The sequence below is a fragment of the Mucilaginibacter sp. PAMB04168 genome (assembly GCF_039634365.2).
In the GTDB taxonomy this organism is placed as follows: domain Bacteria; phylum Bacteroidota; class Bacteroidia; order Sphingobacteriales; family Sphingobacteriaceae; genus Mucilaginibacter.
In genome coordinates this window covers 3402618-3460288 of record NZ_CP155079.2, presented here as the reverse complement: position 1 = coordinate 3460288, position 57671 = coordinate 3402618, and the positions used below count along the sequence as shown (strand labels likewise).

The following is a 57671-nucleotide window of genomic DNA, read 5'->3' as shown; positions in this document are numbered from 1 at the left end:
TTTTTGTTTCATGCTTCTGGTGGCCAAGAAGACCATTTATCTTCCGTAAAAACATTGTATGTCGGTATCGGCTGTGTCATCGTTTTAATTGCATTCGTTTTTTTCTTTCTCCGCATTCCAGTATTGACCGATCCGCACACGGCAGAAGGCACCCATGTTGATCCTGAATCTGTTAATGTTGATACTGAACCCAGGAAGAAGCTGTATGAACACCGCCATTTTGTGTGGGCCGTTATTGCGCAGTTCTTTAACGTTGCGGCTCAGGGCGGCACTTGGGCTTTTTTTATTAACTATGGCCATGAAGTAATGGGCTTAAGTGATGCCACAGCCGTAGGCTATATGAGCATTTTTATGGCGATGATGGCTATTGGCCGGGCTGTAGGCACATTTTTAATGCGGTTTATTGCTCCTAACAAGTTGTTGGCCGCGTTTGCTGTGGGAAGTATTCTCATGTGCCTGATTGTTGCTCAGAAATTGGGATGGGTTTCTTATGTGGCGCTTTTCATGATTAATTTCTTTTTCAGTATCATGTTCCCTACCATATTCAGCCTTGGAATCAAGAACCTGGGCAAACAAACCCAGCAAGCCTCCTCATTTATCTCTATGGGTGTAGTAGGTGGGGCGTTTTTCCCGATGCTGATGGGGCTGATTGCTAATCATGATGTGGCAACAGCTTATTACTTGCCAATTGTTTGTTACGCAGTAATCTTTATGTTTGGCGCAAAGTTCTATCAAGTCAAGCATAAATAATTATTACCAGTGCACCATTTGAAGACCGGCTTGAAAATCATTGATGAACAGAAAGTATATATAGGAGAAACTTATAATCAGATCACTAAAACTATTAATAAAGTGCTGCAATGAAATTTTATAAAAAAGCTTTTTTGATCTGTTTTTGCTTTTTACCGGGCGTTAACGTGTATTCGCAAGTATCGGAGGTATGGAAAGCAGATAACGGTGATGGAACTTATAAAAACCCTATTATACACGCTGACTACTCGGATCCGGACGCGATCCGTGTAGGTGATGATTATTATATGGTGTCTTCTAGTTTCAACTGTATGCCTGGATTGCCCATTTTGCATTCTCGTGATTTAGTTAACTGGACTATCGTTAATTACGCCTTAAACAAACAAGAGCCTGATGCTGTATATGAATTGCCACAACATGGCAAAGGTGTTTGGGCGCCAGCTATCCGTTACCACAAGGGCGAATATTTCATCTACTACCCTGATCCTGATTACGGTATATTTATGATTAAAACAGTCAATCCTCTATCTAAGTGGAGTAAGCCAGTTTTGGTGTTAGCTGAGAAGGGAGTTATCGATCCTTGTCCATTATGGGATGAAGATGGAAAAGTTTATCTGGCTGTAGGCTGGGCAGGAAGTAGGGCAGGGGTTAATAGCTTGTTAACGCTTTACGAAATGAATACAACGGGCACCAAGGTTGTTACAGAAGGCAGACATGTGTTTGATGGCCATGGATTTAACCATACGGTTGAAGGTCCTAAATTATATAAAAGAAACGGTTATTATTACATATTTGCTCCGGCCGGTGGAGTGGCAACCGGCTGGCAATTGGCACTACGTGCTAAATCCGTTTACGGCCCATATGAACAAAAAGTAGTTTTAGCACAAGGCAAATCTGAGATCAATGGTCCTCATCAAGGTGCTCTTGTGGACACACAAACCGGAGAGTCCTGGTTTCTGCATTTTCAGGATAAAGGCGCTTACGGCAGGGTGGTGCATCTGCAGCCGGTGAAATGGGTGAACAATTGGCCAGTGATGGGCCTTGATGCAGATGGCGACGGTACTGGTGAGCCGGTACTAACTTACAGAAAGCCTAACGTAGGAAGAAGTTACCGTGTTCAAACACCAGTTGAAAATGATAAATTTAATGTCAGCCATATAGGCTTGCAATGGCAATGGCACAGTAATCCTAAGATACAATGGAGTGCACTACTTCCTGGCAGTGGCTATTTGCGCCTTTTTTGTTATCCCCAAACAGCTAATGCCCAAAACTTATGGAATACGCCTAACTTGCTTCTCCAAAAGTTTCCTGCGCCGCGGTTCACGGCCACTGTCAAACTTCAGTTTCAAGTGGAATGGGACGTTTGGCAAAGTAAGAAAGCAGGAATTTTAATTATGGGGAATGACTACGCTTATCTGGCAATCTCAAAAGATCAAAAAGGATATAAAATCAGTCAGGTAAAATGCGACCGGGCACTTGAAGGAACCCCAGAAAGTGTTCTTGAAGAGCAACGTATAAGTGGAGCAGCAGCTTTTCTTAGAGTCGAATTGGTTGACGATAAGGGTACTTGTAAGTTTAGTTATAGCGAAGATGGCGTTACATTTAACAACATTGGCAAATTGTTCACTGCTCAACCCGATAAATGGATTGGGGCCAAGGTAGGTTTGTTTAGTGTGAGTCAACCAAATGTACGCGTGGGAGGCTACGCGGACATTGACTGGTTCCGGATTGAGCGAAATGCTCTATAAAAATTTTGATAATTGAAGTGATGATTCCGAAAGCTGCTTTCCTTGGGTGTGTAGATGGCGGTTCATCACTTTTTACCTATAATGTTTAACTGGAATATTTAAACCTTTTCAAAGATGAAGAATCGATTCTTATTATTGGCGGGCTTACTGTTATTTATATGCTTTACCGCGCAAGCACAGGTGCGTAAAGTGAGCAGCTTAAGGTCGCCAAATGGCACAACGCTCATCGAATTGGGAATTCGTAATCAGCAGGACTTGGTTTATCGTATTTCTTTTAACCATAAACCAGCGGTTCTCTGGTCTTTACTTGGCTTGCGTCTTCATAACTACAAAACAGATAAAGTAGTTAATGCTCAACCCGGAAAAACAACTTCGGTACGGTCAAGCTTCCGCTGGCCATTGGGAGAAACCAGTGATATTGACAACAGTTATAATGCTTTAACATTGCAGTGCAAAACAACCGGAACGCCGTATCAGCTATTGGTACGTGTATATAATGGCAGCATTGCAATACGATACAGGCTTGACTTAAAAAGTGGCTCAACCCGCTTAGAGGAAGAATTAACAGAGTACAATCTGGCCAGCGCCTCAACAGTTTATCAATATCATGAAGAATCACTCTTCAGACCGCTCAAGTTAGACTCTTTAACAGGCATCTGTGATCAGCCGGCTACCCTTGTTCAAAAAAGTGGTTTATATCTTTCTATAGGTGAAGCAGATAACCGGAATTATACCAAATGTGTTTTCGTTCATGGTAAGGATAAGAACAGTTTGAAACTCCAATTTTATACGGACACCGTTGGGCGTGATAAGCAAGTCACTATAGACACAGCGGTTACGTTTGATAAAAGTTTATTATCCCCTTGGCGTACTATTAGTATGTCAACAAATGCTGTAGGCCTGCACAATTTTAGTCAATTAAATTTAAAGTTGGTCGAGCCGTCTAATACCAATCTTGAAAACATCAGGCCGGGCAAAGTCTTTAGAGTACCTATCAGTACAGAAGGCGCCTTGGAAGGCGTGGATTTCGCTGCGAAAATGAATTTTCAGTATATTATGTTAGATGCGGGATGGTACGGCGCAGAATTCAGAACCACTTCCGATCCTACACAACCCATACCAGCAGTAAACATACCTAAAATTACAAGCTACGCCCGTTCAAAAGATATTGGTGTGATTCTTTATGTTAATTACGTTGGACTCAAAGCTAAGTTAGATACCATCTTACCGCTGTTCAAAAAGTGGGGAGTAAGTGGGATGAAATTTGGTTTTATTGATGGAGGAACGCAACAGGGTTTAGCGTGGCTAGATCAGGCTGTTAAAAAAGTGAATGACTATGGGTTTGTGCTGAATGTTCATGATCATTATAAACCAACCGGAACAAGCAGGCGTTACCCTTACCATTTAAGCCAGGAGGGTATCCGCGGAGATGAGAACAGTCCGGACGCATTCCATAACATGGTCTTGCCATTTACCCGGTTCCTGGCTGGCCCGGCTGATTTTACTTTTTGTTTCCCTAACGCCAAAAGCGACTTTGCTAAAAATTTAAAGGTTAGCAAAGGGCAGCAACTGGCACTTACTGTGGTTTACTTTGACCCTTTGCAAGCTATTTTTTGGTATGGAAAGGCAGGTGATTATCAGGATGAAAAGGAGATAGAGTTTTTTAAATATGTTCCAACCGTTTGGGATGATAGCAAATACCTGGATGGTAAGATTGGCGAGTACATCAGCGTTGCCCGACGTAAAGGCGAAACCTGGTACATGGGCAATGCAGCCGGTTTGACTGCATGGAGGTCGAGTATACCACTGAGCTTTTTAACGCCCCATAAAGAATATATAGCTACTATTTATGAAGATGACGAAAGGAAAGGAATCTTAAAAAGAGAGGTTACAGTTACCAGCCAGTCACAACTTAATATCAATCTTAAAGCTAAAGGTGGTCAGGCCCTTATCATCAGGCCAAAAATCAGAGAAACCCGATGATAGAATAATCTGTCTATAACGAAGTTATGAAATTGATCAGCTTTATGCATGCGATCGTAAAATCATCCGGTTACTAATCAGATAACTCACAATGTATTCAACTAAATGCAAGATGTTCGTTAAAAATAAGGGCGCTTGGATTTTTAAGATAACAATGGACAAACCATAGGCTAATAATAGCGAAGATGTTAGCAGTGAACCTTCTGCCAACTGAATAATACCAACAGGAATTTCAAAATGGATCCCAAGTGGTACAACAAAAGTTCTCGGTTAAAAGACGGCTACGCCGTAAGTTTTAAATAAGCGTGCGCCATCAACTTATTCGCTTAAACGAATAACACGGACTAGGAATGTATAATAGCGGGTTATTTTTACGCCGCCTGAGTCATTGTGAAACCTGATGTATAAATTCCGATTAGCTTTTGAACATTTGAACTGGATGGTTAAGAAACTCCAGTGGCCAATTATCGTCGAAAGTGCGGGTTGAGTGCCATTATCCTGGAAACCCCTAGAGATTTTACTTACAGAACTATATTTTATAACGGCGCGATCATCACTATGAAGTAGCAAATGCTCCTGATGAAGTGATGCAAAACCGTAATGGTGAGACAAATTTGAAGCGAGGTCTGTATAAATTGGATAAAGCGATGGGGCGGAATGGTTCAGCAATTCATCTTCATAACTCCAATACGCCACTTCTTTTAGTTCTGATTCATCAAAATACATACTCAAATAGATCAATCGCCTTAATGTTAATGACGTTACAGCGATACAAAATGATAGAAAGTAGATAGGTTAGTCAAAGGTTACGCTATACTTAATACATTCATCTGTTGCATTTTGCCCAAAAATGATGTAAGTAATAAGCAGATGAATTATTGGCTATTCATCTGCTTACCATAACCACTTGTGAAGTGTTTTTATCGGGTGTAGGTTAGCGTTCCAAAACCTAATTGATCATAGCCACCGCTGGTTGTTCCATAATCGCCACCACCTCCTTCAGGTCTTACTTTTTGCGCATATGCAGTGATGTTAGGGGAGCTTAACCCTCTTAACTGTACATAATAGCCATAAAGCAGTTCCCAGCTTGGACGGGTGTCTCCTCTGCCCGAAGAAGAAATAACCGTTTGAGAATTGGCAGTACAAGTTTGTCCGCTTCCCCAATTGTAAGTGGTAAACGGCACGGTGTTTCCAAGGTTGTAAGAAGCCACATATTCGCACATGCCTTGAATTCTGGGACGGGTGTCGCTCCATGGATTGTACTGAAATAGATCTTGTCCCTGATTAAAAGCCATTTGACAAAGTGCACCATATAATGAAATATCCAGTCCACAATGGCCCTGATCCCGACCACTTTCCTGACATTGAGCTAAACCGCCATCAGTTGTGTAAGCAAAAGGAGCAACTTTACCGTAAGCCCCATTACCTGCACCGCTTTTAAAATACGTAATGGCCTCGTTAAATTTGGCAGTGTCGTCACACAAAACGCCTATTGCTAAAATGCTTGCCATATTACAGGCGTCCCAGTTAGCCCAATAGTTAGTGATGCAGGCTGTATTGTGATTAACCAAAAAGTCATGATTAAGCGGGTAAAATACGTTCAGCATCATATTTTTAAAACGCGTAAAGTCAGCGGCAGCCCAGCCGCTGTAACTGCGCATAATCTCAGCGGCATTGGCAAATTCATACCCATAGATACCAGCCGCCAGAAATCGATCAGCTGATCCCTGAATAGAAGTAAGCGTGTTTGACCAGGCGTTCATAATCGCAACTGCTTTATCTGCATTAGCGGTTGTTCCTGCAATCTTCCAACGAAGAGCGTTTTGGTAGGCTGCTGCTATATCGTTATAAAGTTTTGAATAGTTCTCCGGACTGCCCGATCCTCTATATACAATGGCAGCAGGGCCTTGCATGGCATAAGTGGCTAATGAGTGAGAGTTAGCCAAAAGTTTATCCCAGCCTGATTTCTGTGGCTGGGCATTGGCATTAACTTTACTAATCATTCGGGTAAAATCTGCAGCATTGTGCAGCAGTCCGGGATGGGCGAAGGTGGTTGCTAAAGTAACTTTACCAGCCTGCTCGCTTTGCGTTGCTACCTGCTCAGATTTGTTACTTTTATTTTCTTTCTGACAGGAGATAGCGGTAAAGGTAAATGCTGCCGCCAAAGCAATAAGTGTTTGTTTTTTCATTCTACAAAAATTTAAGTTTGATATTGGTTCAGTGGTTATGGTTAAGCCAAAACTAGGAAGTTGAACCCGGGCGGAACGGTGGCAATTCAGTCAAATAAAGGGTGCAAAATTTAGCTACATCAACCGACTAGGTATCGATGCATTCAAGGGTGGTAATTATCTAAGTATATCTCCCGTAAACTGTTTCGTATAAGTTAACTGTTAATTCTTGTTCTTTAATTAATGACGCTGATTCAGTTCAGTAAAAAGTTATTGGAGCATTAACTTATTCAATTTAATAAACTTATCCATTTAGCTTGTTTTAACTTTTCAAAGCTTTCTAACCGGCTTTTCTTTACAATCCTTCATAATACCCCCCTTGTTTGACCCCTTTTCCCCCTCTTCGTAGTTCTATTTTCCTCGATTTTAGCCTCCATCAATTAAGCGGTCTTCACTTAAAAGCCGCTGATCAAAAAACCAATTAATTATTTATTAAACCTTCATGTATGGAGAACTCTACTTTTAAACAGTGGACAAGGCAGCTTGTAATTACCTGCTTTTCTATGTTGCTGTTATACTTGCACGCCACTGCACAGACCGGCCCCGTAACGGGGCGAATTCTGGATAATCAATCTAACGAGCCCATTGTTGGTGCTACCGTTAAGGTAAAAGGACAGCAATTATCAACACAAACCGACGTTAATGGGCGGTTTACAATAAATGCTCCTGACGGTACAGTTCTTCAAATCAGCTATGTTGGTTATACCACCAAGGAGGTGCCGGCAAGCCGTTCGGGAGTAATGTCTATCTCGATTGAAGCGAATGCCAGTAATTTGGATGAGGTAGTGGTTGTGGCTTATGGCGCGCAAAAAAAAGCAACCTTAACAGGAGCCATTGCCACAGTATCTTCTAAGACTTTTCAAGACCGCGGCCCTACAAATAACCCAATCGCCAATTTGCAAGGGCAGGTACCGGGTGTTGTTGTTACCCGAAGCTCGGCTCAACCAGGCCGTGAAAATTGGAACTTCCAAATCCGCGGTGCTACATCTACCAACAATCAGGATCCATTGATTATACTTGATGGAGTAGCGTTGAACAACAATAATGCACTCAATTCCTTAAATCCAAGTGATATTGATAACATATCAGTATTAAAAGACGCTTCCGCGGCCATTTATGGTGCCCGTGCCGCTTATGGCGTGGTGCTGATAACTACAAAAAAAGGCAAGTCTGGTACAACACAAATACAGTACGATCCGACCGTTTCTAAGAAGTACATAGGATTGCAGCCAGAGATGACCAATGTTGAGCAGTGGGCAAATGGATTGAAAGAAGCCAAGATTAACGATTATTACGGCGTTGTTGATCCCAACGATCTATGGTACCAGATGGCTAATTTTGCTTTAGCCAACAATGGTACAGTAGTTCTTGGCTCACAAGTTCCTGGCTATAATGGTTCATTCAATGTAACGCCGCAGTTAACTTACAATGGCTTACCTGTTCCCAAATTTGGAGATGTTAAGGAGCTGAATTTTACTGATACAAGAATGTCTGACTTCTTGTGGGGAACCGCTACCTCAACCCAACACAATCTGGCAGTATCAGGCGGTAGCGACAAAGTTACCTACCGGGCATCTTTAGGCTATTTGAATGATGGAAGTCAGTTACGTGTTGGCAATAATGGTAACCAACGCTACAACGTACGTTTAAATAACGGATTCCGCTTTAGCCCTAAAGTAAATTTGGATTTAAGTATTGCACTCGAACGCAATAATATTCAGCAGCCAACGCAGTACGGCTACGGTGGTTATAGTGCGCTCAGTAACGGTTTTCAACCAGGCATACCGGCATATACACAGTCGGGCCAGCCTTATCAGTGGGGTACCGTACCAAGCCCTCCAGGGGCACTACGCGATGGTGGAGACAACCTGGAGTTCAACACCCGTGGTTATCTGAACTCTACACTAACTTACAACTTTGCTAAGCACCTAACTTTCAGCAGTACGGTTGGCTACAACTCCTGGTATCAGGACGCTCAGATACAAACCAAGTCCGTGCGATTTTACTCTTATGACGATCGTTACTTAATTACTACTAATCCTTCAACTGGGACAGCGGGCAATACTGGCGCGAACGCTAATTATTACAGGGGTTACGTAAATGATGCTTACTACAACCTGGTTGGGCGGGTTACTTATGCGAATACTTTTGATAAGAACCACGATATGAGTGTGATGCTGGGTAGTTCTTACGAAAGAGATGAGTACAATTCTACTTATTCAAGGACTTATAATTTAGCTAATGAAGATATCCCTTATTTAGGAGGAGGCCTAACCAGCGGTGTAGGCGGTTTTGTGGACAACGGAGAATCACGTAACCACTATGCGCTAGGCTCTTACTTTGCACGCGGAACCTACGCCTTTAAAAGTAAGTATCTGTTTGAAGGTTCTGTAAGGTACGACGGCAGTTCAAAATTTGCTGCCGAAAAAAGGTGGAAAGCATTTTACGGATTATCAGCAGCCTGGCGTATGTCCGAAGAAGGGTTTATTAAACGGCTAAATATTTTCAACGATTTAAAGTTCCGTGGTTCTTACAGCACCCGAGGAAGCCAAGCCGACATTGGATTGTATGACTACATCCTTCAACTACAGGCCAGAACAAGTAACAACTTATTGGGCAGCAGCATTGCAACCCAAACCAACTCTACCGGAAACTTGGTATCACTAAACCGAACTTGGGAAACTGTCCGTGATATGAACTTAGGTTTTGATTTTGGTGTGCTAAAGGGCAAGCTAAGTGGCACTGTGGATGTATTTCAGCGCAAAAACGATAATATGCTAATCAGCGTCACTTATCCGGGTGTACTGGGTATTGGTGCACCAAGAAGCAATAATGGTAATTTAAAAACTTGGGGTTGGGAGGGTGTGATTACCTGGAAAGATCATATTGGCCAGTTTAACTATACGGTATCAGGTAACCTAACCGATAGTCGGAACAAACTCATCTATTTCAATGGAAATCCTTTAGTGGCTTCCGGATTTAATTCGACAGTTGAAGGTTACTCACTCAACTCTTACTTTGGATTGCAGTATGCCGGCCGCCTGCAAACTCAGGCAGAAGTGGACGCTTACAATAAATACTACAATGTAGGTGGTGTGAATAATAATATCAATTTACCGGCAGCTACAGCACTGCCTAATCTTCCGGGGCAATTTTCTGGTTTACGTCCCGGAGACAACTCATTTGCTGACGTGAATGGTGATGGTAAATTGTCAATAGGCAGTTCAACAGCCGATATGGGAGACTTAGTCTATTTAGGAAGTGACATTCCTCGGTTAACCTTTGGACTCAATTTTGGTTTCCAGTGGAAAGGGTTCGACTTCTACAGTATTTTTCAAGGAGTAGGAAACAGGACAATTTTCCGTGCCCAGGGTAGTCAGAATAACTGGCGCATACCATATACCGCATTGGGACAAGCCCAGGTGACTTCCTGGATAGGAAAAACATGGTCACCAACTAACACAGACGCATATTATCCTAATTTGCATAGTAATGCTATTAACGCATATAATTATCAAGCTTCAACCTGGTCGGTAGAGAACGGTGCATACGTAAGATGTAAAAACATCGTGGTGGGTTATACTTTACCTAAATCGCTAATGCAGCGAACAAAAGCTTTCAAAACAGTTAGATTTTATTTGTCTGGAAGTGATTTGTTTGAATTCAGTGGTATTCGTGACGGATGGGATCCTGAAGTAACCCGGACTACACAAGGAAATGAAAGGTATCCTTTTTACCGCTATGTAACCTTAGGTGCAAACCTTACTTTTTAAACGTAGATATGAAAAAACTTAATAGAAATATGCTGTATTGTACAGCGCTTATTTTAATCGCATTCCAGTGGGGATGTAATAAAGTTACCAATCTTGAACCTTTGGACACACTTGCTGATGCGGCCTATTTCAAGACCCCAAATGATTTCAAAACTTGGGCAAATCAATATTACAGCTATCTGCATAACTTTGGTAATTCATTTGCAGATAACGCTCACTATGACGGCCGGGCTGACGTCTTTAACGGTGGAGGCACCTACGGCGCCGGTATAAACACTGTACCGGCAACAGACAATAACTGGACTAACAATTACGCAAACATTCGCAACTGTAACTACTTGCTTGAAAAAGCGGCAGGTTATAGTGACCAGGCTGGCATTGCACAGTTTGTTGCAGAGGCTAAATTTTTTAGGGCCTACTGTTACTTTGAGCTGCTACAATTGTTTGGTGGCGTGCCATTAGTAACCAAAACGCTCGATCTAAATTCACCGGAACTTTACGGTCCAAAGGCAGATCGCGATGCAATAGCCGACCAGATTATTTCCGATTTAGAAGCAGCTATCCCTAACTTGCCGGCCTCTATACTGGCTAATTCTCCGGATTATGGAAGAGTAAGCCGTACGGCTGCTCAGGCTTTTTTAGGCCGGGTAGCCCTGTATGAAGGAACTTGGCTCAAATTCAGGAATTTACCTCCTACACGTTACAAGGCGTTACTGGACAAATCAGCCGCTGCTTCTAATGCTGTTATCGCCAGCAATCAATTTGCACTTTTTGGAACAGCCGCCTCCAACGCGTTAGGGGGAAACAGTACCATCTTAGGCGATTCAGCTCAGAAATACCTGTTTATATTAGAGAATCCTAAATCAAACCCTGCAGGTGTAAATAAAGTGGCCAATCATGAATATGTCTTAGCCTATCGCTACGATGATGTATCAAAAGTAATCAACATTAATGTCAGCCGTCAGGGCTGGCAAATTGGCCCTCAGCATAAGTTTGTCAACGCGTTTCTTTGTCAGGATGGCTTACCCATAGAAAAGTCGCCGTTGTTTCAAGGATTTCAACAATATGGGTCGGAATTTACAAACCGCGATAACCGTCTAAAATATACCATCAGGGTAATGAATTCTTACTATTGGTATGGCAATTCAAATGGGAGAATAACTTGGTTAAATGATGCCCCCGACATTAACAACTCTTTTAGTGGCAAAGTTACCCAAATAGCTGGTTACACCAACCAAAAGTGGATAGCGGAGCGAAGTGTTCCTGACACCAAGGAATCTTATGATTATCCAGTAATTCGGTATGCCGAGGTGTTATTGAACTATGCTGAAGCAGTATATGAAAGCAATGAGGCCATAAGCGATGCGGATTTAGACAAGTCCCTTAACGTTGTTCGGCTTCGCGTTAATAAGAATATGCCAAAGTTGAGTAACGGCTTTGTCTCTGCAAACGGATTAGATTTTAGAACCGAAATAAGACGCGAACGATTCATCGAACTGTATTATGAAAATTTCAGATTTGATGACATCAAACGCTGGCACAGTGCAGCAACAGATTTGGTAACTAATGTTGGTGGAACCGCTTATGGTAATGCAGCTGCATTTGTTAGCCCCTGGCCAATTGGTATTAAATACAAAGGCACACAGGCTGAACTAGGGCCCAATGCGCTTAGCCCAAAACCAACCAATGGCCTGGATGCGAATGGTAATCTGATACTGGATAACACCGGAAGGCAGTTTACTGAAAAAAATTACTTATATCCAATACCATCTAGCCAATTGGCCCTTAACCCAAAACTTGTTCAAAATCCGGGTTGGTAAATAACAGATAACAAATCAGCCTGTATCGAGCATTCCGATGCAGGCTGTTTATACAATTTTTTGCTCTACATATTATGTTCAGATTCTTAAGTCTTGTTACTTTATACATCATATTTTCTGGCCTGAACGCATTCGCACAAGATGCCAGCAAAGGGCTTATTCAGCCAGGCGCTATTTGGCCCGATAATAAAGGTAACCATGTTCAGGCACACGGTGGTGGCATTATTAAAATTAAAGATACCTATTATTGGTTCGGTGAATACCGCGCTCAGGATAACGATACCAGCTACCGCTATGTGGGTTGTTACTCGTCAAAAGATTTGACACACTGGACTTTCAGGAATAAGGTTATCAATATTCAGGATCCAGAAAATCTTGGGTATCGTTGGGTACTGGAACGGCCAAAGGTGTTTTATAATGCCAAAACACGTAAATATGTAATGTATATGCATATTGATGATGCCCGGTACAAAGTTGCACGGGTAGGCGTTGCTGTATGCGATCGGGTCGACGGCGATTACCAGTACGTAAAAAGCTTCCGACCTTTAGGGTACGAGAGCCGGGACATTGGGCAATTTGTGGATGATGACGGCTCTGCTTATCTTATATTTGAAAGCAGACCTTCTAAAGGGTTTTACATAGCCCGCTTAACCGATGATTATATGAATGTGGATAAGGAAGTCTGTTTTATCCATGCGCCTTTAGAAGGCGGTGCTGTTGTGCATTATAAAGGGCTTTATTATGCCATTGGTTCAGCGCTTACGGGATGGCGGCCAAACCCTAATAAATTTGCCACTGCAAAATCACTTGCAGGCCCCTGGTCTGAATTTAAGGATATCGCACCGCCCGAAACTAATACTTACAGTTCTCAATCTACAATGATCCTTAAAGTCACAGGGACAAAAGGCACAACGGCTATTTTTATGGGCGATATCTGGAAACCCAAAGAGCAATGGGATTCGAGATATTTATGGATGCCTTTGGAAATTGGAGATGGTAAATTAAAGCTGCCCGAGCCTAAGCCATGGTCTATCAATTTAAAGACCGGCCAATATAAACTAGCACCTTGATCATACCAGGTCAATTAACTCTATACTGGCTATATAAAATTGTTGGCATGCGGTGCCATAAACCTTGAGGTAATTTGTCAACCTGCTTGTATCCCAAGGTTGATAAATTCCTCTGAGGTTGTAATATGAGCATCTTTACTCATGGTAACAAACGTATTAAACACGCTGCACAGATTGCAGCGTCTTCTGAGATGTTAGGTAACTCAGAATCGTTTGCCGCCATGCAGCGTTCGGCAACTGGCAGCTAACGAAACTTGATGTCGTTAAAGTGTTAGATTATCAACCGTCCTCAGGCGCCTTAGTGAAGAAGGGCAGATAAGCAGTTTGCACTATACAGGCTTACCGAAACTTTTACAATTCCCCCAAAAATCTGAAGCCCGAATCAAACTTTCACCATTTTGAGGAATTAAGTAAAGAACAGCTCTTTTCTTTTTAGTTCTCATCAATTATATTAATTTAGCAGTAGCCAATTTTAATAACCATTTCTCCTCATTCATATTGCCTTAAATGGTTGTGCAGGGGTTAATTGTAAATTTTTGAGGATGGATTGCCAGAGGTTAAACTGCCGGATACTTTTTAGGGCGCTATTTTTTTTAACGGCCTTTCTATGTTCTACTTACGTTAAAGGTCAGCCCCTATACTACCTTGGTATAGAACAAGGGCTATCTAACAATACGGTAACCACCATTCATAAAGATAAAATTGGGTTAATGTGGTTTGGTACGAAAGACGGACTTAACCGGTTTGATGGTTATAATTTTAAAGTCTTTCGACACCGATACAAAGATTCCACCTCCCTGCCAGATGATCTTGTTAATTGTATAAATTCTGATGTCCATGGTAACCTTTGGGTTGGAACAGAAAAAGGGATAGGGCTGCTAAATAATAAAACTCTCCAATTCAGCATCTTACCAATCGAAATTAACAATCACCAACTCATAAAGGCAACACATTGGACCAATGGTATAGAGTTTAATAAGAAAGGTGATGTGTTTTTCGCCTGCAACGAATTAGGGTTATTGTGCAAGGAAACCGGAAAAGCTAACGCTTATGTCATTCCGCTTCAAAAGGATGGCAAAAAGTTGGATAATTATACAGCAAGTGCCATCACTGTAGATCAAAGCGACAATGTATGGGTTATGGTCAACAATGTCGGCTTGTGTTTCTATGACCACAAGACTTCTTCACTTAAAGTTTGCTGTAAAATTCAATCCCTGGCATCGTCCTTAAAAATTGTTAACTCAAAATTTATTTGGATTGGCACCACGACTGGTCTTTTGTGTTATGAAATCCCATCTAAAAAGATGTATTCTATTACTTCCCGGGATTCTGAGCTCAACAATTGCAAAATCTTCGACTTATTAGTGACAAAAAGCGGACAATTGTGGGCCGCAACAGATGGCAAGGGTATCATTTACCTTCCATCCACTACAAATCCGGCAATAGCTAGTCTTCAGTATTATAAAGTAAGTAATTTGTCGAGTGATGCAATCAATGCCCTTTACGAAGACGAATTAGGTCGCAAGTGGGTTGGGACGTTGCGGGGAGGGATTGATATCTTAAATGATAAAAAACATCAGTTTACTACTTATAGCCATCAACCCGGCAATAGCACAAGTTTAAATAACAATTTTACTTTTTCATTTTGTGAGGATGGAGATAATGTTTGGGTTGGAACGGACGGTGGCGGTGTAAGTTTATGGAAGCGGGCTACAGGACGTTTTACCGAAATACCTACCGGATCGCTCACCAGTCGGGATCAAGTGTCCGGAAATCGTATCTCGAGTATTACAAGGGATCATGAGTCTCAAATATGGATTGGAATTTTTGGCGGCGAAGGCGTTAAAAAATTCAATCGGAACACAAACCGGTTCGACCCTGTTCCCTTCAGCAACCGGAGTTTTCGTAACCCGGTGTGGAAACTTTATACAGATTTAAAAGGACGAATATTTGCGTCGATATTGAGAGGAAATAGCAAAAATGGTGGTAACAACCGTTTGTTTATGTATGATGTTTTAGCCAAGGAGTTAAAACCAGTTCCTTTCCCTGTTAATCAGGATATTCTTACCATAACCAGTGCTGATGATCAGCACCTTTGGCTTGGTAGCTTTACCAGTCTTTTGAAGGCAGATTTAAAGCATGGTATAAAAGAAGTTTTGAATTTCGGTGCAGCAGTTCGGACCTTGCATCAAAGCGCTTCTGGATTATTATGGATAGGAACGTATGGAAGAGGTTTATTTGCTTACAACATTCGCACGGGTAAACTATCTAATTACACCGAGGCTAATGGATTATGCAATAACAAAGTACTTAATATTGAAGAGGATATTGCAGGAAACATATGGGCAAGTACCAATTATGGCCTGTCCAAATTCAACAAGCGCAGTGGTAAAATAGAGAATTATTACGCTGCAGATGGCCTGCAATCCAACCAGTTTTATTATAATGCTTCTGTTCGGCTACATACAGGTGAGCTGATATTTGGCGGTATAAAAGGCTTTACGATTTTTAATCCGGATAGTGTCAGACAGTTTCATGACTTTCCTCCTTTGGTTATCTCTGGTGTGCGCCTGGCCAATTTATCGGTTGGGGCAAATTCAAATTATTTACCTGATGCTGATAATATTTATCAAGTTAAAAAATTAACATTACCATACGATAAGGCCATTATTTCGTTAGATTATGCTGCACTAGAGTATTCACTTCCCGGAAAAATACAGTATGCTTATCTCTTACAGGGCAGAGATAAAGTTTGGAATTTTGTTGGTAGCCAGCGCTCCATTAACTATTCCCACCTAAATGAGGGTGCATACACCTTAAGGATTAAATCGACAAATTCTTCAGGTTTGTGGAATACGGTAGAAAGAAGGATATCCATTGTCATTTTACCGCCTTGGTACCGGGCCTGGTGGGCTTATGCATTTTACTTTACTTTAATATTTAGTTCCATTTACGGTTATCTTTTTTATCATCGTAAGCAAACCAGCCTAAAATATGAGTTAAAATTTATAGAGGAGATCAACGAAAAGAAGATCTCTTTCTTCACTAATATCGCTCATGAACTGAGAACTCCACTCACCTTAATTGTAAACCCCCTTAAAGATTTACTTCAGAGTGATGGTGCAAACCGTGACCTGATTGATTTAAGTTCTGTGTACCGTAACTCAAGACGGCTGCTCAATCTGGTTGATCAGATCATGCTTTTCAAAAAGTCTGAAAACGAGATAGCAGATCTCGATCTTTCTGTTTTTACGCTTCGTGAGGTTTGCCTGGAAGTATTCATCTGCTTTAATAATCAGGCAAGGTCAAAAGGAATATTTTATGAATTTTCATGCGTGAACGAGCATGCTGAAATGTTAGCTGATCGGGAGAAAATCGAAATAGTTCTGTTTAATCTGTTATCTAATGCGTTAAAGTACACCCCTGTTGGCGGGACGGTTAGGCTAGACGTAAGTTTAAAAGATAACCAGGTATTAATGGTTGTTGAAGACAATGGCGAGGGTATACCGAACCACGTTGGCGATAAACTTTTTGATAAGTTTTATCGTCTATCCCAGTCTGGATCCGGCCATGCACAGAGCGGTTTTGGAATAGGGTTGTTTTTAGCAAAAAAGTTTGTAGAGCTACATAAAGGAGCCATTAGTTATACAAATAGGGAAGAAGGAGGAACTTCCTTCAATGTGCTGCTTCCACAGCGCACTGTAAGACCTATTGATCAAGCGAGGTTCGAAACAGCTTCAAATTCTATGAGTAATACTTTGCCGCTCTTGCAGGAAATTGCTATAACTGATGCTGCTAGCGAGCCGCTCCGATCATCATCGGCTGTTCGGATAAATTCTGAGTCGGGTGCGATGGACGAAATTGTTCAAAATAAGGCAGTCGTATTATTGATTGACGATGATGAGGAGATCAGGAACTACGTTAAATCCCTATTGGATAAAAGTTATGTCGTACTGGAAGCCGGGAACGCCGAAGCAGGATTTGAGCTGGTTCTGGAACATCATCCAGATATCATTGTTTGTGATGTTATTATGCCGGGGAAAAGCGGCGTGGAATTTTGTTCTGATATGAAGGATGCCCCATCATTGAGCCACATTCCAATTGTTTTGCTTACAGGTACTTCTTCACCGGAAATTAAATTAAAGGGGATAGAATGCGGTGCAGATGACTACATCAGCAAGCCTTTTGAAAGCGATCTGTTGGTTGCCAAAATTAAAAGCTTACTAAAGGGCAGAGATACATTGAAAAATTACTTTTTCAATGAAATCACTTTAAAAAACAACGAATTAAAGGTGCCGGCAGAATACAGTGATTTCTTACATAAATGCATAGTAGTTATTGAAAAACATTTGGAAAATGAAGAATTCACTGTGATTGTACTTGCTGAGGAACTTAATATGAGCCGATCAAAATTATTCCGGAAAATCAAATCCATTTGCGGTCTGACCGGAAGTGAGTTCATTCGGTACATTCGGCTTCGTAAGGCTGCTGAGTTAATGATTCAGACTGATTTGCAGATTAAAGAAATCGCTTACAAAGTAGGCTTCCAAGACATCAAATATTTTCGGGAACAGTTTCAAAAGTTGTTTAAAACTAACCCTTCCGGGTTTATCAAAAAATACAGAGGAGCTTTTCTTCCAGCCTACAAACTAAACCCTACACTAAAAGGGCAAAAATCAAAAAGCAGTTAAACTTATGTATTTGTAGTGCTTGCTTAATTAGTTCCTTTTTTAGAGCGGCATTATATAACAGAATCGATTTGCCAGGCGATTCTATATATCAAAGTGCTGTAATCATAAATTGTGGAAGATGGGGAATGAAATTGCCATTTTGGCCCCTTTATATGACCGCTATACCCCCCTTGGCTTTCTGATTTACCCACCAAATTAGCGAACTGAATATGCATTATGCGTTACGATCAGATTTAAGTATCCGATCATGCAATGCAGTTCAATAAGCTAAACCAATGGCTTTACCAAATTCAAAATTGTTGCTTTTGGGGAGGACTGCCACGATCATTAAGATGAAAAAAACGTTATTTTTAAACCTATGGCTGACTTTTTTTACTTCTGCAATTTGTGCGCAGGTAGTTAACTATCCCGCACCAAAGGGTAGTGCGCTCAACAATGAAAGGTATAAGGTCTCTATAAGGCAGAAAGGAGGTAGTTGGTTACCTATTCCGGTCTATATGGCTCAAGTAGCTCAAACAACCGACACTAAAACAAGTCCACAAATCAGTTCCTTTGCTTATTTCGACTTTCAGGGTGAGGTTGATGTACTCGTCCAGGTTTTGAAAGAACAGGTTAGCGAGGCTAAACTACGTCCTAACCAAGAAAATTTGCCAATTAAAGTGACAGGCAATTCCATCTTACTTAAGCTAAGTAAACCGAAAAACTTTTCGTTGGAGGTAAATGGAGATATATTCAATAATCTACACCTATTTGCAAATCCTTTAGAGCAGCAGCCAACCCAGGGTGCCAACCTAGTTTATTACGGCCCCGGATTGCATACAATTGGTGATATGGTATTAAAATCCGGCCAACGGGTTTACATTGCAGGTGGAGCAGTTGTTCAAGGTAGGTTCATTGTTTCTAACGCCGAAAATGTAAGGATCTATGGACATGGAATACTTACCCAATTGTTTAAACCCAACGCGCCTCCTGGAGCCGGAAACGGGTCAGCTACTCGGCAATACGCCAATGGAAGAGCAGATGCGATCACTGTAGAATATTCGAAAGATGTTAAAATGGAAGGTATAATTGTATTACCTCACAAGTATACAGTTCTGATGGGCCAGTCCAGTGATATTAATATCGACAATATTAAATCCTTTAGCTTTGAGGGAAACGGTGATGGTTTAGATATTTTCTGCTGCACTAACGTAAATATCAATCGCGTCTTTATGCGAAATTCGGATGACTGTATTGCCATTTATGGCCATCGCTGGAAATATTATGGCAACAGTACTAATATAACCGTTAAGAACTCTGTTCTGTGGGCCGATATGGCTCACCCGCTCCTGATTGGGACGCATGGTGATTCTGCGGATCCCGACACCTTGTCCAAAATGAAATTTGCAAATCTTGATATTCTTGACCAGCACGAAAACCAGTTAGATTACCAAGGCTGCCTGGCATTAAACGCTGGTGATGATAACTTGATAAAAGAGATTGTTTTTGACAGCATTAGGGTAGATAATATTCGTAAAGGACAGTTGATTAACCTTAGGGTAATGTTTAACAAAAAATACAATACCTCACCGGGGCGTGGAATTGAAGATGTGTTATTCAAAAACATTGTTTATAAGGGCGATAAGGCAAGTCTTTCTATTATTACGGGTTATGACGAATTACATAAAATCAAGAATATCACCTTTGAGAATCTGACAATAAACGGGAGGAACCTTTTTGACTCAATGCCACAGAAGCCATCGTATTACAAAACATCAGACCTGGGTGGAATTTTCATAGGTGAACATGTAGAGAACTATAAGTTTATTAAGAGTGACGGTGGCGCTTCCAAGGTCGTTACGTCAGGGTATTAAGTACGTGCTTAGTGTCCTTAGTAAGAAGATTATTTTGATTGATTATAATATCTAAGCTGTTTTTGAACCGCGTCCAAGCTCCATTCAGATTAGGTAAAACATGGTTAATTTCAGTTCTTAAAACAAGTTTACTAATGAGTTATCATTATGAATTGGTATCATTCCCTCGGCAACAACATGGTAAACAATTGGTTAACGTCAATAGCCAGCCAGTGACGTTCTTCAATTGCAATCATATACTTTATTTCTTTTGCTTAGTACCTTTTAATCCGACACGCCAAACTACTCGGCAGTTATCGAATACGTAAATTTACTAAATCGGTTTACGTAGTAGAGTAAAATGCGCTGATCATTTACAAAGTTCTAATTATCAGGTTATATACCTACAAACTGCTCAAGAAATAATATTAAAAGATAAAAATTATACAAAACTTATTATATCACATTACTTAACCGATTTAGTTAGTAATTTTGGGCAGTTAACCTAAATTTAAAGTCGATCTCAAATCCACTTAAAGAATAATTCCAATTAATCCTAACCACACATTGATGAAACAAAGTTCTACTTTTGCTTTAACCAGTCGCATCTTTATTTCTACCCCGGTCACGTGGCAAATACTATTGTTAGTCTGTGCTTTCATCGTCATTTGCTCGCCCGCTTTTTCGCAAGCTATCATTATTAAAGGTACCGTTTCTGACGAGACGGGTACAATGGCTGGTGTGACCGTTACCCTGAAAACAACCCGAACCGCCACTCGTACAGATGCTAAAGGCAATTATTCTATCTCTGCTCCAAATAGGAATGCAGTGCTGGTATTCACGTTTGTGGGGTATGAAAATAGGGAGATACCCATTGGATCCAACAATTCGATAGACGTTATCATGAAATCAAGTGCTAATGACCTCAATGATGTGGTTGTTATTGGTTATGGAACGTCAAAAAAAAGGGACCTAACAGGTTCTGTGGGTTCCGTAAACATGAAAGATATTCAAAAAGCTGCCGTGACTTCAGTTGACGGAGCGTTGGCAGGGCGCATTGCAGGTGTACAGGTCACATCAAATGATGGCCAACCGGGCGCTAATGCAGAGATACTTGTACGGGGAGTGGGTTCGGTGTCGCAATCCTCGGCTCCGCTTTACGTAATTGATGGTTTTCCTCAGGAAGATGCCAACTTCAATTCCATCAATCCGGCTGATATCGCCTCCATCGATGTTTTAAAAGATGCCTCTGCTACAGCAATTTATGGTGCCCGCGGTTCTAATGGAGTTATTTTAATTACGACTAAAAAAGGCACCTCTGGCATCCCGCAACTAACATTTTCTACCAATAGTGGATTTCAAAAATCTATTAATAATGTGAAGCTGATGGATGCATATGAGTTTGTAAAACTTCAGAATGATATTAACCCTTATTTCACCAGCTATGTATACTTCCGCAATGGAAAAACGCTGGACAGTTACAAAAATGCTCAAACCATAAACTGGCAGGATATCATGTTCAATAAGCTGCCTGCATTCCAAAATCATAACGTGTCTCTTACCGGAAGATCAGGTAAAACGTCTTACGCTGTTTCTGCCTCCTATGCCGACCAGGCTGGTTTGATCATTAAAAGTGGTTTCAAGCGTTATCAGGCGCGGATTGTTCTTGATCAGGAAATTAATGATAAGCTGAAGATTGGTATCAATACCAACTACGCCGATACCAAATCTTATGGATCCATTCCTTCGGTTCAAGCCAATCCAACAGGAAACGGGCAAAACTTGGCCGCATTCAACCTCATGTATAACATTTGGAGCTACCGCCCGGTACTGAGTTCGGGCCTGTTTGATGAAAACTTTATTTACAATGACTTGGTCGATAATAACGAGGATGGCGGCCTGCCTGGTGGCAACTCATCCATTAATCCTTACATTAACACAAGCAATGTGATTAATGACCGCTTAGCTAACACGCTAACCGGTAACTCTTATCTTGAATATAAGATTATTCCTGGCTTGCAGCTTCGTGTAACTGCCGGAATTAATTTAACGAACTCACTTACCAACACCTTTTACAATTCCCGAACACAGTCCGGCAGCCCGTTAACAGCTGCCGGTGCTGCTTTCGGGGTTAACGGCAGCACATCTGCAGGGAAGTCAATTAGTTTTATTAATGAGAATACACTTTCTTACTCCAAAAATTTTAATCAAAATAATATCCTTTCGGCATTAATAGGTTATAGCTCGCAAACCAGTAAGAACAGCGGTAACGGCTTTTCTGCAACAAATTTACCGAACGAATCGTTGGGGATTAACGGGCTGGGACAGGGCACCCCCTACAGAGTGAGTTCTTCTTCTTCCCTGAGTGCGTTACAATCCTACTATGGAAGATTAAATTACACATACCGCAAAAACTACTTGTTCACTGCCAACTTCAGAGCCGACGGATCTTCCAAATTTTACAAGGATAACAGATGGGGGTATTTCCCTTCAGGTGCTTTAGCCTGGCGTTTCAGTGGTGAGAATTTCATGAAAAAGTACTCGTTCATTGACGATGCCAAGATTCGTTTTAGTTATGGTGTGATCGGCAACAACCGGGTAGCTGATTTTGCTTACCTATCCCAAATTAATACAGGCAGCAACATTTACTATTCTTATAACGATCAGAATGTTTATGGCTCAACCGTACAGACAATGTCTAACTATAATTTGAAATGGGAAACTACGTATGAATCAGACCTGGGCATTAATTTTTCATTGTTTAAAGGTCGATTGAACTTTGAGACCGATTATTATAAACGTATCACCAAAAATCTTCTTTTGAGTGCTGCAATGCCTTACAGTACAGGGTTTACAACGGCTTTTCAAAATGTGGGCAGCGTAAGTAACGAAGGTCTTGAATTTACGCTGGCAACCGTAAACATCAGTAAAAAGAATTTTACCTGGAGTAGTAGCTTTAATATTTCATTTAACAGGAACAGGGTACTGGAGTTAACGGGAGGAGAGGAATCGAGGTTAACAACAAGGAGCTTTGAGTCTGCCATGACGACGCCCAATTATATTGCAAAAATTGGCCGGCCCGTGGCGCAGTTCTACGGCTATGTTGCTGACGGTTTATACCAACTGAACGACTTTTACAAGATTCCGAACGGAACAGCCGGATTTTATTACGTGCTCAAAGAAGGCATTCCTTATTACGCCGGCAAAAATACACTGGCAAGCCCACAAACAAATCAGTCATTGGTTGTTCAACCAGGCGATCCTAAATACAAAGACATAAACGGAGACGGATTGATCAACGGTGATGATTACACGGTAATTGGTAATCCTTATCCGCTACACTACGGCGGCTTTTCTAACAACTTCTCCTACAAAAATTTTGACTTGAACGTATTCCTTCAATGGTCATATGGAAACCAGGTGATGAACGCCAATAAACTTAAGTTTGAAGGGAATACCAACGCACCCCAATCCGGAAATTCTCCAACAACAAACTTAGGTAGCGTAAATGTCAATCAGTTCGCTTCCTATGTTAACAGATGGACACCGACTAACCCGACCAATGAATACCCGCGCGCAAACGCGAATACTGGCGGACTGAGACAATATTCGACCCGCATCATTGAAGACGCTTCTTACTTACGTCTGAAAACCGTTTCAATCGGTTATAATTTACCTAGGAAAATGCTTTCGCGCTTGCATATCAACAATCTTCGGTTTTCTCTGTCGGGACAAAATTTGCTAACGTTTACCAAATATAGCGGACCTGATCCGGAGGTCAGCACGAATGCCGGCAACAACTTAGCCCCTGGATTCGATTTCTCTCCATATCCAAGAACGCGAGTATTAACCTTTGGCGCTAACCTAACCTTATAAGACCCATAATGAAAAAGATACTCATATACATAATGATCATATTGCCTTTTACATCATGTAAAAAGGTGCTTGACACAGTACCTACAGGGGCATTGGTACCTCAGACTTCTTATTCTTCCGAAGCGCAGGTTAGGGCTGCTTTGGCAGGGCTGTATTTTAACTTAAGAGCCAGTACATTGTATGGCTCATTTTATGCAACCCGCCTTACACTGGGTACCGACGAAACTTATTTTTATAATCTTAACTACGGTTACAATAACTACAGCTATACGATTGTCCCTTCTACTGATGGTGATATAGGCACGTTTTGGCGACTTTGCTACCAATCAATCAATTATTGCAACAGTTTGTTAGACAACATAGATGTGTCCGCTGCATCGGGAACAGTAAGCGCCGCTACCGTAAGAAAGGCAAAAGGAGAAGCCTTGTTTTTGCGAGGTTATTATTACTTCCTGCTTGCACAGTGGTACGGGGATGTGCCCCTCATGGTTCATGCTACCCAGGATCCCTCGGAAGGGCAAATTGAACGTACGCCTGTAAAGTTGGTTTATGACCAGATCATTAGCGATATGACTGCAGCAGAAGGAATGCTTACCGATCAAACATTCGCTTCTATAGGCTATTCAGAAAAAATTTCCGTCACCGCAGTTGAAGGAATACTTGCACGTGTGTGCCTTTATGCTGCTGGAAATCCGGTGAACGATACCAAACGTTTTGCTGATGCAAAAAAGTGGGCGGCAAAAGTGATCGAATCAAGGCAGCATACCTTACTTTCTTCCTATCAGCAGGTCTTTCTTGATGAGATTCAAAATCGCTATAACCAGGAAAATATCTGGGAAATTGGGTTCAATCAAAATGCTACCGGAGCGGTTTCAGCAGGAGGGCAGTTCAATGTGTTCATGAACATTGGCAAATCTACCGGGAGCGGCTCACCTGTTGTTTATGATGGCTATAGTTACGGTTACGTAAGGGCATACCCTCGCTTATATGTTTCCTACCAGCCGGGCGACCTGAGAAGAGATTGGAATTTATCAAGTTATGGTTGGGCCGGTTTAAACAAAACTTACTATACGTCCAATCAGATTTGGTCAAGGCAGATTAGTAAATGGAACAGGGAGTACGAACCAGACGTTAGCCGTTTAACGCAGACAACATCTCAGGTGAATTTCCCTATGTTGCGTTATTCGGATGTGCTGCTAATGTATGCCGAAGCTGAGAATGAGCTTAACGGGCCAACCGCAGAAGCCTACAACGCCATCAATCAGGTACGCAGAAGGGCATACAGTAAAACCCCTATAATATATAACTTTACCATCACTAACGCAGGCTCTGGCTATACAACTGCTCCGGCGGTTAATTTTTCCACAGGTAATGCTACTGCAGTAAGCACCTTAACCTCGGGCGCTGTAAGCCTGATTTCGGTAACTAATGCCGGTAGCGGTTATATTACAGCACCTACCGTCATAATTGGTACGCCTTGGGCAGCAAATACAAACTATGCACTCAACACTCAAGTAACCAATGCCGGAAAACTGTATACAGTAACCAAAGCCGGCGTTTCAACTGCAACTCCACCCGCACAAGCTTCGGGCGCATCTAACCCCGCAACAACCGGTGCCACATTCACTTATGCCGGAGTGCAGGCTACTGCGACCGCAAATTTAACCACAGTAACCACCGGTGATTTGACGCAGGGTCTGAGTAAAGACGATTTTCGCATAGCTGTTCAAAACGAACGCTACCTTGAACTGGCATTTGAAGCACTGCGTAAGTCTGACCTTAAGCGCTGGGGAATATTTGTACCAACGGTTCAGAGCTTGTTGGTGGATATAGCAGGATCGTCAAACCCAAAATGGAATATGCCAATACCGCCAATGGCTACTGAAATTACAGCTGCCGATGTTATTGGTGCTGCAGCCGCTCCCGGTACTAACATAGGCTCCAAAGATATTTTATGGCCGATTCCTCAAAATGAAATTCTACTTAACAAAAAGATAAAACAGAATCCAGGTTATTAATTCACTTCTTGAACATGAAAAGATACTTAATAATGCCTGCTTTATTACTAGCGCTATCTGCATGCAATAAGGTAAAAGTAACTCCCCCTTCGGACTTTGATGTAAAGGCTTCGAAAATAAATATGACAACTAAAGACACCGTGTATTTCTCTTTCAGCGGAAACCCGGATTATATTACCTTTTACTCGGGTGAACCCAACCATCGTTATGAGAACAGGGAACGCCTTAGTGCCGCTCCAGACTCCGTAATCCTGAATTTTTCCACATCAACAACTGCGCCTAGCGCAACTACACAGCCTGCCTCTCTTAATAATTTTGCGGTGCTTGTGTCTAAAGATTTTAATGGCGGAAGTGATATCGTAAGTCTTCAAAAAGCAACCTGGACGGATATATCCTCCCGTGCGAAATTGGCAACCACAACAACAGCCGTTGCCTCGGGGAATGTCCATCTGGAGGATCAGTTGAATGGCTCGTTGCCGATTTATGTAGCCTTTCGGTATTTAGCCGATATGTCAACTGTAAATGCTGTGTCGCGTAAATGGACAGTGGGTCCAACACCCGCATTGACGATACGAAGCTTTTTTAAAGATACCGTTAATACAATGGCAAGTAACGTTAACAGTGCGGGACTGAATAATATCATTTCGGTTGCTAACATTGATAATTCCTGGAATTTTGCCAATAATTCGCTGACATTCAACGCTCCTGCAATCGGCAGTGCAAAAGATGAAGACTGGGCAATTTCCCGACCACTTGTGTTGAACACCATTCCATCAGATTATGGACAGATTTTGAAAAACGCTACTGTAAAACCGACGGACTTTAGGTATATATTTAAAAAGCCGGGTACTTACAAGGTGACTTTCGTAGCCAAAAATCAGGATAGCGAAAACAGTGCAGAAGTTATTAAGGAATTCACATTTACGATTACCAACTAAAATCAATCTATTCAACTCATGAAAATTTGTTTGAAGAATGCCTTGTACGTCATAACCTGCCTTGGCAGCTTAAGCTTCTATTCTTGTAAAAAGTTTGACGACAGCAGGCCAAATGATCTTGGAAAGCTTGTTTTTGCGGGTACCGGTAACGCTGCGCAGTTAACACCGCCCGGAACTTCAACCGGCACAGCAACGTTTTCCGGTGTTTATGATGCTAACCAAAAGGTTTTTAATTACAAGCTAAACTGGAAAAATTTGGACACTACAGTTGTTACTGCCCGTTTTTATGGACCAAACGCAGTTGGACAGGAAAACGTTCAACTTAGGGATATCTTTGTTAGTACCACAACAGCGAACAATCGTCCGAAGACCGATAGCCTGACAAGTGCCTTTTTTTCTTTAAACGCACTATCTGATAAAGAAGCGAATGACCTTAAAGACGGGAAGTGGTCCTTTTTGATTACCACACCAACCTCACCGAATGGTGTTTTGAAAGGAAAGATTACATATGTTCGAACTTACTTTGATGAGTAAGTAATTTCGATGAACAAATTGAAATGAGAAATAAACGTTTACAACAAATGACGAACTGACAAATCCGTCATTTTCCTGTTTTATGGAAAGGTAATCGGTGAGTGAAATTCTGTAGTAGGCCAGCATTAAATATTCGATACCAGCTCTGTAGGAAGCTCTTGCTGTTCAACTTAAATAGTACAACAACAGAGGGAAACAGGTCACGTAAAAAAGCGATACAATAAACTTACCTGCTGTTGCCGCAGTGTCAGGTAGCCGGCTGCCATGAAAACGGTTTGCCACCCTAGTGGAATGTCCCCTCGTAGCGGTGGTGGGGATTCATTAGTTCGATCAATAAAAGCACTTTTTCCAGTTCACCTGTTTGACCGGCAAAGCACCTATTGTTCAAGAAATTGTCTGTCCTACTTATTTATGCCAAGCATTTGCTTGTCAAATGAACCAAGCTTACAGTAAACGATTCGTTTAGCAGCCGGAAGTTATGCCCTCCAAGTGTCACCTGGCAACTTAATTACTTCGTTGTTCATAGCGGTTGAGCCTTCGTAATGGTTTGGCGAACAATGATAACAAGATAGGTTCTCTTGGTTTGCGAGATACCTTGATGCGGTCACTTCTTTAGGAGCACTTGGTGAAATGAACTGTTTTTGATACCAACCCGCTCAATTTTAAACTTGTTAGCCGTAGCTATGGCCCGGCCGAATACGCTATAGGCGACCATAATGCTGCTTAAATCATTTAGCCAGTGATTAGCGGGCGTACTTTCGTATTTTATGGCGTAAGATAAGCGCACGTATTGTCTAAATCAACCCCTTAAGATGTCTAAATAGCGCCCTGCCAGTACGCGATTATTACAATAGCTTTGATCATGACTTCATACCAAACCTTTTATCAGTTACATTACCAATCGAACCCGTTTTTATTGGCTAACGCCTGGAATGCTAAAAGTGCTCAACTAATCGAAGCTACCGGTTTTCCGGCCATCGGCACCTCCAGCGGCGCTATTGCAGATTCATTAGGATACGCAGATGGCGAAAAGATTCCTTTTAAGGAATTGCTCTACATCATTCAAAGAATAAAAGCCGCTACAACTATACCTTTATCCGTTGACTTTGAAAGGGGATATACGAACGACCTTTCTGTTATCAATGATCATATTCAACAACTGCTCGATCTTGGAGTTGCGGGCATCAATTTAGAAGATGCTGAAGGTGAATCCGTGTATTTGCGGAAGTTGGAAAGTATAAAAAATTACCTGGCAAGAACCGGCCAGCAACTTTTTATAAACGCCCGCACCGATGCTTTTCTACAAAAATTGCCAGAACCCTTTGAAACCGTTATCCGCAGGGCGAAGCTTTACAGAGATGCGGGTGCGGACGGTCTTTTCGTAACCGGCATTGGTGATCCTGCGGTAATCTCGGCAATCACCTCGGCAGTATCCTTACCGGTTAATATCGTAGGCGGCCCAAACCTGGCTACTGTTGAATCGTTGGCAAAAGCCGGTATAAAAAGAATTAGTATGGCGGTTTTCGTTTACCGGGCAACCTATCAAAATTTGGAAAAAGCAATTAAATCCGTTAATACCTCTCAAACCTTAATACCTTTATTTTAAGATGAAACACCTCCTGATTACCACATTTTTAAGCCTTGCAGTATACCAAGGCCTGGCACAACAAAAAACAACAAATATGCTTACCTCACCAGAACGATCAAAGGCAGTCCAGTTATTACAGCAAACTGAAGCCGGCGTCTTTGCAGCCGTAAAAGGCTTAAGCGAAGCGCAACTTAACTTTAAACCGGCGGCCGACAAATGGAGCGTGGCCGAATGTATCAAACATATTGCAGCCGCTGAAAAGGAACTTTGGGCCATGGCAGAACCTGCCTTATCTCAACCGGCGAATCCGGAAAAAAGAACCGAGATCAGGTTCAGCGATGATGACCTGGTCAAAGCGGTGGAAGATCGTAGCCGTAGATCTAAAACTTTTACAGCACTGGAGCCTGCAAATTCACCCTATCAAACAGTAGCCGAAGCCTTAACTGCTTTTAAAGCCGGGCGTGAAAAACTGATTGCCCTGGTTAAAGAATCGAAAGCTGATTTGCGCAACCATATTGTGGTTTTACCTGTTGGTACTTATGATAGCTATCAGTTTATCCTGCTCATCGCGGCACACAGCAACCGGCATACGCAGCAAATAGACGAAGTTAAAGCCACCCTGAATTACCCGAAGCACTGATATGCAGATAACAGTAGGATGGAATGTATTTTAAGGGTTGCGTAAACTTGTCAAAGGCTTATGCTTGCTGGAGCGCGAATGGTGACAAGTGATGAGCTTCCATTTGTTATTACGCTTGTATGGCTAAAAATGTACTATTCCGTTCGGGTTTAGGTTCCATTGGTTTAACCGGTGACATAAGTCTTAAAGTCTTTTTATTTATATTATTTTAGTTGTACTCGCAATCTAAAAATGATAGTTAGTTACTTGTAAGTGCAAGTTACTAACTGTCATTTTTTTATGAAGGAAATAAAGTCGCGTTCTGATGGACCGCCGAGTTTAAACGCTCGACTTCTTTGGCGACAAACGGACAATTGATTATTTTGCGCGACATGATCATGGACGGGCAATCGACCTGCGGCAAATTTCTAAACTCTGCAGAGAAGATCGCAACCCATATCTTGGCCGACCGGTTAGGTTTGCTGGAAATAGTGGTTACGTGATCGCAACACCACCCAACAGCACTGAAGCAGGATCTGGTTGGGGGTATGCGTAATGACCGGACAAATACGGTACAAATATTCAGACAAAACTCCGGAATAACACAGGACAGATTTAGTAAAGAGAGCACATGTTAATAGAACAATTGGATAACCCTGTTTGGGCAGCTTTAACGTCGGGCAACGTGAATTTGGCTATAGGCAACCATATAGCTAGATATTATGCACCGGGAGTTTCGGCCTTCGCCGCTGTTGCAGAAAATAACTTTACACATTTCAAGGCGTTAATGGACCTTAAACCCTGGAGTGAAACCATTGCCGTTTTTACAACCGATAAAAATCTAAATGCACATCCCTGGACCATTGTTAACCGGATAGATGGATACCAAATGATGTATGAAGGCGCAACACCTGAAGAACAGCGGCAAATAACAATTACTAAATTAAGTGACGAAGACGTTCCTGCAATGTTAGAACTGACCAAATTGAGTCCGCCCGGACCCTTCATGGAAAAAACGATCAGGTTTGGTGGCTATGAAGGCATCTTTGAGGATAAACAACTGGTTGCTATGGCCGGTCATCGCTTTCATTGCGGGCCTTATGTCGAAATCAGTGCTGTTTGCACACATCCTGTTCATACCGGCAAAGGGTATGCACGAGCGCTTATTAACAGTCATATCCGCCAATTACGCGCCGCCGGTAAGATCCCATACTTACACGTTAGAGCAGATAACACCCGTGCCATTAACCTCTATCAGGCCTTAGGTTTCGTTGTCCGAACAGAGATGATCATCTATGTGCTAACCGGTTCAGATATAATATAAGGGCCGTTATAGTTATCGTTTAGTAACCAAGATTCTAAATTAGGAAATGAAGGGCTCACTTGTAAATTTTTCAATCACAAATTCGTAATTAGCTACCGCCAGCAGTGATAACAAACAACAAAAGGTATTCCACACTGCATAAAATGGCCAGCCTATATACTTAATGAAGTTTGTTTACTTTTGCGGCGTATTAGCATACCGTTAAATTGAGTACAGTAAAACAAACCAGTTTCGTACAGGTGGTTACCATAACCAGCTTAGCCTTTGTGGTTGCGCAACTGGATGTATCTATAGTTAATCTTGCTTTACCTCAAATAGCGCAGTCTTACCAGGCAGGTATAAGCACCTTGCAATGGGTGGTTGATGCGTACACCCTGGCTTTTGCGGTACTCATGTTGTCAGCAGGTAGCTTAAGTGACCGCTTGGGTGCCTTACGGATTTTCCAAATCGGTATTGTAATTTTTGGGATCGCTTCTGCGGGCTGTGGGTTAGCGGGTAATTCATTTAGCCTGGTCATTTTCCGAATCTTGCAAGGCATAGGGGCTGCAACCATGATCCCAAGTTCGCTGTCATTACTAAACCAGGCCTTTGCACACGAACCTGCTACACGTGCACGGGCAGTAGGGCTCTGGACAGCTGCCGGCAGCTCGGCGTTGGCTGCTGGTCCGCTTATTGGAGGAGTTTTAATCCACATTAGTAACTGGCGGTTTATTTTTTACGTGAATATTCCTTTCTGTATAGCGGCTTTTGTTTTGAGTTTTAAGCTCCTTAAAGGCGCCATTTCAACTGCTGCTAAAAAGTTTGATACCGCCGGACAGTTAATATGGATGCTGGCAGCTACTTTACTAATAGCCGCAATTATAGAGTGGCACCAGCTCGGATTGAAAAATCCTTTGATTTGGGGAGGGTTATTGTTAAGCCTTAGCTTTTTCGTTTTATTTTTAGCAATTGAAAAGCGGATATCGTATCCAATATTACCCTTACATCTATTTAATTCCTCGCGCTTTAATGTGCTGCTTTTGTTAGGAGGGGTGCTTAATGGCACTTATTATGGCAGCGTGTTTGTGCTTAGCCTTTACCTGCAAAACGTTCTACATTATCCATCCATGACGGCGGGGCTTGCTTTTGTTCCATTGACGGTAGGCTTTGTAATCACTAATTTGCTGAGTGGAAGGGTGATTAACCGGTTTGGTATCGGCGCCTCCATCATAGCTGGGCTTGCGCTCTTCGCCGTCGGCTTTGCCGGCTTGTTCCTGGCTAAAGCAAATACCCCGTATTGGCAGCTTTTCTTTCCTTTTTTAATTATGCCGGTAGGTATGGGAATGGCTGTGCCTGCCATGATCACCGGTATTTTAGCCAGTGTAGAAAAATCATTATCGGGCACGGCTTCAGCTGTGCTAAATACTGTTAGGCAAACCGGTGGAGCTATTGGTGTTGCCGCGTTTGGCGCATTGGCAGCAGGTGGTTCGGAATCTATCCTTTCTGCTATACCATTAATTGCTTGTGTAGCTATCTTGCTAATTACGTTAACAACTATCTTAACTATTAAATATGTTAGGGTGAAAGGTAGTTAAGTATAATGTTAAACTATAGTTATACTAAGGAATACGTCCAGCATATAAGCTATAAAGCTTTTTTGCTCCCGTCAATCTTAAAAATACTCGCTTCTCTCATTAAACAGTTGCTTGTTTGCGTTGTAATCAGTGGAACAAAAAATTAAGTATCATCAGAATATTTCCAAAACGCAGTGCTAATAATACGCTTTAGTATAATTTAAAACCGCCATAACAGCTGAAAGCGTGCCCTTTTTATTTCAACCTGGTCAATTTTCAACCAGATGCTGAATTTTTCTGCTTCTTTTCCTTAGTAGCCTTAATGCATCTTATGGCACATTTCTATCTTCAAATCTTAAGTTGTACCTCAATATCATTCTAAGTTGCTGTTTGAGCAAAAATCTGTGGGGGTTTCGATTTCTTGTGCAATGTTTGGCGGTACGCAAGTGTCTACAACAGTCTTTAAGCAATAAATGACTTACCGTGAAGAGCTAAAAATTGAAAATTATTTGTATTAAACTTTAACCGTATTAGCATTTTAAACTGCTTTCATGAACGCTTCTTGAAATCAGCTAGTTATGCAGTTCCATTTAGGTGCATTAACCGTATTGTTTTAATTATAAACACCTAATTATCAATTATTTGCAAATAAAATTCCTTGTATTTTTCTTCTCTTTTCACATATCTTTAACCCGCCGGTTCCAACTGGTAATATCAAACCAATTTAACTTTATGAGAAAAATTCTACTTAAAAGAGTTTTGCAAAAAATTTCTTTGACCTTGGTATGGCTCGCTGTCATACATAGGGGCGAAGTATTGGCCAATGCACCAAACTACTTGCACAATGGTGACGAAATATTAACCAGCCATCAGCAAGCTAACCAATCGCCAGTTACAGGCACAGTGACCGACATTGCCGGAAAGCCTTTAATTGATGTTAACGTTCAAGTTAAATCTAAAAACATTTCAACCCAAACAGATTTGGACGGCAAGTTCAGTATTAATGCCAACGCAGGTGATGTGCTGATTTTTAGTGTAGTTTCTTACCAAAAGAAAGAAGTGGCAGTCGAATTAGGCAAAACTATTCAGGTCACGCTTCAGGAAGCGGTTACAGACTTACCTAAGGTATTTAATTCATTGTACGTGCCTCAAAAACGTACAACCAATACAGCAGCTATTGGAGAAGTTAGAAGTGAGGAACTCACTAAAACAGTTTCGACTTACATTAATGGCACAATCGCAGGCCGCCTTGCCGGCTTACAGGCCTTTCAGGGTAGTGGCGAACCTGGCGCCGACAATTATACAGTAACCCTTCGTGGGCAGGCGCCGCTTTTTATGCTGGATGGGGTACCGCAAAGTTTTTCATCTATCAATCCTGAACAAATTGAATCCGTAACTGTGCTTAAAGACGCTGTGTCAACAGCCATGTTAGGCATGCGGTCATCAGGTGGTGTAATACAACTCACTACAAAAAAGGGAGCCGAAGGTGCACAGCGAATTTCGTTTACTGCGCTGTCAGGTCTGCAATCTCCGCTCAACCTGCCCAACTTTTTAAACGCCTATGATTACTCCCGTTTATACAATGAAGCATTGGCTAATGACGGCAAAGCTCCGGCCTATACACAGGCCGATTTAGATGCGTACCGCAATCATACAGACCCGATCGGGCATCCGGATGTAGACTGGCAAAAGGAGATACTGAAAAGCAAATCGCCTTACAACCGTTTTGATCTGGCTATTTCAGGAGGACGAAAGGTTGCGCGGTACTTCGTAGATCTTGATTATCTGAACCAGCAAGGCTTAATCAAAACGGCTGATTTCAATACTTACAATACAGGAGTAGGTTATAAACGATACATCTTTCGCTCCAATGTAGATGTTGATTTGAGTAAGGATGTGAGTACTTACCTTAATGTTTTTACGCGCATCCAAAATCAGGACCAGCCCGGAAATTCAGCGTCTAACATATTCTCAAGTTTCCGTGCAACGCCTAATAACGCTTACCCTGTATTAAACGATAATGGGACTTTAGGTGGCAACCGTGATTATACCAATAATATCTACGGGCAAACCGTTTACTCGGGCTACCAGCCGCAGTACTTCCGCGATTTTAGGGTAGACCTAGGGCTAAAAGCCAAACTGGATAAGATACTGCCTGGCTTATGGGTTGCCGGGCGCGGATCCATTAACGCCTACCTGGCCGAAACCATTACCCGTACCAAGGCTTTTGCTACGTATCAACAAAATGCCAATGCCCAGGGAGCGGCGGGTTATCAGCAGTTTAGTAATCCAAGTACTATGTCAAATGCCATTGAGATCACTGCGCAGAACACCCGTTTTTATACCGAGCTATCATCCGGATGGTCTAAAAAGATTGGTGATCATGAACTGCAGGCGCTGCTGTTGGGTAACATCGATAATGTGACAGAAAATTCCCAGCTGCCCTCTTATGTTCAAGGCATTTCGGGCAAGTTATCATATAATTATCAGGAAAAATATCTGTTGGATGTGGCTTTAGCCTATAACGGTTCGCTTGCATATCCAAAAAATAACCGTTATGGTTTCTTCCCGGCTATTGGTTTAGGGTGGAATATTAAGCAGGAGGATTTTCTTAAAAATACAGCCAGTTGGCTTAATATCTTAAAGCTACGAGCCAGTTACGGCAAAACGGGCAACAACAACGCCGGGTATTTTGAGTATAACAAGTACTATGCTTCAGGAACCGGGTATAACTTTGGTGAAGCAGTAACCCCGGTAAGCGGAGTACAGGAAGGAGCTTTAAACAACCCTAACCTAACTTGGGAAAAAGCCCTAAAGTTTAACGGTGGTGTTGATGCCAGTATGTTTGAAAACAAACTGTCTATTAGTGCCGACTACTTTATTGATAGCTATTATGACCTTTTACAGTCGATTGGCACTAATGCTCAGGTTTTAGGTAACGCTTACCCAAGGGTAAATATCGGCAAACAGCGTTACTCAGGTTTGGAGTTACAGCTAACCTACAGTAATAAAATAGGAAAGTTCGGCTATTTTATTTCGCCAAACATTTCAACTCTCAAAAGTAAAGTTACCTATCAGGACGAAGTTCAGCGGAAGTATAGCTGGATGCAGCGCACAGGCATGCCTGTAAACCAGGCGTTCGGCTATCAGGCCGACGGCCTTTACCAATCTGCTCAGGAAATAGCTTCAAGCGCAGTGCCTGTGGGCATCACACCACAACCGGGCGATATCAAGTTCCGTGACCTGAACCAGGATGGCACTATTGATGAAAATGATATCACTGCTATTGGGGGCACCAAACCTTTGCTGTACGGCGGATTGAACCTGGGTGCAAATTGGAAGGGATTTGATTTTTCGGCATTGGTGCAGGGTGTAGCTAACCGCATGGTTTACCTGTCAGGAAATTCGTACTGGGAATTCCAAGGTAGTGGTAAGGAGCAGGCTTATGAGCATCATCTTAACCGGTGGACACCTGCTACAGCAGCTACTGCTACCTATCCGCGTCTTTCTATCGGTCGTAACCTTAACAATCAGCAGTTTTCATCGTACTGGTACAAACCAGCTAATTATCTGCGCCTACGTTCTATTGAGTTAGGTTATACCTTGCCAGTTTCTATCATAAAAAAGATAAGGCTAACCCGGGCAAGAATCTTTGTGAATGGGTACAATTTATTCACTACTACGCAACTCAACGGTTTGGATCCCGAAAGCTACACAGGCGGGTATCCCGTACAGAAACTTATTACCGCTGGCGTTAACATCAATTTATAATTCATGAAAAACATATACTTAATTCTTTTAGCAGTTCTGATTATATCAGGCTGTAAAAAGTATCAGCAGGATGGGCCACTTGAAAACCTGACTGAAGACCTGGTTTTTGATCCTCAAGATAAAAACGGCTATTACGCCGAACAATATTTAAACAATTTATATAGCAGTTTGCCAAATGGATTTAACCGCATTGGCGGCGACTTTTTAGATGCTGCTACAGATGATGCCCTGCCATCAAGAGATGGAACGGATATTGAAAATGTCTCTCAGGCACGTATTAGCAGTGTTATCAGCAACCCGGACGGTTATTGGAATAACGGTTACACCACCATTCGTAAAGTAAACGTGTTTTTGCAGAAAATTGATGTAGTGCCTGTAGCTGCCAGAATACCAGGCTGGAAAGCAGAAGTTCGTTTTTTACGTGCCATGGCTTATTTTGAACTGCTTAAGCGCTACGGCGGTATTCCGTTAGTGGGCGACCAGGTTTTTTCTGATGCGGATAACCTGAATATCAAACGCAGCACATTTGCCGCCTGTGTAGATTACATAGTTAACGAATGCGATGCCATTAAAACCTTGGTAAAGCAAGAGCCGCTTTCAGCAACCGACTGGGGCCATGCTTCCCGTGGCGCTGTTTTAGCGCTTAAATCACGGGTGCTATTATATGCCGCCAGTCCGTTATTTAATGGAGGTGTTGCTGCCGGAGCCACTGCTGAGCAGCGAGAGGTAATGGGCTATGCCAATTTTGATGCTGAAAGGTGGAACAAAGCAGCCCAGGCAGCTTTAGAACTTATTAACCTCCCAGGCAAACCGTATAGCTTACCCGCGCCTGCCAGCAAGAGCTTTAGCGCTATATTTTTAGACCGCAAAAATTCAGAGATCATTTTAGATTATCTGCGAGATGTTAATTATGATATTGAGTACAATAACGGGCCTATCGGTTTTTCTAATCAGGCAACCGGCTTGGGCCGTACCAGCCCCACGCAGGATTTGGTTGATGCTTTCCCCACGCTTGCCGGACGCGCCATAGCAGAGACCGGCTCCGGCTATCAATCACAAGCCCCATACGCAAACCGCGATCCCAGGTTGGCTTTTACCGTACTGGCTAATGATGTAACCTGGCTAAATCGCAAACTGGAAATGTTTGAAGGCGGTTTGGACAAGCCTAACAAAGGCGGACGCGTGCAAACTAAAACTGGTTATTACCTGCGTAAATTCATGGGCAATTTTACCACGGCAACTTCTTATGCTAACGGCCCTCGCAACTTTATCATTTTTCGTTACGCCGAAATACTGCTCAACTTTGCAGAGGCGCAAAACGAATATCTATCTACCCCAAGCGCAGACATTTATAATGCCCTGCGCGACTTAAGAAGGCGAGCTCAGATTACCGAAGGCACAACCAACAAGTTTGGCATTAAAGACAATATGACCAAGGCTGAAATGCGCGACGCCATTAAAAATGAAAGAAGGCTGGAACTGGCTTTTGAAGAACACCGTTATTGGGACCTGCGCAGATGGAAAGATGCCGAAAGGGTACTGAACCAGAACCTTAGTGGCATGCAAATCATTAAAAATGCAAACAGCACATTCACCTATACCAAAGTGCCGGTAGGGCAGGTGCGGTTTGCTTTTCCTAAAATGTATTTGTATCCCGTCCCTTTTGCCGAAATCTCAAAAAGCAGTAATCTGATTCAAAACTTTGGCTGGTAACGATTGCCCATTTAACTAAACATGAAAAAATATTTATTGATTATTATAGGGCTCCTCTGCATACAGCAGCTGTTTGCCCAGCAAAGAACAATTACCGGTACGGTTACCGAAGGAAAGGAAAAAATACCGGGCGTTACGGTGCTTGAGAAGAACCAAAATAACGGTACCACGTCTGACGGTGAGGGTAATTTTAAGATTACGTTGAAAGGTAACAGCCAGGTGCTGGTGGTTTCGTCGGTAGGTTATTTAACTAAAGAGGTAAATGTAGCCGGCCGGAGCAAGTTGGTTATTGACTTGCAGCCCGATGCCAAAGGCATTGAAGAGGTGGTGGTTGTAGGCTACGGTACCCAAAAGAAAATCACAAACACAGGTGCAATAAGTAGTATCAAAGGAGACGATATTCGGCAAACGCCTACCGCCAGTATCCAGAATGCGCTTATCGGTCGTTTACCGGGGTTTACATCACAACAGCGTTCGGGCAGGCCAGGTTCCGATGGTGCCTCTTTCTTAATACGCGGATTAAGTACACCCAATGATGGTGCCCCGCTTATTATAGTTGATGATGTAGAGTTTACACAACCCATCAGTGAGTTAGATCCTGATCAGGTAGAGTCTATTTCGTTATTAAAAGATGCGGCTACTACGGCTATTTACGGCGTAAGGGGAGCAAATGGGGTAATGGTAATTACTACCCGGCGTGGTAAACTGGGAAAGCCGGTGGTCACCTTGCGGTCTGAGGCAGGCTTTCAAACACCTACCAATCAACCACACTATCTCGATGCCTATCAATCGGCTTTGCTGGTAAATGAAGGCTATGTGAACGCCGGTCAGCAGCCCTTGTATAACACCCGCGACCTTCAGCTCTTTCAAGACGGCACAGATCCGTATGGCCATCCGAATGTAAACTGGACCAAGACACTGATCAGGCCATCCGCTTCAGAGTTCAGGGAGAATTTAAATATATCGGGCGGCGTGGATAAAGCCCGGTATTTTATTTCGGCAGGTTACCTGTCACAAGGCGGCTTGCTGCAAAATTTTGATGACCCTAATTCGCAGGTAAACACCAATTACTATTATCGCCGGTCAAACTTCCGGTCAAATTTAGATATCCAGGCAACCAAGACATTAGCGCTAAAATTGGATTTATCTGGTGCGTTTAATGAGATCAATCAACCAAATATAGGTGGCCGAAACGGCCGTAATAATGCTTTTTATGAAATAAGTGATTACAACCAATTACCACCGTTTGCCTATCCCATTTACAACCCTGACGGCTCTTACGGTGCCAATTCAGCTACGGCAATCAATAACAACATTGTGGGCCGTATTGCTTTAAGCGGTTATAACCGCGACTATTATAATGACATAACCGGCAATCTTAAAGCAGTACAAAAACTCGATATGCTTACAAAAGGATTGTCTGCTATGATCAACTTTAGCTATAACGGGCGCTATCAATACTGGCGCAGCCTTACCCGTGGCACTGCATCAGGTTTTCCATCTTTCATTTATAACCCGGTTACTGATACCTATGCACCCAAAAACAACACCAGTCGTATCGAAAAGTATTCCTTGGTGTATGGAACAAACGGCGGTAATTCCTATAAGCGTCTGAACTACCTGGCGTCTTTAAACTACGACCGCACGTTTGGCGGAAACCACGTTTATGGACTGGCTTTGCTTAACGATCAGAACGCTGTTACCGGAACAGGTGATCCGGCCGCCCTGCGCGGATTAACCGGTCGTTTAGGGTATGATTATAAACGTAAGTACTTAATCGAATTCACAGCAGGCTACAACGGCTCAAACCGTTTTCCTGAGGGTAGCCGTTACGGGTTTTTCCCGGCAGTTGCAGCAGGTTGGAACATTAGCGAAGAGGAGTTTTTCAAAAAGCATATTCACTTTGTCGACTTGCTGAAATTCAGAGGTTCATACGGTTTAACAGGCAGTGACAAGGTGTATGGCAATACTTACATCTACCTGCAAACGTACGCAAACGGTGGAAGCTATTCGGTAGGTGAATCTAACAACAGCTTTACTGGTATTACTGAAGGTGCTTTGGGCAACATAGTTTCCTGGGAGAAAGAAAAGGTCACCAACGTGGGTATGGATTTAACCATGTTTAAAGGGAAAGTAACTGCCACTGTTGAGGTATTCAGACGTTATCGTTATGATATCCTGCAGCCTCGGGCATCAGTTCCAAGCTTAATTGGAGTTGATTTGCCTCCGGCTAACCTTTGGCGTGTTCAAAACCGCGGCTTTGAGGTTGATCTGGGCTATAACAACAACATTGGTAACTTAAATTACTCATTGCGCGGCAATGTTTCTTATGCCCGCAATAAAGTGCTGGAGCGGGATGAGCCCCGTCAGCCTTATCCATGGTTATCGCTCACCGGTCAGCCAATGGGTACTATACTGGGCTATACCTTTTTAGGTTACTATACGGCAGCAGATATAGCCGACCCTAAGGTTGCCAAGCCAGCAGCGGTTGGCGCAGCTAACGCCGGCGATTTAAAATACCTGGACAGAAATGGCGATGGCCTTATCACCACAGATGATCAGACCGTGCTTAAATATCCGAACTTACCCAATACGATCATCGGTTTTACGCCTTCCTTCAGTTACAAGGGTTTCAGCATTACGGCAACGTTTCAAAGCGCGCTTAATTTTGCACTTCGTGGCATAGCCGAATCTGTTGTTCCGTTTGTTAATAATTTCCGCGACATACACCAGAATGCATGGCGGCCTGATAATCAGGAAAATCCAAGTTTTCCTCGCATAGCAACAAACATTGGTGCAACTACCAGCCACCCTGCTAATTACGTGTCCGACTATTGGATGAGAAGAGGGGATTACCTGAGGCTTAAAACCATGGAGATTGGTTATACACTTCCGGCAAAGTTTGTAAACAAATTCAAATTCAGCGGTGTACGAGTTTATGCCAACGGTTATAACCTGGCCACATGGGCTTTGGTAGATAAAAATATCTATCAAATAGATCCTGAGAACAACTCAGGGCAGGACGGTTCAGCCTTTTACCCACAAACCAAAATTTTCAACTTCGGATTACAACTTACTTTTTAACGATATGAAAAAGCTTAGTTTTTTACTGGCCTTGTTGAGTATACTGCTTTACTCATGCAAGAACCAGGATTTGCTCGACCCGCAAACAAGTACAACACTAAATAAGGAGTCGACCTTTGCCGATAGTGTGCTTACTATGCGCTTTATGTACGGCATTTACAGCGATGTTAGCTTCACCTTTAGCTATAAGCGGTATGAAGGTATTTTTGCTGGAACAGATGAAGGTGCCGGAGAAGGGTGGGGTACCTTAAGTGGCCCTACACAGCCCTTTGTAATGACCAGTTTGGGCACCATGAATCCAACCCAAACCACACCTTATATTGATGCCTGGAACATTGCCTGGCGAAATATCAGAAGATCGAACGTGTTTTTGGGTAATGTAAAAAATTCACCGCTTAAACCTGCCACACAAGAACTTACTATGGCCGAAGTACGCTTTTTGCGAGCGTGGTATTATGCCATACTGTTGCGCAACTTTGGCGGTGTGCCTTTAATAGGCGACAAGCTGTTCGAACCATCTGACGATCTGAACATACCTCGAAATACTTATGCCGAGTGCGTTAGCTACATAATAAGCGAGTTAGATGCTATTGCAAACGTTTTGCCGATAGAGCACCTGCCGCAAAATTACGGTCGCATTACCAAGGGAGCCTGCCTTGGTTTAAAAGCCAGAGTGTTATTGTATGCGGCCAGCCCGTTATTTAATGGAGGCGGCGTATCCGGCAACCCTGAGCTAAAGGCGCTAACTTCCTATCCTGATTTTAATCCAGACCGTTGGAAACAAGCTGCTGATGCGGCAGAAGCAGTTATTAAACTGAATAAATACATGCTGATGGAAGACAATGTAACTGCCCCGGGATATGGTTTCTCGAGAGTCTTTCTTACCCGTGTAAACACAGAGTACGTTTTGCCGGGTATGCTTGCTCCCAATAAAACTTTAGAGAACCGGCTTTTGCCACCATCAAGAGGCAACAACACGGTTGAGTCTATGCCCACTCAGAATTTAGCCGAAGCTTTTGGAATGATTGACGGTAAACCTATTGTTGATGGCGGACCGATTGCAAAATCGCCGATGTATGCGGCTACAGATCCTTTTAAAAATCGGGACCCCCGTTTTAATTACACCTTTATTTATAACGAAACGCCCTGGTATAATAATACTACCGGAAAGAAGGACCCTATTTTTACTTATGATGGTGCCGCCAGAGACGGCTACAATGTAGTGAAGAATAGCACCGGATATTTTTGGCGAAAGATGATGAGCGATAACTCTGCTCAAAATGGCGGGTCAAACACCGACAGATGCTTTCCACTGATCCGGTATGCCGAAATTTTGCTGGCCTACGCAGAAGCAAAAAACGAGATGGGAGATGTTAATACGGCTTACGAGCAACTTAAACTGATAAGAAAGCGGGCCGGAATTTTACCTGGTGCAGATGGCTTATACGGTCTTACTGCCGGCCTGTCGAAAGACGACATGCGTAAAGTGATACAGAACGAATACCGGGTAGAATTTGCGTATGAGGATCACCGCTATTTTGATGTACGACGTTGGAAAATTGCACCCTTTACGCAAAATCAAACCATATATGCGATGAAGATCACTAAGACCGGCAATACCTACACTTATGCTAAAGTGGTAGCTACACCGTCGGGGAACGCTAATCATGTATTTGTGGAATCGAATTACCTGTTTCCAATACCGCAAACTGAAATTAACAGGGACAAGTCGCTTGTTCAAAATCCTGGATATTAAACTGCAAAGCAACGTCGTATCGCCTAAATATGTACAAGATGTTTGGGTGATACATCAGGTGCAGTTAAAATTATGACCAACAAAAATGAAAAAATACAATGCGGTGCTTTGTTTTCTGCTCATGTATTGCCTCAATACATCGGCTCAAAGCAAGCGCATTCATCAACGGGTTGATTCTGTACTTAGGCTTATGACGCTTAAAGAAAAGATTGGCCAGTTAAACCAATATTCCGGACGTGATGTAACCGGGCCATCCAACCCCCAGCAATATAATCTGCGTAACGAAATTAAAAACGGTATGGTGGGTTCGATGCTCAATGTAAAGGGCGTTAAAGATACACGCGAGATACAAGGAGTGGCCCTGCAATCGAGGCTGAAAATCCCGCTGCTTTTTAGCCTGGATGTAATTCATGGTTATAAAACCGTTTTTCCGGTCCCGTTGGCCGAAGCAGCATCCTGGGACACTGCCGCCATACGTTTGTCTGCGCATACAGCGGCTAAAGAGGCGGCTGCATCTGGTATTCACTGGACCTTTGCACCCATGGTTGATATTGCACGTGACGCGCGCTGGGGACGTGTAATGGAAGGGGCAGGAGAAGACACTTACTTAGGGTCGGTAATTGCCAAAGCAAGGGTAAAGGGTTTCCAGGGTGAAAGGCTTGGGGGTACCGATGCCGTTATGGCTTGCGCCAAACACTTTGCCGCCTATGGCGCTGCGCTTGCCGGCCGCGATTATAATGCGGTTGATATGAGCGAGCAAATGTTGCAGGAGGTATACTTACCGCCTTTTAAAGCAGCAGCAGATGCCGGCATTGCCACTTTTATGAATTCATTTAATACGTTGAACGGCATCCCGGCTACGGGCAACCGGTATTTGCAGCGCGATATATTAAAAGGCGACTGGAAGTACCCGGGATTTGTTGTAAGTGACTGGGGATCGATAGGTGAGATGACAACCTGGGGCTATGCTGATGATTTGAAAGATGCGGCACGCCATGCCATTACTGCCGGCAGCGATATGGATATGGAAAGTCAGGCGTACAAAAAGGAGCTGGAAAGCTTGGTTGTTTCCGGTAAGGTCAATATCAAATGGATAGATGATGCCGTACGGCGCATTTTATATAAAAAGTTCGAATTGGGCTTGTTTGATGATCCTTATAGGTTTTGTGATGCAACGCGCGAAGCAAAAGTGATGGCCGATAATTCGCACCAATTGATTGCAAGATCGGTTGCGGAAAAATCAATAGTGTTACTTAAAAATGAGAACCATATTTTACCCCTTCAGCAAGCACCTAAATCGGTAGCGCTAATTGGGCCGCTTATAAAAGCAAAAAAGGACTTAGCGGGAAGCTGGACCGTGTATGCAGATACAGCAAGTATAACCAGCGTATATATGGGTTTGCGTAAAAAGTTTAGCTCGCAAACCACGTTTAATTATGCCCGTGGTTGCGGCATCAATGATACCAGTAGTGCAGGCTTTCATGAAGCTATTGAACTGGCCACCAAGTCGGATATAGTAATTATGGCGTTGGGTGAGGCAGGAGATATGTCGGGTGAGGCTAAGTCCCGTTCAGACATTCATCTTCCCGGTAAACAGGAGGAATTGTTTAATGCCATTAAGGCCACCGGTAAAAAGGTAATTGTTGTATTAATGGCGGGTCGGCCAATGATTTTTAATGACATTGCTGATAAAGCAGATGGTATTATATACGCTTTCTGGCTGGGTTCTGAAGCCGGAAATGCAATAGCTAACGTTATCTCAGGCGACTATAATCCATCCGGAAAGCTTCCGATCACTTTCCCACGCGCTATGGGGCAAATCCCTATATTTTATAATTACTCAAACACCGGCAGGCCGGTTACTGCTACCAGCGGAATCGTGTACAAATCAGCATATATTGACCTGCCTAATACCCCACGTTACGCATTTGGCTACGGGTTAAGCTACAGTAGTTTTACTTATAGCGACCTGAAAATTAGTAAAGCCAAGCTAACGCAAAAGGAAAGCTTTAATGTAACGTTCACACTCACTAACAACAGTGCCTTTGCCGGTGAAGAGGTAGTGCAGCTGTACTTACAGGATAAAAAGGCATCTGTTGTAAGGCCGGTTAAAGAACTAAAAGCTTTTGCCAAAATAATGCTTAAGCCCGGCGAACATCAGGGCGTTACATTTACGGTTAAACCAGATCAGTTAGCTTTTTATAAACCAACGCAAGGCTGGATCACTGAGCCGGGATCATTTAAATTAATGATTGGCGCCGCCTCAAACGATATTAAGCTGAGTACAGATTTTGAGTTACAAGATGTGGTAAACCAGGGATTGTCCAGCAACAAGTGAGGCCGGCTTTAACGCAATTAATACTAATCTAAAGTTTGAAATCAAATGAAAAGCCTGTTTTGCATTGCCTTAGTAATGTTATTCAGTATGTGCGCGCTTCGGGCGCGGGCGGGCCAGGTATCACATCGGCGTGTGCTGGTGCTATATGAAAATGGCGGTCATCACCTGGCCTATTCATTGGCAGCAAAAAACTGGTTAAACAAACTGGCTACCGATAGCGGTTTAACGATAGATTATATCACTGATGCGCAACAAATCGGGCCAGGTAGCCTGGATCACTATCAACTTATTATACAGCTTGATTATCCTCCTTACAGTTGGCCACTAAGAGCTGAAAAAGCTTTTCAACAATATATAGAAAAGGGAAAAGGCGGCTGGTTAGGCTTTCATCATGCCACTTTGCTTGGGCAGTTTGATGGCTACCCGCTTTGGTCGTGGTTTGCACATTTTATGGGCGATATCCGCTTTAAAAATTACATCTCAACGTTTGCCAACGGAATGGTAAAGGTAGAAGATGGGAAGCACCCGGTAATGGAGGGTGTTCCGGCTACATTCCTTATCGAAAAAGAGGAATGGTACACCTACAATCTGAGCCCCCGCGGTAAGGTTAAGGTACTGGCCAGTGTTGATGAAAGTACGTATGAGCCATCTGCCACTATTAAAATGGGTGATCATCCGGTAGTTTGGGTGAATCCGCAAGTCAAGGCAAGAAACGTTTATATTTTTATGGGGCATTCCCCCCAATTGTTTAAGAATGAGGCCTATAAACGGCTTGTTAGCAACGCCATATTCTGGGCCTTGAGAACTTAAAGTTTATAAAAGCATTTGGTTTTAAAGAGCATACTATGATCTTTTTTACCGATATAACTAAAAACGAGATGAGCAAAATTGTACTTTCTGTTTTTTTGTGTTGGAGCGTGGCGTTACAGGTTTTTGGCATTGGTGCCGACGGCCCCAAAAAGGTTATCATTGGTTATGTGGGTGGTTACCGGGGCAGGGTCATACCTGCAGAACAAATCCAGGTTAACAAGATGACACACATCAATTATGCGTTTGCCAAGGTTGTACGCAACAGGGTCAGGCTGGCTTATACCAGAATAGACAGCATAAATTTAGTAAATTTAATAGGCCTTAAGAAAAAGAATCCGGCACTCAAAGTATTACTGTCAGTAGGTGGGTGGAGCTGGAGCGATAGCTTCTCAGAAGCAGCACTTTCTGATACCTCCAGGCAAGCTTTTGCAGCCAGTGCTGTGGACCTTTTAAAGAGGTTTCACCTGGATGGGCTTGATATAGACTGGGAATATCCGGGCATGGCCGGCAGTGGGCACCACTTCCTGGCGTCGGATAAGCAAAATTTCACCCTGTTGCTTAAAGCATTGCGTTTGGAGCTGGATCTGGCTGGACGAAAGCTCGACAAGCGATTTCTGCTGACTGCTGCCACAGGTGCTTTCCGTACCTTTTTAAAGCATACCGAAATGGGCAAAGTTCAGGTCAGTTTGGATTACATCAATTTAATGACTTACGATTATTTTGGTGGTAATCGGGCTGTACATCATAGTAATTTGTATGCATCGGCAAGCGATCCGCGCGGCGACAGTGCAGATAAGGCTGTAAGAGATTATATAGCAGCAGGTGTACCCATCTCCAAGCTAGTTATGGGCCTTGCCTTTTATGGAAGAATGTTTCAGCTAGACAGCACTGCACGTACCGGACTTGGTGACCGTAAAAGTGCTTACATGCAAGGCCGTGACTTTTATGTGTTGCAGGATGAATTTATAAACAAAAACGGATTTCAAAGATACCAGGACACCTCAGCACGGGCTCCCTATCTTTTTAACCCAAAAAACAGGCAGTTTATCACCTATGAAGACGGATGGTCGGTTGGGCATAAATGCAAGTATGTGATCGATCATCAAATGGCCGGAGTAATGTTTTGGGAATACGATGCCGATCCAAACAGCCAGTTGTTAGATCAGATACAGCTTTCTCTAAAAAATATGCAGTCACGATAGTAAACAACAAATCCAAATATGAAGACAGCTTTTAAAGGCCTGGCTACTGTAGTTGCGTTATTCGCGCTTGTAGCTATTGGTGCTGCTGCAGATGCAGCAAAACCGAAATTTAAGGTCATTGCTTTTTATACCGCTAAAGCAGATTTAGCTCATATCAGTTTCGTACAAGAAGCTAATCATTGGTTTCCCGAAATGGCTAAGAAATACAACTTTACTTATGACTCTACCAATAACTGGAACAACCTGAATATGGCTTTTTTAAGCAAGTACCAGGTGGTGCTTTTTTTAGATACCAGACCAGAGCAGCCTGAACAGCGTGCAGCGTTTGAGGCTTACATGAAAGGTGGCGGCGCCTGGATGGGGTTCCATTTTGCAGCCTTCGCATTAAGTCCTTCAGGCGTTCCTCAAAACTGGGACTGGTACCATAACGAATTTTTGGGCTCCGGGCAGTATAGCAGCAATACCTGGCGGCCAACTTCTGCTGTATTGCGTGTAGAAAATAAACGAAGTGACATTACAAAAGGTCTTCCGGCAACTTTTACAGCAGCCCCTAACGAATGGTATAGGTGGGAAAAGAACCTGCGCCAGAATGCTGCAATCGAAATTCTGTTATCAGTTGATACGAGTAGCTTTCCGTTAGGAACCGGGCCAAAACCGAATGAAATTTGGCATAGCGGCGACTATCCGGTGGCTTGGAGAAACAAGAATTACCGTATGGTTTATGTGAATATGGGACACAACGATATGGACTACGAGCACAAGTTTGATAATACTAATAGAACCCTATCCTATACATTTCACAACAGCATGCAAAATAAGTTTTTATTAAACGCTTTACAATGGCTAGGCAAAAGGTAAGTTTAATTAGCGCTTAGCCAAATTGAGTAAAGCCATTAATAGGTTACTTGAACTTAGACAAATTGGGCAGGTGTTCTTTTTTGCGTTTTAACTCGTATGAATAAAGTACCTGGCCTATGTTCTTCAAAAAAGGAAGACATACGGTTTGGTACTCATACTTACTATCGTTGTAAATACCGTCTTCGTTTGATTGTACTACCGCCGTAATCATAAACTCTACCTTGTTTTTGAAATCAACAATGTAAGCGTTATCAATATTATAACCGTAAGAATCACCTATTTTGTTGAATATTCTTATATCCGGGTTAATCACTGCACTGCTGTCAGACCCATAAAACAAGAACTTACAAAACGCAGGATAAAACTCCGGGCGTTTGTAGGCAGGGTAATCGCTCTCGGTAGGCAGCATGCTCATGTATTTATAAATTAACCGGTAGTCATCCTTTAGCAAATTGAACCGCTGCTTTAACGGATATACCTCCGGGAACATCAATCGTTTTAGAACCGATTGCTGGTCGGCTATGGTGTAAATGTTCTTTTCGCTAAAATCAAATGGCTTCATTACTAACTGGTCTTTGTTATCCAGATAGCCTTTACCTTGTAGCATATAGTCCATTTGCATGGGGTAATCATTAGCATCAAACAGGGCTGGTTTAGTATAAACCAATTTGCCGTCTTTATAAAAATTTACCGGGTTGGTATGTTTAGTGCCTTCGCCTACATCACCAATGGCTAAACGGCCAACAATGCGTGTATTGTTTAACTGATACTTTTTTAATTTTTGGTTGATCTCTTCACGGCCCACAAATTCGTACAAGCGGTTATAAGCATCATTATCGCTCACCAGCAAGATCTTTTTGATGTAATGCGCAATGCTGGGTGCGCCGTTGGGTGAGGTAGGGTCTTTAGTAACTTTTGTTTGGCCGGCAAAGGCGCTGTCAGTAATCATTACCGCATCTCTGTTAAAACCGGTAACTTTCACTTCATTTATTTTTTCAAGTGCAAAAATGGCTGTAGGTAATTTTACTGTACTTGCCGGGTAAAAGTACCGTTTGGGATTTAGCCGGTAACTATATGAGGTAAAATGCGGAACGTTATTCTTATCCCGGTCAATTTTTGTGTAAAGTAACTGAACCTCGTTTTGTTGCGGATGCTTTAGGATGTTTGCGAACAAGTCTGGCCGCGACGCTAATAATCTCTTTAAAAATACAGTGTCTATGTTTTGAGCATGGGAGCTAAGTGTTGCCATAGTAAGCATTGCCAATAAAATGCGTTTCATGGTTGTAAATATAATGTGCAAAACCAGCTTAAAGATGCTAAAGTGCACGTACAATTAAAAAACATACTAACAATGTTTAACGCTGATAATTTACGCTAAGAATGGAACGTATAAATTGTTTAACGCCCAAAAGTGGACCAGGGAAAATAAATAACACAAAAAACAGCGAACCGATAAGCGCACCTTGCCTGTTGTAGTTCTGTCGTTAGAGGTTCGGTTGACTATTTTATTAATTGGTTGCACGTCCTATCAGGCTTTGCTTAAGCAAAGGCCGAATGTTTTTCTTGCCTCTACGGGAGTTTAAGCATATTATTGCATTGATTTACTTGCTATGCAAAATACCATTCTCATCATCGATGACGAAAAGAAATTAAGTGGCTTGCTTTCGCGCATTATAGAGTTAGAAGGTTTTAGCGTGCTGCAGGCGGCCACCGGTAAAGACGGCCTAAAGCTATTGGTACAGGAAGATGTGCAGGTAGTGCTTAGTGATGTAAAGCTACCCGATGTAAACGGGGTTGACCTGGTAAAAACCATTAAAGAAAGAAAACCATACGTAGAGGTTATCAATCTTACCGCCTATGGCACCATAGCAGATGGGGTAAAAGCCATGCAAAACGGCGCTTTTAATTACATAATTAAAGGCGACGATAATGACAAGATTATACCGCTTATAAACCAGGCATTACAGAAAGCACAACTGCAACAGCGTACCTTCGAACAGGAAAAGAAAATACATAGCAAACATAGCTTTGCTCAAATAATCGGAACATCCAAGCCCATTACAGAAGCGGTTAGCCTGGCCCGGAAGGTGGCTACGACCGATACCACCGTATTGCTGTTAGGCGAAACCGGAACCGGTAAGGAAGTTTTTGCATCAGCCATACATTATGAAAGTCAGCGGCGGTTGATGCCATTTGTGGCAATCAACTGCAGTAGTTTTACTGCTGAACTGCTGGAAAGCGAATTGTTTGGTTACAAGGCAGGGGCATTTACAGGGGCTTTAAAAGACAAAAAAGGGCTTTTGGAAGAGGCCCAACATGGCACCGTTTTTTTAGACGAGATAGGCGAGGTAAGCATGGAACTGCAAGCTAAACTATTACGGGTGCTCGAGAGTAAAACCTTCATTAAGGTAGGCGATACACAAACTACCAAAGTAAACTTACGTATACTGGCTGCCACCAATCGCGATTTGCAAAAGGAGGCAGAAGCCGGCCGTTTCAGGTTAGATTTGTTTTACCGTTTGTCGGTTTTTACCATCCATTTACCGGCGCTTAATGAGCGCAAGGCCGATATTGAACTTTTGGCAAAGCACTATCTTAAAGAATTCACTGTTAAAGCCGGCAAGTACCCTATCAAACTTACTGACGACTTTTTACGCCTGCTCACCCAACATCATTGGAAGGGCAACATACGCGAACTGAAGAACGTGATGGAACGCGTGGTGATTCTGGCTGATAGCAACCTGCTTACGCCCGATTTACTACCGCCAGAATTTAATTACGTTAGTACTAATACCAATGCTTTAGACTTAGAAACAGTAGAACGGCAGCATATTCAAAAAGTACTTGCACACACCCGCGGTAACAAAACCGAAACAGCGCGCCTGTTAGGCATTGGCCTTACCACTTTGTACCGTAAGCTTGATGAGTATAAGCTAACATAGCATTTAGCACTTATCGGCCAAACTGGGATACACTCATATGCACAGGTAATCAAAAAATTGAGGACAATAAGGTGTTTAATCTGGCATTCCCTCTTAAAAGTATCGATAACAATATTCTTCTATTTAGGTGGCACGTTATTACCGGTCAGTAAGGCCTGTAATGCCAATGCGCAGCTATCACTCACAATCACGATTATACCGTTCAGCAATCGTGATTTATGACGGTATCCTCTTCCAAAATGAAAATCAACCCTTCCATTTTGGAAGGGTTTTTTATTTCCTGATTTTGCCACTTTGTTGTTTTTGTAGCTTAATTGACTGGTAGTCAAGGGTGTATTTATAGCTTATTAAAAGCGGCACCTGCTTTGGCATTAGGGGTAAAAACAATTACTATGCTTATTATTCTGCTCTTTGTGATCCTGCTCATCCTGTGCTGGCTCATCTTTAAAACTATCGACTGGTTCGAAAAAATCTGAAAATTATGTTAGCGCTATTCATCATCTCTCTGGCAGTTTTTGCATACATGGTGTATGTACTGCTCAAACCCGAAAAATTTTAACCTTCACAAACAATGAACACTGAACTATTAGGCATCATTGCATCTTTTGTCATTACACTGGCCATAGCCATTCCGCTGGGTAAGTACCTGGCCAAAATGTTTGCCGGCGAAAAGGTATGGACAGATTTTATGAAGCCGCTCGAAAGAGGCCTTTTTAAATTATCGGGCATTAATCCTAATGAGCCCATGAACTGGAAACAGTTTTTGAAAGCTATGATGACCATTAATATCCTGTGGTTGGTTTACGGCTTTTTTGTGTTAATATATCAAGACAAGTTACCTCTAAATCCTGACGGTAACCCCGGTATGACGGCCGACCTTGCTTTTAACACCATTATAAGTTTCGTAGTTAACTGTAACCTGCAACACTACTCTGGTGAGAGCGGGGCTACCTACTTAACTCAGCACTTTATATTCATGTTTTTGCACTTTACCAGTGCGGCAACCGGTATAGCTGCAGCTGTTGCATTATTTAAAGCATTTCGCGATAAAACAACTACTGATCTGGGGAACTTTTGGAATTTCTTTGTAAAGGCCATTACCCGTTTGTTGCTGCCGTTAGCTATCGTTGTAGCTTTAATACTCACTTTCAACGGTACACCATCAAGCTACGCCGGTAAAGATCAGTTTGTATCCATGCAAGGCGATACTGTGAACGTGTCACGTGGACCGGCTGCCCAAATGATTGCTATTAAGCACCTCGGTACCAACGGTGGCGGCTGGTTTGGAGCCAACTCAGCGCACCCGCTCGAAAACCCGAACTATCTAACTAACGTAACCGAAATAGTATCGCAAATGATTATCCCTATGGCTATGATATTGGCCTTTGGTATTTTTATACGGCGTAAAAAGCTGGGTTGGGTAATATTTGGAGTAATGATGGCGGGTATGTTTATGCTGTTGATACCTACTATAACAAGCGAGTTAGGTGGCAACCCTGCCATTGCTAAAATGGGTGTAACACAGGCCACCGGAGCCATGGAAGGCAAAGAAGTTAGGTTCGGACCGGCAGCTACCGCATACTGGAGCACATTAACTACTATTGTATCAACAGGGTCGGTTAACGGGATGCATGATAGTACTATGGCGCTTACCGGCTTGTGGCAACTGCTGGGTATGATGATCAATGGTTTCTTTGGTGGCTGTGGGGTGGGCATACTTAACTACTTTATCTACCTTATTATAGCTGTGTTTATATCGGGCTTAATGGTAGGCCGTACACCCGAATTTTTAGGGCATAAAGTAGAAGCACGTGAAGTGAAAATAGCAGCGCTTATAACCCTGCTAAGTCCGCTGTTGATTATGGCAGGTACAGCCCTGGCCAGTTATGTTTTTGTAGCACACGGTAATGCCGATTGGGCTGTTAAGCCGGCCAACTGGTTAAATAACCCAGGTTATCATGGCTTTTCGGAGATGTTATACGAATTTACGTCATCTAACGCCAACAACGGTTCTGGTTTTGAGGGTTTGGGCGATAATAATATCTTTTGGAATATCAGTACTGGTATCGTACTTATACTGGGCCGTTTCCTACCCATTTTTGGGCCTATAGCCATAGCTGGTTTATTGGCACAAAAAAAATATATACCCGAAAGTGCAGGTACCTTACGTGTAGATACGGTAACCTTCGGCCTTATGACGTTTGCCATCATTTTAGTGCTAAACGCCTTGTCTTACTTCCCTGCATTAGTATTAGGCCCCATTGCTGAATATTTTTCCATGATTAATTAAGCTCCTTCTCATCTCCCCCGGAGGGGAGACTTGTAATCGAAACAGAATATAAAATATGCTTCTCAAAGCCCTCCCTCTCCCGAGGAGGATTAAGAGCGGCAACCTTCATACTGAAAATGAAATCTCAATCCAATAAATTATTCGAACCGGCCTTAGTGCAATCAGCATTAAAACAGTCGTTTATAAAGCTTAACCCAAAGGTGATGATGCGTAACCCGGTAATGTTCACCGTGGAGATTGGCACCGCCATTATGCTGTACGTAACCATATACAGTGTAACACACAATGGCCAGGGCACCCTTGCTTATAACCTTATCATATTTTTAATACTGCTTTTAACCCTGCTGTTTGCCAATTTTGCCGAAGCTATTGCCGAAGCACGTGGCAAAGCACAAGCGGATAGCTTACGCAAAACCCGCGAAGATACGCCCGCTAATGTGATAGATGATAAAGGCAATATCACTGTTGTATCATCCAATCAATTAAAAAAGGGCGATGTGTTCGTTTGTGAAGCCGGCGATACCATTCCTACCGATGGTGAAATTGTAGAAGGCCTGGCTACGATAGATGAATCGGCCATTACGGGTGAATCTGCCCCGGTTATACGCGAGTCTGGCGGCGATAAATCATCTGTTACCGGTGGTACAAAAGTTCTGTCAGACCGTATAAAGGTGATGGTTACCACGCAGCCCGGCGAAAGTTTTTTGGACAAAATGATTGCGCTGGTTGAAGGTGCATCACGGCAAAAAACCCCTAACGAAGTAGCCTTAACTATTTTGTTGGCCAGTTTTACCATCGTCTTTATTATCGTATGTGTAACGCTTAAGCCATTTGCTGATTATGCCCATACGCCCATTACCGTTGCTGCACTTATTTCGCTGTTTGTGTGTTTAATACCTACCACCATTGGCGGTTTGCTATCGGCCATTGGTATAGCCGGTATGGATAGGGCCTTGCGTGCCAATGTAATTACCAAAAGTGGCAAAGCAGTTGAAACCGCCGGTGATATTGACGTATTACTACTTGACAAAACCGGAACTATAACGATAGGCAACCGTAAAGCCACCCAGTTTTGGCCAGCGCCCGGCGTAGCTCCTGAAGATTTGGTTAAGGCCTGCGTAATGGCCTCATTAAGCGACGAAACGCCCGAAGGAAAATCGATCATCGAATTGGCTCAGCACAATAATAGCCGTGTGCCTTTGCAAGCGCCGCAAGGTTCGGTATCTATAAAATTCACTGCCGAAACCCGTTCAAGCGGCATAGATACGCCCGATGGTATACGTATACGCAAAGGCGCCTATGATTCTATGCGTAAGCTGGCGCTGAATGCTGGTCATACGGTGCAAGCTGTGGTTAAAGACAGGGTAGAAGCTATTTCATCAAACGGTGGTACACCGCTGGTGGTAACCCAAAATGAAGAAGTTTTAGGTACGGTTGAATTACAGGATATTATTAAACCAGGTATTGCCGAACGTTTTGAACGGCTGCGCAAAATGGGTGTTAAAACCGTAATGGTAACCGGTGATAATCCTTTAACCGCCAAGTTTATAGCTGAAAAAGCTGGCGTGGATGATTTTATTGCGGAGGCTAAGCCCGAAGATAAGATGAACTACATTAAACAGGAGCAAGCAACCGGAAAGCTCGTGGCCATGATGGGCGACGGTACTAATGATGCACCCGCGCTGGCCCAGGCAGATGTTGGCGTAGCCATGAACAGTGGTACACAGGCGGCCAAGGAAGCCGGCAACATGGTAGACCTGGACAATGACCCCACCAAACTGATTGAAATTGTAGAAATAGGCAAACAGTTGCTCATTACCCGCGGTACGCTAACCACCTTCTCGATAGCTAATGATGTGGCCAAATATTTTGCCATTGTACCGGCATTGTTCATAGCCTCTATACCGGCCCTGCAGAGTATGAACATTATGCGCTTGCACAGTCCGGAAAGCGCCATCTTATCGGCCGTAATTTTTAATGCTGTTATTATTCCCTTACTCATACCATTGGCTTTAAAAGGGGTGGAATACAAGCCTATTGGTGCCACAGCGTTACTGCGCCGCAACTTGCTGATATATGGCCTTGGCGGTGTAGTTGCGCCATTCATTGGCATAAAACTGATTGATTTGGTTGTGGGACTTATGGTTTAGCCCCTCCAAATGAATTAAAACGCGTCATTATAACAATAAATAAAATAATAAAATGAAAAGTTTAACACAGTCATTAAGACTAACACTGGTACTCGTAATACTATTATGTGTAATATACCCTGTATTAATTTCCTTTGCCGGCAAATTGGCCAAAGGGCAGTGTGATGGTGAGAAAGTAACCCTCAATGGGAAAATTGTAGGCTACGCACTGCTGGGCCAAAAGTTTGATAAGCCGGAATATTTCTGGACGCGCCCATCTGCAGTAGGTTACAATGCCGCAGGTTCTGCCGGTTCTAATAAAGGTCCAAGTAACCCCGATTACTTAAAGGATGTACAAAGCCGCATAGATACGTTATTAAAATATAATCCCGGTGTTAAAAAGAGCGACATACCTGCTGATCTGGTTACGGCATCGGGCAGCGGTTTAGATCCCGACATTTCACCCGAAGCAGCTGCTATACAAGTAAAAAGAGTAGCCGCAATTCGTAAGCTGGATGAAAAACAGGTGGCTCAATTGGTTGCTGCCAATACACAAAAGCCATTAATAGGCTTGTTCGGTCCGTCAAGCGTTAATGTGCTTAAACTGAATGTGGCATTAGACGCATTAAAGAAATAACCCGAAACTACCATAACATCCTTTGTCATCACCAATACTAATGAGGGACCTTTTAGTGGCAAAAAGTTTACGCTGCAAAAAAAGATTGCTCTCGTTACCACACTAATGACCGAATGATTTATAGCAAAACTGACAACACGCAATGAAAAATATTCTGCTCATAGCAGCGCTTAGCTGCACCACTTTATTAGCCAAATCTCAAACCCAGGACAGTACAAAAGCCGGTAAATTAACCGTTAGCGGTTATGCCGAAATTTACTATGGGTTCGATTTTAATCGGCCAACCAATAATAACCGCCCGGGATTTATCTATTCGCACAACCGGCACAACGAGGTAAACCTGAACCTGGGTTTTATAAAAGCCAATTATGATAACGGCAGTATAAGAGCCAACATGGCTGTTATGGCAGGCACCTATGCCAATGCTAATTTAGCTGCCGAACCTGGGGTTCTTAAGAATATACTGGAGGCTAATGCTGGTGTAAAGCTCTCAAAAACAGCCAGCCTATGGCTCGATGCGGGTATCTTCGCCTCGCACATCGGGTTTGAAAGTGCTATTTCAAAAGATTGCTGGACGTTAACCCGCAGCATCCTGGCCGAAAATACACCTTATTATGAATCGGGCGTAAAGCTGGGATACACCACAACAGATGGTAAGCTAACCCTAACAGGCTTATACCTTAACGGATGGCAACGCATTAACCGTCAGGATGCCAACAGCAAGCCCGCCGGTGGTTTGCAGGTTTACTACAAGCCAACTGATAAAATTACCCTTAATTACAGCAATTATTTAGGAACAGAGGGAGCTGACTCTGTACGTGTACGCAGGTTTTATAACAACTTTTACGGCGTGTTTCAGCTCAGCAGCGCCTTTGGGTTAACAGCTGGTTTCGATTACGGTATGCAGCAGCAGGCCAAAGGCAGTAACCAATACAATTATATTATTTCTCCCGTAGCCATTGCCCGCTACCAGTTAGCTACGCAATGGGCGGTGGCTGGCAGGGTTGAGTATTATCAGGACAAAAATGGCGTCATTATAGCCACCGGGACGCCTAATGGTTTTAAAACCACAGGCTATTCCATTAACTTGGATTACGCACCGGTAAGCAATGGCCTACTACGCTTAGAAGGTAAAGTATATGATAGTAAAGATGTAATATTTAACAGGTTGGGTAATGCAGTAAACACCAACCCGGCTATCACGGCAAGCATAGCCGTTTCGTTTTAGTAATGTTAAAGCCGGTTTGTTGCAAAAGGTTGAGCAACCAACTAAACACAATCACCTTTAATGAGTACCCAAGATGCCCGAAGAAGAACATAAGGACGGTTCGGTTAAGAACTTTATCGAGCTGGTTAAAAAATCCAGGCGTGGCAAGCTAAAGGTATATATCGGCATGAGCGCAGGTGTTGGCAAAACTTACCGTATGCTGCAGGAAGCGCATGCCCTGCAGCGTAACGGTATAGGCATACAAATTGGCTATATAGAAACCCACAACCGAGCCGAAACACATGCCCTGTTGGATGGATTACCCGTAATAGCCCGCCGCAAAACCTTTTATAAAGGCAAGCAACTCGAAGAAATGGACTTGCAGGGTATCTTGAACCGGCACCCGGAGGTAGTTATTGTTGACGAACTGGCCCATACCAATATTGAAGGCAGCAAGAATGGGAAGCGCTGGCAGGATGTGCTGGATATACTGGAGGCCGGAATTAGCGTAATAAGTGCTGTAAATATTCAGCATTTGGAAAGCCTGAACGAGGAAGTTGAAGATATTACCGGCATTGCCATCACTGAG

General features: G+C 42.8%; 36 protein-coding genes (2 of these 36 cut by a window edge). 33 read left to right on the top strand and 3 right to left on the bottom strand.

From position 1 onward, the window contains the following. The 3 genes from ABDD94_RS14660 to ABDD94_RS14650 form a co-directional block, all read left to right on the top strand. Nucleotides 1-750 carry the 3' portion of a sugar MFS transporter gene (locus tag ABDD94_RS14660; protein WP_345952867.1) on the top strand. The gene continues 489 nt to the left of window position 1, outside the view, so 750 of the gene's 1239 nt are visible here — the last part of the coding sequence; its start codon lies beyond the left edge, outside the window; it ends in the stop codon at nucleotides 748-750. A 110-nt stretch (nucleotides 751-860) separates the two neighbouring features. Continuing rightward, a complete protein-coding gene (locus ABDD94_RS14655; RefSeq protein ID WP_345952866.1) occupies nucleotides 861-2498 on the top strand; it encodes a glycoside hydrolase 43 family protein in 1638 nt (545 codons plus the stop codon). A gap of 114 nt (nucleotides 2499-2612) precedes the next feature. Next, on the top strand, nucleotides 2613-4481 hold the full coding sequence (locus tag ABDD94_RS14650; protein WP_345952865.1) for a glycoside hydrolase family 97 catalytic domain-containing protein: 1869 nt from the start codon (nucleotides 2613-2615) through the stop codon (nucleotides 4479-4481). Nucleotides 4482-4799: 318 nt separating this feature from the next. Here the strand turns inward: ABDD94_RS14650 and ABDD94_RS14645 are convergent, their stop codons facing one another. Together ABDD94_RS14645 and ABDD94_RS14640 are read right to left on the bottom strand one after the other, a co-directional pair. Next, nucleotides 4800-5207 carry a hypothetical protein gene (locus ABDD94_RS14645; RefSeq protein ID WP_345952864.1) on the bottom strand — a complete coding sequence of 136 codons (408 nt, stop codon included), beginning with the start codon at nucleotides 5205-5207 and terminating at the stop codon, nucleotides 4800-4802. Nucleotides 5208-5401: 194 nt separating this feature from the next. Next, nucleotides 5402-6670, bottom strand: coding sequence for an alginate lyase family protein (locus tag ABDD94_RS14640; RefSeq protein ID WP_345952863.1), 1269 nt, complete (start codon nucleotides 6668-6670; stop codon nucleotides 5402-5404). A 485-nt stretch (nucleotides 6671-7155) separates the two neighbouring features. On the opposite strand from ABDD94_RS14640, the gene ABDD94_RS14635 reads away from it, so the two are divergent. The 23 genes from ABDD94_RS14635 (at nucleotide 7156) to ABDD94_RS14525 (ending at nucleotide 47877) form a co-directional block, all read left to right on the top strand. Beyond that, complete coding sequence (locus tag ABDD94_RS14635) at nucleotides 7156-10482, top strand: TonB-dependent receptor (protein WP_345952862.1); 3327 nt, start codon at nucleotides 7156-7158, stop codon at nucleotides 10480-10482. A gap of 8 nt (nucleotides 10483-10490) precedes the next feature. Continuing rightward, a complete protein-coding gene (locus tag ABDD94_RS14630) occupies nucleotides 10491-12302 on the top strand; it encodes a RagB/SusD family nutrient uptake outer membrane protein (protein WP_345952861.1) in 1812 nt (603 codons plus the stop codon). A 74-nt stretch (nucleotides 12303-12376) separates the two neighbouring features. After that, on the top strand, nucleotides 12377-13372 hold the full coding sequence (locus ABDD94_RS14625) for a family 43 glycosylhydrolase (RefSeq protein WP_345952860.1): 996 nt from the start codon (nucleotides 12377-12379) through the stop codon (nucleotides 13370-13372). Between the two features lie 125 nt (nucleotides 13373-13497). Further along, nucleotides 13498-13620 carry a hypothetical protein gene (locus ABDD94_RS14620; RefSeq protein ID WP_345952859.1) on the top strand — a complete coding sequence of 41 codons (123 nt, stop codon included), beginning with the start codon at nucleotides 13498-13500 and terminating at the stop codon, nucleotides 13618-13620. A gap of 294 nt (nucleotides 13621-13914) precedes the next feature. Continuing rightward, nucleotides 13915-18063, top strand: a complete 4149-nt coding sequence (locus tag ABDD94_RS14615) for a two-component regulator propeller domain-containing protein (protein ID WP_345952858.1) — start codon at nucleotides 13915-13917, stop codon at nucleotides 18061-18063. A gap of 332 nt (nucleotides 18064-18395) precedes the next feature. Beyond that, entirely contained in the window at nucleotides 18396-19916 is a 1521-nt protein-coding gene (locus ABDD94_RS14610; protein ID WP_345952857.1) for a glycosyl hydrolase family 28 protein, read from the top strand. 549 nt (nucleotides 19917-20465) lie between these two features. After that, nucleotides 20466-23771, top strand: a complete 3306-nt coding sequence (locus tag ABDD94_RS14605; RefSeq protein WP_345952856.1) for a TonB-dependent receptor — start codon at nucleotides 20466-20468, stop codon at nucleotides 23769-23771. An 8-nt stretch (nucleotides 23772-23779) separates the two neighbouring features. After that, complete coding sequence (locus tag ABDD94_RS14600) at nucleotides 23780-25789, top strand: RagB/SusD family nutrient uptake outer membrane protein (protein ID WP_345952855.1); 2010 nt, start codon at nucleotides 23780-23782, stop codon at nucleotides 25787-25789. Nucleotides 25790-25803: 14 nt separating this feature from the next. Beyond that, a complete protein-coding gene (locus ABDD94_RS14595) occupies nucleotides 25804-26727 on the top strand; it encodes a DUF5017 domain-containing protein (protein ID WP_345952854.1) in 924 nt (307 codons plus the stop codon). Nucleotides 26728-26745: 18 nt separating this feature from the next. Next, a complete protein-coding gene (locus ABDD94_RS14590) occupies nucleotides 26746-27261 on the top strand; it encodes a CHRD domain-containing protein (protein ID WP_345952853.1) in 516 nt (171 codons plus the stop codon). An 862-nt stretch (nucleotides 27262-28123) separates the two neighbouring features. Beyond that, nucleotides 28124-28867 carry an isocitrate lyase/phosphoenolpyruvate mutase family protein gene (locus ABDD94_RS14585; RefSeq protein ID WP_345952852.1) on the top strand — a complete coding sequence of 248 codons (744 nt, stop codon included), beginning with the start codon at nucleotides 28124-28126 and terminating at the stop codon, nucleotides 28865-28867. Between the two features lies 1 nt (nucleotide 28868). Then, nucleotides 28869-29489, top strand: coding sequence for a DinB family protein (locus ABDD94_RS14580; RefSeq protein WP_345952851.1), 621 nt, complete (start codon nucleotides 28869-28871; stop codon nucleotides 29487-29489). 335 nt (nucleotides 29490-29824) lie between these two features. Continuing rightward, on the top strand, nucleotides 29825-29971 hold the full coding sequence (locus ABDD94_RS14575) for a hypothetical protein (RefSeq protein ID WP_345952850.1): 147 nt from the start codon (nucleotides 29825-29827) through the stop codon (nucleotides 29969-29971). A 128-nt stretch (nucleotides 29972-30099) separates the two neighbouring features. Continuing rightward, the gene (locus tag ABDD94_RS14570) at nucleotides 30100-30792 is read left to right on the top strand and encodes a GNAT family N-acetyltransferase (RefSeq protein ID WP_345952849.1); all 693 of its coding nucleotides are present in this window, start codon (nucleotides 30100-30102) and stop codon (nucleotides 30790-30792) included. A 206-nt stretch (nucleotides 30793-30998) separates the two neighbouring features. Further along, complete coding sequence (locus tag ABDD94_RS14565) at nucleotides 30999-32366, top strand: MFS transporter (RefSeq protein WP_345952848.1); 1368 nt, start codon at nucleotides 30999-31001, stop codon at nucleotides 32364-32366. A gap of 711 nt (nucleotides 32367-33077) precedes the next feature. Beyond that, nucleotides 33078-36116, top strand: a complete 3039-nt coding sequence (locus ABDD94_RS14560; protein ID WP_345952847.1) for a TonB-dependent receptor — start codon at nucleotides 33078-33080, stop codon at nucleotides 36114-36116. Between the two features lie 3 nt (nucleotides 36117-36119). Further along, on the top strand, nucleotides 36120-37829 hold the full coding sequence (locus ABDD94_RS14555; protein WP_345952846.1) for a RagB/SusD family nutrient uptake outer membrane protein: 1710 nt from the start codon (nucleotides 36120-36122) through the stop codon (nucleotides 37827-37829). A gap of 21 nt (nucleotides 37830-37850) precedes the next feature. Then, nucleotides 37851-40913 (top strand): TonB-dependent receptor, encoded by a 3063-nt coding sequence (locus tag ABDD94_RS14550; RefSeq protein ID WP_345952845.1) that lies wholly within the window; start codon nucleotides 37851-37853, stop codon nucleotides 40911-40913. Nucleotides 40914-40917: 4 nt separating this feature from the next. Continuing rightward, nucleotides 40918-42669: a RagB/SusD family nutrient uptake outer membrane protein gene (locus ABDD94_RS14545; protein WP_345952844.1), complete on the top strand. Its 1752-nt coding sequence runs from the start codon at nucleotides 40918-40920 to the stop codon at nucleotides 42667-42669. 85 nt (nucleotides 42670-42754) lie between these two features. Next, nucleotides 42755-45007 carry a glycoside hydrolase family 3 N-terminal domain-containing protein gene (locus ABDD94_RS14540; protein WP_345952843.1) on the top strand — a complete coding sequence of 751 codons (2253 nt, stop codon included), beginning with the start codon at nucleotides 42755-42757 and terminating at the stop codon, nucleotides 45005-45007. A gap of 45 nt (nucleotides 45008-45052) precedes the next feature. After that, on the top strand, nucleotides 45053-45817 hold the full coding sequence (locus ABDD94_RS14535; RefSeq protein WP_345952842.1) for a ThuA domain-containing protein: 765 nt from the start codon (nucleotides 45053-45055) through the stop codon (nucleotides 45815-45817). A gap of 35 nt (nucleotides 45818-45852) precedes the next feature. Next, nucleotides 45853-47019, top strand: coding sequence for a glycoside hydrolase family 18 protein (locus ABDD94_RS14530; RefSeq protein WP_345952841.1), 1167 nt, complete (start codon nucleotides 45853-45855; stop codon nucleotides 47017-47019). An 18-nt stretch (nucleotides 47020-47037) separates the two neighbouring features. Continuing rightward, entirely contained in the window at nucleotides 47038-47877 is an 840-nt protein-coding gene (locus ABDD94_RS14525; RefSeq protein WP_345952840.1) for a ThuA domain-containing protein, read from the top strand. Between the two features lie 43 nt (nucleotides 47878-47920). Here the strand turns inward: ABDD94_RS14525 and ABDD94_RS14520 are convergent, their stop codons facing one another. Then, the gene (locus ABDD94_RS14520; RefSeq protein WP_345952839.1) at nucleotides 47921-49156 is read right to left on the bottom strand and encodes a serine hydrolase; all 1236 of its coding nucleotides are present in this window, start codon (nucleotides 49154-49156) and stop codon (nucleotides 47921-47923) included. Nucleotides 49157-49487: 331 nt separating this feature from the next. On the opposite strand from ABDD94_RS14520, the gene ABDD94_RS14515 reads away from it, so the two are divergent. The 7 genes from ABDD94_RS14515 to ABDD94_RS14485 form a co-directional block, all read left to right on the top strand. Continuing rightward, a complete protein-coding gene (locus tag ABDD94_RS14515) occupies nucleotides 49488-50819 on the top strand; it encodes a sigma-54 dependent transcriptional regulator (RefSeq protein WP_345952838.1) in 1332 nt (443 codons plus the stop codon). Between the two features lie 481 nt (nucleotides 50820-51300). Next, the gene (locus ABDD94_RS14510) at nucleotides 51301-51378 is read left to right on the top strand and encodes a potassium-transporting ATPase subunit F (RefSeq protein ID WP_188418949.1); all 78 of its coding nucleotides are present in this window, start codon (nucleotides 51301-51303) and stop codon (nucleotides 51376-51378) included. Nucleotides 51379-51390: 12 nt separating this feature from the next. Beyond that, the gene (gene kdpA / locus ABDD94_RS14505; protein WP_345952837.1) at nucleotides 51391-53109 is read left to right on the top strand and encodes a potassium-transporting ATPase subunit KdpA; all 1719 of its coding nucleotides are present in this window, start codon (nucleotides 51391-51393) and stop codon (nucleotides 53107-53109) included. A gap of 116 nt (nucleotides 53110-53225) precedes the next feature. Continuing rightward, a complete protein-coding gene (kdpB, locus tag ABDD94_RS14500) occupies nucleotides 53226-55259 on the top strand; it encodes a potassium-transporting ATPase subunit KdpB (protein ID WP_345952836.1) in 2034 nt (677 codons plus the stop codon). 52 nt (nucleotides 55260-55311) lie between these two features. Then, nucleotides 55312-55875, top strand: coding sequence for a K(+)-transporting ATPase subunit C (locus tag ABDD94_RS14495; RefSeq protein WP_345952835.1), 564 nt, complete (start codon nucleotides 55312-55314; stop codon nucleotides 55873-55875). A gap of 142 nt (nucleotides 55876-56017) precedes the next feature. Then, on the top strand, nucleotides 56018-57103 hold the full coding sequence (locus ABDD94_RS14490; RefSeq protein ID WP_345952834.1) for a porin: 1086 nt from the start codon (nucleotides 56018-56020) through the stop codon (nucleotides 57101-57103). A 73-nt stretch (nucleotides 57104-57176) separates the two neighbouring features. Beyond that, nucleotides 57177-57671: the 5' end (the start) of a sensor protein KdpD gene (locus tag ABDD94_RS14485; protein WP_345952833.1), read on the top strand. It continues 639 nt past the right edge of the window; only the first 495 of its 1134 coding nucleotides appear in the window; the start codon lies at nucleotides 57177-57179; its stop codon lies off the right edge, out of view.

Coding starts and splice junctions, on each gene's coding strand:
- ABDD94_RS14620 (WP_345952859.1), top strand. CDS start 13,498: ATGAGCATCTTTACTCATGGTAACAAACGTATTAAACACGCTGCACAG.
- ABDD94_RS14530 (WP_345952841.1), top strand. CDS start 45,853: ATGATCTTTTTTACCGATATAACTAAAAACGAGATGAGCAAAATTGTA.
- ABDD94_RS14640 (WP_345952863.1), bottom strand. CDS start 6,670: ATGAAAAAACAAACACTTATTGCTTTGGCGGCAGCATTTACCTTTACC.
- ABDD94_RS14635 (WP_345952862.1), top strand. CDS start 7,156: ATGGAGAACTCTACTTTTAAACAGTGGACAAGGCAGCTTGTAATTACC.
- ABDD94_RS14545 (WP_345952844.1), top strand. CDS start 40,918: ATGAAAAAGCTTAGTTTTTTACTGGCCTTGTTGAGTATACTGCTTTAC.
- ABDD94_RS14615 (WP_345952858.1), top strand. CDS start 13,915: ATGGATTGCCAGAGGTTAAACTGCCGGATACTTTTTAGGGCGCTATTT.
- kdpA (WP_345952837.1), top strand. CDS start 51,391: ATGAACACTGAACTATTAGGCATCATTGCATCTTTTGTCATTACACTG.
- ABDD94_RS14555 (WP_345952846.1), top strand. CDS start 36,120: ATGAAAAACATATACTTAATTCTTTTAGCAGTTCTGATTATATCAGGC.
- ABDD94_RS14560 (WP_345952847.1), top strand. CDS start 33,078: ATGAGAAAAATTCTACTTAAAAGAGTTTTGCAAAAAATTTCTTTGACC.
- ABDD94_RS14630 (WP_345952861.1), top strand. CDS start 10,491: ATGAAAAAACTTAATAGAAATATGCTGTATTGTACAGCGCTTATTTTA.
- ABDD94_RS14580 (WP_345952851.1), top strand. CDS start 28,869: ATGAAACACCTCCTGATTACCACATTTTTAAGCCTTGCAGTATACCAA.
- ABDD94_RS14655 (WP_345952866.1), top strand. CDS start 861: ATGAAATTTTATAAAAAAGCTTTTTTGATCTGTTTTTGCTTTTTACCG.
- ABDD94_RS14490 (WP_345952834.1), top strand. CDS start 56,018: ATGAAAAATATTCTGCTCATAGCAGCGCTTAGCTGCACCACTTTATTA.
- kdpB (WP_345952836.1), top strand. CDS start 53,226: ATGAAATCTCAATCCAATAAATTATTCGAACCGGCCTTAGTGCAATCA.
- ABDD94_RS14595 (WP_345952854.1), top strand. CDS start 25,804: ATGAAAAGATACTTAATAATGCCTGCTTTATTACTAGCGCTATCTGCA.
- ABDD94_RS14550 (WP_345952845.1), top strand. CDS start 37,851: ATGAAAAAATATTTATTGATTATTATAGGGCTCCTCTGCATACAGCAG.
- ABDD94_RS14590 (WP_345952853.1), top strand. CDS start 26,746: ATGAAAATTTGTTTGAAGAATGCCTTGTACGTCATAACCTGCCTTGGC.
- ABDD94_RS14650 (WP_345952865.1), top strand. CDS start 2,613: ATGAAGAATCGATTCTTATTATTGGCGGGCTTACTGTTATTTATATGC.
- ABDD94_RS14625 (WP_345952860.1), top strand. CDS start 12,377: ATGTTCAGATTCTTAAGTCTTGTTACTTTATACATCATATTTTCTGGC.
- ABDD94_RS14610 (WP_345952857.1), top strand. CDS start 18,396: ATGAAAAAAACGTTATTTTTAAACCTATGGCTGACTTTTTTTACTTCT.
- ABDD94_RS14645 (WP_345952864.1), bottom strand. CDS start 5,207: ATGTATTTTGATGAATCAGAACTAAAAGAAGTGGCGTATTGGAGTTAT.
- ABDD94_RS14495 (WP_345952835.1), top strand. CDS start 55,312: ATGAAAAGTTTAACACAGTCATTAAGACTAACACTGGTACTCGTAATA.
- ABDD94_RS14515 (WP_345952838.1), top strand. CDS start 49,488: ATGCAAAATACCATTCTCATCATCGATGACGAAAAGAAATTAAGTGGC.
- ABDD94_RS14600 (WP_345952855.1), top strand. CDS start 23,780: ATGAAAAAGATACTCATATACATAATGATCATATTGCCTTTTACATCA.
- ABDD94_RS14520 (WP_345952839.1), bottom strand. CDS start 49,156: ATGAAACGCATTTTATTGGCAATGCTTACTATGGCAACACTTAGCTCC.
- ABDD94_RS14510 (WP_188418949.1), top strand. CDS start 51,301: ATGTTAGCGCTATTCATCATCTCTCTGGCAGTTTTTGCATACATGGTG.
- ABDD94_RS14605 (WP_345952856.1), top strand. CDS start 20,466: ATGAAACAAAGTTCTACTTTTGCTTTAACCAGTCGCATCTTTATTTCT.
- ABDD94_RS14525 (WP_345952840.1), top strand. CDS start 47,038: ATGAAGACAGCTTTTAAAGGCCTGGCTACTGTAGTTGCGTTATTCGCG.
- ABDD94_RS14535 (WP_345952842.1), top strand. CDS start 45,053: ATGAAAAGCCTGTTTTGCATTGCCTTAGTAATGTTATTCAGTATGTGC.
- ABDD94_RS14570 (WP_345952849.1), top strand. CDS start 30,100: ATGTTAATAGAACAATTGGATAACCCTGTTTGGGCAGCTTTAACGTCG.
- ABDD94_RS14585 (WP_345952852.1), top strand. CDS start 28,124: ATGACTTCATACCAAACCTTTTATCAGTTACATTACCAATCGAACCCG.
- ABDD94_RS14540 (WP_345952843.1), top strand. CDS start 42,755: ATGAAAAAATACAATGCGGTGCTTTGTTTTCTGCTCATGTATTGCCTC.